Origin of the sequence: Duganella sp. HH101 (assembly GCF_001758795.1) — a bacterium.
Lineage (GTDB): Bacteria > Pseudomonadota > Gammaproteobacteria > Burkholderiales > Burkholderiaceae_D > Rugamonas > Rugamonas rivuli.
Genome location: NZ_LRON01000018.1, coordinates 1 through 57,671 on the forward strand (window position 1 = coordinate 1; position 57,671 = coordinate 57,671).

Below are 57,671 nucleotides of genomic sequence, written 5' to 3' on the forward strand. Positions count from 1 at the left end.
CCGCTGTCGGCGACGGCAAGCCGGCGCCGCTGACGCCCGGCGTCACCGTGCGCGCGATCCCGGCGCCGAACACCACCATCCTGGCGCCGCAGGCCGCGCCGGTGGCCGCCGCAGCCGCCCCGGTCGACGACGCCGGCCGCCTTGCCGCCGCGCTCAAGTCCGGCAAGCTGCTGGTGATCCTGCCGCTGTTCGCCCTGCTGGGACTGGGCCTGTCGTTCACGCCCTGCGTGCTGCCGATGGTGCCCATCCTGTCGTCGATCATCGTCGGCGAAGGCGAGCGCAGCAGCCGTGGACGCGGCCTGCTGTTGTCGGCCACGTACTCGCTCGGCATGGCCATCGTCTACACCATGCTCGGCGTGGCCGCCGGCCTGGCCGGCGAAGGCCTGGCCGCCGCACTGCAAAACCCGTGGGTGTTGGGCAGCTTTGGCGTGCTGATGGCGGCGCTGTCGCTGTCGATGTTCGGCTACTACGAGCTGCAGGTGCCGGCCTCCTGGCAATCCAAGCTGAGTACGGTGTCGAACCGTCAATCTTCCGGCAAGCTGGCCGGCGTGTTCGTCATGGGCGCGATCTCGGCGCTGATCGTCGGCCCTTGCGTGGCCGCGCCGTTGGCCGCCGCGCTGGTCTACATCAGCCAGAGCCGCGACGTGGTCATCGGCGGCGCCGCGCTGTTCGCCATGGCGGCCGGCATGAGCGTGCCGCTGATGCTGGTCGGCGTCTCGGCCGGGGCCTTGCTGCCCAAGGCCGGCATGTGGATGGATGCGGTCAAGCGCTTCTTCGGCGTGCTGATGCTGGCGATGGGCTGGTGGCTGGTGTCGCCGGTGTTGCCGGCCGCCGTGCAGATGCTGGGCTGGGCCGCGCTGCTGGTCGGCTACGGCATGTATCTGCTGCTGAATACGGGCCGCTGGGCGGCCAGGGCGGCAGGCGTCATCGTCGCCGTGCTGGGCCTGACGCAGCTGGTCGGCGTGGTCAGCGGCGGCCGCGATCCGCTGGCGCCGCTGGCCCACCTGGGCGGCAAGCACGAGGCGCCGCTGGCCTTCCAGCGCGTCAAGACCGTGCAGCAGCTCGACGCCGCGCTGGCGCAGACCGGCGGCAAGACCGCCATGCTGGACTTCTACGCCGACTGGTGCGTGTCCTGCAAGGAAATGGAAAAGCTGACCTTCGTCGATGCGCAAGTGCGCACGCGCCTGGCCAACACGGTGCTGCTGCAGGTGGACGTCACCGCCAACGACGCCGACGACAAAGCCATGCTGAAACGCTTCGGCCTGTTCGGCCCGCCGGGCATCATCCTGTTCGACAAGCAGGGCAGGGAAATCGACGGTGCCCGCGTCATCGGTTTCCAGGATGCGGCCAAGTTCGCCGCATCCCTGTCGCGCCTGAACTGATTCAACCGTGGTGGCCACCCCAGCCGCCGCGATGGCCCGGATGGCCGCCATGCGCGCCGCCCCGGGTGTGGTCGTCGAAGATGGCTTTCTGCTCGGCCGTCAGCTGGCTGTAGAAGGCCGTCAGCGCCGCCAGGTGGGCCTCCATTTTGACCTGGCGCTGTTTGCTCAGGTCGATCATCTTGGCCAGGCGGTCGGGCGCCGACATCTTGGCGACGGCATCGCGGTCAGGCAGCGTGCCGCCGGCGGCGGCCGGCTTGATGGCCGCCTGGTAGCTGGCCCACGCCGATTCCTGCTGCGCCGTCAGCTTCAGCAGGTCATGCAGCTTGGCCTGGCGCCTGGCGAACATCTCCTCCATCTTGGCCTGCATCTGCTCCCTGTTGACGACCGCGCCGTGACGGCCGACCGGCGGCGTCGAATTTTCAGCCTGCGCCTGCGCCTGCGCGGCCGCCATGCCCAGTACGGTAAAACCGATCAGTATGCTTTTGCGTAAGATGTTCATGGTGGTTCCTCTATCATTGAATTTAGGTATCGCGATGCGTGATCACCGCGCTTGAACCCATGTTGGCAGCGTAAGGTTGCCACGAAGTTTCGCCACCCGCGGATTTTGTATCCAGATGTTTCGTCCCTAGGGGGATATACAAGAAGATACAATTGGTGATTGGTCACGCACCGGCTATCTGGGGATAATTAGCACATGGAACCCACATCAACTATCTTGATCGTCGACGACGATCGCGACATCCGCACCCTGCTGGCCGACTACCTCGAATCGAACGGCTACCGCGCCCTGTGCGCCGCCGACGGCACCGCCATGTGGAAGCAGCTCGACGAAGCGCGGCCCGACCTGGTGGTGCTCGACCTCAACCTGCCCGGCGACGACGGCCTGACCCTGTGCCGCAAGCTGCGCGCCCACTCCACGCTGCCGGTCATCATGCTCACCGCCCGCAACGAACCGCTGGACCGCATCCTCGGCCTGGAAATGGGCGCCGACGATTACCTGCCCAAGCCGTTCGAACCGCGCGAACTGCTGGCGCGCATCCGCAGTGTACTGCGCCGCAGCAACGCCATGCCGGTCGGCAGCGGCGCCGAGAAGGCGCAGCAGATGCGCTTCTCCGGCTGGACGCTGGACCTGACCGCGCGCCACCTGCTCAACCCGGACGGCATCGTCATCATGCTGTCGGGCGCCGAGTTCCGCCTGCTCAAGGTCTTCCTCGAACACCCGAACCGCGTGCTCAACCGCGACCAGCTGCTGAACCTGACCCAGGGCCGCGACGCCGACCCGTTCGACCGCTCGATCGACATCCAGATCAGCCGCCTGCGCCAGAAGCTGGGCGAGGACGCGCGCCTGCCGCAAATCATCAAGACCGTGCGCAACGGCGGCTACGTGCTGGCCGGCACCGTCACCGTGGAGCCGCAGCAGTGAAAGCCTTTTTCGGATCGATGACCGGGCGCGTGTTCCTGGTCCTGCTGCTCGGCATCGTCGCCTCGGCGGCGCTGACCCAGTGGCTGGCCGTGGGCGAGCGCACCCGCGCGCTGGAACGCTACCGCGACTTCCACGCGCTGGAGCGCGCCGAGCAATTGATCACCACCGCCGACGTGCTGCCCGAAGCCTCGCGCCCGACCTATCTGCGCATGGCCAACCGCGGCACCGTGCGCCTCGAGGCGACCGACATGCCGCTGGCCACCGCGCTGCCGCCGACCGAGTTTTCGTCCGTCCTGCAGCAGCGCCTGGGCGAGGGCTACAAGCTGGGCCCGCTGGCCGAGCACCCGGCCGCCTGCGACCTGCCGCGCAAGAGCAACAACATCTTCGCGCCGACGCAATGGCGCGGCACCTGCGAAACCATGAACGTGCGCCTGCACGACGGCCAGGTGCTGAAGCTGTCCGTGCTGCCGCCGCGCGCGCCGCCGCCGTCGGCCCACAGCGAACTGCTGACCATGCTGCCCTTCCTGCTCAGCATTGCCGCGCTGGCCTACCTGGTCACGCGCATGACCGTGCGTCCGTTGAAGCAGCTGGCCCAGGCCGCCAAGGACCTGGGCAACGACATCAACCACGCGCCGGTGGTGCTGAGCGGCGCGGCCGAGATCCGCCAGGCCAGCGCCGCCTTCAACGCCATGCAGGCGCGCATCCGCCAGCACATCATGCAGCGCACGCAGATGCTGGCCGCCATCACCCACGACCTGCAGACGCCGCTGACCCGCCTGCGCCTGCGGCTGGAAAAAGTCGGCGACGCCGAACTGCAGCAGCGCCTGATCGACGACCTGTCGGCCATGCAGCAGATGGTCAAGGAAGGGCTGGACCTGGCGCGCAGCATGGACACCACGGAAACCATGCAGGCGCTGGACCTCGACGCGCTGCTCGACAGCGTGTGCAGCGACGCCACCGACGGCGGCCAGCAGGTCGAACTGCGCGGCCGCGCGGCGATGGCGCTGATGGGCCGGCCGCTGGCGATACGCCGCTGCCTGGTCAACCTGATCGACAACGCCGTCAAGTATGGCCATTACGCCAACGTTACCGTCGAGCGCATGGTGGGCGCGGCCCGCATCCGCATCCGCGACGGCGGCCCCGGCATCGACCAGGACCAGATGGCGCGCGTGTTCGAGCCGTTCTACCGCATCGAGACCTCGCGCTCGCGCGAATCCGGCGGCACCGGCCTGGGCCTGACCATCGCCCGCAACATCGCCGAGCAGCACGGCGCCAACGTCATGCTGTCCAATCATGCGGACGGCGGACTGGAGGTGACGCTGATCGTGCCGGAATACTACGCCGGCGCCTGAATCCGTCGACTAACTCTCGCTGCGAAAAAAGCGCCCGGCAGTTGCCGTGGCGCGGTTTTTCCAGTAAATACTGTGCGACAATATTCCGCCTTGTGCGAGGCGGCAATATTTTTCGACGGTAAAACCTAGTGCAAAAAATGAAAAAAACTTCCTTAGCATTTCTGGTCGGCGCCATCGTGGTGGTCGGCGGCGGCATCTGGGGCAGCACCCGTCAAACGGCCGAACCGCCGAAAGGCCAGGGCGCCCAAGGCGGCCAGCAAGGCCCGACCACCGTCAGCGTGGTCGCGCCGACGCGCCAGGACGTGCCGGTGGTGTTGCAGGCCAACGGCACCGTCACGCCGATCAGCACGGTGGACCTGCATCCGCAAACCACCAGCACCATCGCCAAGGTGCACATCAAGGAAGGCCAGTTCGTCAAATCGGGCGAGCTGATGTTCACGCTGGACGACCGCAGCGAACGCGCCAACGTCGACAAGGCCCAGGCCCAGGTCGCGCGCGACCAGGCCGCGCTGGCCGACTACGAGCGCCAGTACAAGCGTTCGATGGAACTGCTGTCCAAGAACTTCATCGCCCAGGGCGCCGTCGACACGCTCAAGAGCCAGGTCGATGCGGCGCGCGCGCTGCTGCAGTCCGACGTGGCGGCCGCGCGCTCGGTCGGCGTCGACGCCAGCTACACCGCGATCCGCGCGCCGATGAACGGCCGCGTCGGCGCCATCAACGTCTATCCGGGCAGCCTGGTGCAGCTGGCCACCTCGTTGACCACCATCACCCAGCTCGATCCGATCAATGTTTCCTTCACCTTGCCGGAGTCGGCGCTGAGCGGCCTGCTGCAGGCGCAGCATGAGGGCGCGGTGGCGGTCAAGGTCGCGCTGGGCAACTCCGACAAGGAAATCAGCGGCGCGCTGAGCTTCATCGACAACACCGTCGACCCGGTGGCCGGCGTGATCCGCGTGAAGGCCCAGTTCGACAACAAGGACACCATGCTGTGGCCGGGCCAGTACGTCAACACCAGGCTGATCTCGCAAGTGTTGAAAGATGCAACGGTGATCCCGCAAAACGCTATCATTAGCAACACCCGCGGCACCTTCATCTACGCGGTTGACGCCGACCAGTCCGCCAAGGTGGTCAACATCAAGCGTCTGTACTCCTTTGGCGACAATGCGGCCGTGTCCGGATTGAGCGGCAACGAGAAAGTCATCGTCGACGGCAAGCAAAACCTGCGGCCGGGGGGCAAGGTGCGTATCGCCTCCGCCGACAAGCCCGCCGAAGGCCCGGCCAACGGCGCCAAACAGAAGGGCTGAGCCATGAACCTTTCCGAGTTGTGCATCCGCCGTCCGGTCATGGTGGTGCTGTTGTCGCTGACCCTGATCCTGGCCGGCGTGCTGGCCTACTTCTACATCCCGGTGGCCGCGCTGCCGAGCTATAACACCCCGGTCATCAACGTCTCGGCCGACCTGCCGGGCGCCGCGCCGGACACGATGGCCTCGTCCGTCGCGCTGCCGCTGGAAAAGCAGTTCTCCACCATCGCCGGCCTGGCGCTGATCACCTCCACCAACACGCTGGGCAATTCCTCGCTGACCCTGGAGTTCGATCCCAGCGTCAACGTCAACGAAGCGGCGGTCGACGTCCAGGCGGCGCTGCTGCGCGCCCAGCGCCAGTTGCCGATCGAGATGACCGACCTGCCGTCCTACCGCAAGGTCAACCCGGCCGACGCGCCGGTGCTGTTCATGACGATGAACTCGCCGTCGCTGACCTTGGCCGAGCTGAACGACTACGCCGAAAACCTGATCGCCCCCAGCCTGTCGACCTTGCCGGGCGTGGCGCAAGTGACCGTCAACGGCCAGAAGCGCTTCGCCGTGCGCGTGCGCGCCAAGTCCGAGCTGATGAACGCCCGCAACCTGACGCTGGACGAATTGCAGCAGGCGATCAAGTCGGCCAACGCCAACACGCCGCTGGGCATCCTCGACGGCCCGAGCCAGACGCTGACCATCCAGGGCAACGCCCAGCTGATGAAGGCGTCCGAATTCGCCGAACTCATCGTCGCCCAGCGCAACGGCCAGCCGGTGCGCCTGAAGGACGTGGCGACGGTCGAGGACAGCTTCCAGTCGGTCAAGACCGCCGGCAGCTACAACGGCGAGCGCTCCATCGTGCTGCTGGTGCAGCGCCAGCCGGACGCCAACACCGTGCAGGTGGTCGACGGCGTGCGCCGCCTGCTGCCGCGCTTCAAGAACCAGCTGCCGGCGTCGATCAACATCAACCTGGTCAACGACCGCTCGGTGTCGATCCGCGAAGCCATCCACGACGTCAACCTGACCTTGCTGCTGACCATCTTCCTGGTGGTGATGGTGATCTTCCTGTTCCTGCGCCGCGCGGCCGCCACCTTCATCCCGGCCATCACCATGCCGATCTCGCTGCTGGGCGCGCTGGCCCTGCTGTACGCCTTCGGTTACAGCCTGGACAACGTCTCCCTGCTCGGCATCACGCTGGCGGTCGGCCTGGTGGTCGACGACGCCATCGTGGTGTTGGAGAACATCGTCCGCCACATCGAGCTGGGCAAGAAGCCCCTGCAGGCCGCGCTGATCGGCTCGAAGGAAATGGGCTTCACGATCATCTCGATCTCGGTCTCGCTGGTGGCCGTGTTCATCCCGATCTTCTTCATGCCCGGCGTGATCGGCCTGATGTTCCATGAATTCGCCGTGGTGGTGGCGTTGTCGGTGCTGGTGTCGGCGGCGGTGTCGCTGATGCTGGTGCCGATGCTGGCCAGCCGCCTGCTGCCGGCCGACGCCATCGACCCCGAGCACGACAAGGGCGGCTTCATCGGCCGCTGGTTCGAGGCCGGCTTCACCGCGCTGCGCAACGGCTATGTGCGCACGCTGGACATCGCGCTGCACCACCGCTACATCGTGCTGGCGGCGGCGATCGGCACCTTCGCGCTGACGGCGGTACTGTACATCACCATCCCGAAAGGCTTCTTCCCCGAGGAAGACCTGGGCCAGATCCGCGTCAACACGGAGGCGTCGGAAGACATTTCCTCGGCCTCGCTGCTGGACCTGCAGGAGCGCGTGGCGGCCGTCATCAAGGCCGACCCCAATGTGCAGGACGTGACGTCCTTCGTCGGCGGCGGCAACAGCGGCCGCATGTTCCTGGTGCTCAAGCCGCGCGACCAGCGCCAGAAGATGCCTCAGGTGCTCGACAGCCTGCGCAAGGCCACCAGGACCGTACCCGGCATCGCCGTCTACCTGAGCCCGGTGCAGAACCTGCAGCTGGGCGGACGCCCGTCCAAGAGCCGCTACCAGTACACGCTGCAATCGGTCAGCCCCGGCGCGCTCAACGAGTGGGCGCAGAAATACCTCGACCAGCTGCGCGCCGATCCGGACTTCCGCGACGTCACCAGCGATTCGCAGAACAAGGGCTTGCAAGCGTCGCTGAAGATAGACCGCGACAAGGCCAACAACCTCGGCGTGGCCATCGGCGACGTCCGCACCGCGCTCTACCTGGCCTTCGGCGAGCGCCAGGTGTCGACCATCTACTCGCCGGCCGCCAGCTACTACGTGATCCTGGAGGCGGCCACCGCCGACCGCCAGTTCGATGACGCATTGACCCGCATCTCGGTGCGCAACAAGAGCGGCAACCTGGTGCAGCTGTCCAGCTTTGCCACGGTCCAGCGCACCATCGGCCCGACCGCCGTCAACCACCAGGGCCAGCTGCAGGCGATCACGCTGTCGTTCAACCTGGCGCCGGACGTCCCGCTGGGCAAGGCCACCGCCAAGATCGACCAGATGGGCCTGGACATGCATCTGCCGCCGTCCATCATCACCAACTACGGCGGCGACGCGGCGGTGTTCCAGAGTTCTCAGGGCAGCCAGCTGATCCTGATCATCGCCGCGCTGGGCGTGATCTACGTGCTGCTGGGCGTGCTGTACGAAAGCTATATCCATCCGCTGACCATCCTGGCCGGCCTGCCGTCGGCCGCCGTCGGCGCCTTGCTGACCTTGCGCCTGTTCAACCTGGACCTGACGATGATCGCCATCATCGGCATCCTGATGCTGATCGGTATCGTCAAGAAGAACGCCATCATGATGATCGACTTCGCGCTGCACGTGCAGCGCAACGAGGGCCGCACGCCGGCCCAGGCGATCCGCGAAGCCTGCGTGCTGCGCTTCCGTCCTATCATGATGACCACCATGGCGGCGCTGATGGGCGCCTTGCCGATCGCGCTGGGCCTGGGCGCCGGCGCCGAGCTGCGCCAGCCGCTGGGCCTGGCCGTGGTGGGCGGCCTGATCTTCTCGCAAGTGATCACGCTGTACATCACGCCGGTGATCTACCTGTTCCTCGACAAGTACAGCGGCAGCGGCCCGATGGGCGACGCCGAGCTGGCCGGCGACGCCGCGCCGGTGGCCGAGGGCGTCCATGCCTTGCCATTGAAGGCCGTCAACACCGTCAAACACTGAGCATCGAAGAATTGAGCATCGACAAGTTGCTCTGAAAACCGTCTCTTTATCATGGGCAAGTTAGCCTGGATAAAGGACGGTTGGAAATGAAACGCTACAGTGTCACCATCATCGGTATGGGCCCGCGCGGGCTCAGCGTTTTTGAACGCATCGCCGCGATCGCCGGCAGCCGCCGGCTGCCGCTCGACATCCACGTGGTCGAACCCGGCGACTGCGGCCCCGGCGTGCACAGCGTGCGCCAGCCGCAGCATCTGCTGATCAACACCATCGCCAGCCAGGTCACGCTGTTCCCGGCGGCCGGCGCGGTCCAGCACCCGCCGCTGTGCGCCACGCCCTCGCTGACCGCGTGGGCGCGCCAGGCCGGCTACCGCCGCGTCGGCGAGCGCTACTACCGCCTCGGCGGGCACGGCGGCGCCGACATCACCGAAGCCGACTACCTGCCGCGCTGCCTGCTGGGCGAATACCTGGCCTGGGCCTACCGCCAGATCGCCGCCGTGCTGCCCTCGTGCGTCAACCTGAACCACCACCGCCAGCGCGCCGTCGACCTGCTGCCGCCGGCGGACGGCCGCTACGCCGTCGAGCTCGAAACGGGCTATCGCTTGCACAGCGACTTCGTCTTCCTGACCACCGGCCACGGCCGCAACGAACCCGACGCGGTCGACGCCCGGCTGGCCGCTTTCGCCCGCGACCACGCGCGCAGCAACAGCCGGCTGGCCTTCGTGCGCCACGCCTATCCGCTGGAGCGGCTGGCGCGCATCGGCGCCGACGCCCGCGTCGCCATCCAGGGCCTGGGCCTGAGCGCGCACGACATCATCGCCGAGCTGACGGTGGGACGCGGCGGCGCCTTCGTGGAAGACGGGCAGGGCAACTTGCGCTACCAGCGCTGCGGCGCCGAGCCGCACCTGACGCTGTGCTCGCGCAACTGCCTGCCGGCGGCGGCGCGCGGCGTCAACCAGAAGGGACTGGACGGCCGCCACCAGCCGCACTACTTCACGCCGGCCGCGGTGGACGCGCTGCGCCGCATGGCGCTGGCCGGACGCGGCAGCCGCCAGCTCGATTTCGAACGCGAGCTGCTGCCGCTGCTCAAGCGCGAAATGGCCTGGGTCTACCGCAGCACGCTGGCCATGGCCCAGCCTGGCGGCGTCGCGCCCGATCCGGCCGGCTTCGTGCTGACGGCCGAGGACGACGTGCTGGTCGACCAGCTGCTGTTCCCGCTGCGCGGGCGCCGCTTCGCCACGCTGGAAGCGTTCCGCCGCTACTTCACCGACTGGCTGCGCGACGACCTGGCCGAGGCGCGGCTGGGCAATGTTGGCAGCGCGACCAAGGCCGCCACCGACGTGCTGCGCGATGTGCGCGCCACGCTGCAGGCGGCCGTCGAGCACGGCGGCCTGACGCCGGCCTCGCACCGCAACTTCCTCGGCGTCTACCACGCGGCCATCAACCGCAGCGCCTTCGGACCGCCGCTGCGCCGCAACCAGGAATTGCTGGCGCTGCTGGACGCGGGCGTGATCGAGATCGTCTCCGGCCCGCGCAGCCGCATCGACATGGATGAGCAGGCGGCCAGCTATGTGCTCGGCACCGGCTTCGCCGACGGCGCCGTCGCGCATGCCTTCGATGTGCTGGTGGTGGCCCGGCTGGACGGCTTTTTCCCCGCCACCGACGATTCCTTACTCATCCGTAATGTGCTGAAGCGCGGGCTGGTGCGGCCGTATTGCAACGGCGATTTCCACCCCGGCGGCATCGACATCGACGCCGGCGGCCAGCCGCTGGATGCGCGTGGACTAGCCTCGGGCAGGCTGTGGGCGCTGGGCTACCTGGTGGAGGGCGCGCACTACTACACGCACGCCTTGCCGCGCCCGCAACTGCGCTCGCGCCAGGTGCTGGACGCCGACCGCTGCGTCCACGCCATGTGCGCGCAGATGGACGAGCTGCCCCGGCCCGCCGCCCGCCGCGCCGTCGCCGAAACCGCCGCCACGGCCTTGCCGCAGGCGGCTTTGTAAAGCCGGTTGATACATACGGTAACACCCGTCAAGACGCGGAACTTGTAAGCTATTCCCCTTGAATACCCTGGAGCGTACGCGCTGCAGCCCGGCGCGTTATCATGGCTGTGCACAGCGGTTCCCAAAATTGCGGGACTCTGGCACTATGGCCGCATTTTGTCGACGTCGTTCCAATCAAGGTTTGCTATTTTGCATCACGATTCCCACTTACTCTCTGCAAATTCCGAATATTGCGAAGCTTGCGGCCAGCGTCTGCCCGAGGCCGGCGAGAGGTATGCCGCGTGGGATCGTCAATCGCAGTCCAGGCGGGTCGGCATCGGCATTTCCATCGCGCTGCACCTGATCGGCGTGCTGTACTACTTCCTGGCGCCCGCGCCCGAACGCAAGCATGCCGCGCCGCCCAAGGGCGGGACGATGGTCTACATCGCGCCGTTGCCGGAAAAGAAAAACCCGAACAAGCCGCAACCGAAGAAAACCGAAGTGGCCAAGGCCAGCAAGCCGCCGCCGCCGAAGCAGGTGGCGTCGCGGGATGCGCCGGCCGCCATCCGTCCCAAGCTGGAAACCTATGTGCCGCCGGTGCAGGCGACGATGACGCCGCCGCCCGAGCAGGACATGTCCGAGATGATCGCCAAGCGCCGCGCCGCGCGCGAGGCCAACAATCCGCAACCGGCGCCGCCGGCCCCGGCCGAGAGCGACGCCGAGCGCTCGCTGCGCATCGCCAAGGCCAATATCGCCGGCGCCCAGGGCCGCTCCGGCGGCGCCGACAAGGACGACACCGGCGGCATCTTCTCGGTCGACAAGAGCTACCACAGCGCCGACGTGAAGTTCCGCGGCTGGAACACCAACTTCAAGCGCAACTGGACCCAGCAGCTGCACGTGGAGCAGGGCGCCGAACCGGATATCGAAACCGCCGTGGTCAAGGAAATGATCAAGGTGATCCGCAAGGAAAAGACCGGCGACTTCCCGTGGGAATCGCGCCGCCTGGGCAAGGTGGTGGTCATGAGCGCCCGCAAGGAGGACGAGAAGGACTTGATCGCCTTCCTGCTGAAAGAGATGTTCCCCGAGTACACGCGCGGCGCCTCCCGTTAATTTTTACCGAAAAACCACGCTCCATCCCCCAAAACCGCCGTTTGGTCGCAAAAACCCTGATAGCTTGACAACTTTACTTTAAAGTAACTTTGTTGCGGATTCCATCCGTCCCCCTATCAGGAGAATGTGTTCCATGCTATCGATCAAACAGCTGAGCAAGACTTACGCCAACGGCGTCAAGGCCATCAACGATGTCACGCTCGACATCCCCAACGGGATGTTCGGCCTGCTGGGCCCCAACGGCGCCGGCAAGTCTTCGCTGATGCGCACCATCGCCACGCTGCAGGATCCCGATAGCGGCAGCATCCATTTCGACGGCCTCGACGTGCTGGCCCAGCCCGAGGCGCTGCGCCGCCAGCTCGGCTACCTGCCGCAGGATTTCGGCGTCTACCCCAAGGTGACGGCCGAGGTGCTGCTGAACCACTTCGCCGTGCTCAAGGGCCTGACCGGGCGCGGCGAGCGCAAGGAAGCGGTCGAGGCGCTGCTGCACCAGACCAATCTGTGGGAAGCGCGCAAGCGCGGCCTGGGCACCTACTCGGGCGGCATGCGCCAGCGCTTCGGCATCGCCCAGGCGCTGCTCGGTTCGCCACGGCTGGTGATCGTCGACGAGCCGACCGCCGGCCTCGACCCCGACGAGCGCAACCGCTTCCTCAACCTGCTGGCCAAGATCGGCGAGCAGGTGGTGGTGATCTTGTCGACCCACATCGTGGCCGACGTCACCGACCTGTGCCCGCGCATGGCGCTGATCGTCAAGGGCGAGGTGCAGCTGCAGGGCGAGCCGCAGGCCACCATCGACACGCTGCGCAGCAAGGTCTGGCGCCGCAGCGTCAGCCCCGAGGCGCTGGCGGACTACCAGCAGCGCATGAAGGTGCTGCACACCCGCCTGGTCGGCGGCAAGCCGCAAATCAATGTCTACGCCGACAGCCAGCCCGAGGAGGGCTTCATCCAGGTCGAGCCGGATCTGGAAGATGTGTACTTCCTGCATGTGCGTAACGCCGCCGCTTCCGCGGCCGCCGTGGTCTGAGGGGCCCGCCATGTTGATGGAATTCTTTAAATTCGATTTGCGCTACCAGCTGCGCCAGCCGCTGCTGTGGGTGACGGGGCTGATCCTCGGCCTGATGGCCTTCGGCGCCTCCACCAGCGACGCCATCCAGGTCGGCGGGGCGATCGGCAATGTGCACCGCAACGCGCCGGTGGTCGTGGCTCAGCTGCTGGGCTCGTTCACCGTGGTGTCGACCTTCATCGTCACCATCTTCATCGCCGGCACCGTGCTGCGCGACAGCGAGGTCGGCATTTCCGACATGCTGTTCGCCACGCCGATGCGCAAGTACCAGTACCTGGCCGGGCGCTTCATCGCCGGCCTGGTGGCTTGCCTGAGCATCTTCGTGCTGATCGCCGTCGGCATCCTGCTGGGGCCGGTGATGCCGTGGGTCGACGCCGCGCGCGTCGGTCCGCTGTCGCTGTCGGCCTACCTGTGGGGCTTCTGCTTCTTCGTCATTCCCAACCTGGTCTTCATCGGCGCCTTGCTGATGCTGCTGGCCTCCACCACCCGCTCGATGATGCTGGTCTACGTGGGCGTGCTGGGCTTCTTCGTGCTGTGGATCGTCGCCGGCGTCTTCACCCGCGACATCAACAGCGAATGGACCGCCGTGCTGCTCGACCCGTTCGGCGTGCGCGCCTTCAGCCGCGCCGTGCGCTACTTCTCGGCCGCCGAATCGAACGCCGGCCTGCCGCCGTTCAGCGGTTTCCTGCTGGCCAACCGCGCGTTGTGGCTGGCTGTGGCGCTGGTGTTCTTCGGCGCCACGCTGGTGCTGTTCAAGCCGCAGCGCGCCGGCACCGGCCGCCGCCTGTTCGGCAAGGCCAAGGCAGCGGCCGCCGCGTCCGCGCCTGCGCCGTCGAACCTGGCGCTGCCGCGCAGCGTGGCGCGCTTCAGCGCCGCCACCGGCTGGCTGCAGTGCTGGCACATCCTGCGCTTCGACGCCGTGGGCGTGTTCAAGAGCGTGCCCTTCCTGGTGATGCTGCTGTTAGGCGTGCTGAACTTCGTCGGCGCCGTCACCCAGGCCGGCGCCAACTTCGGCACCACCGTCTATCCCGTCACCTACCTGATGCTGCGCACCCTGAGCGGCAGCTTCAACTTCATGCTGATCATCGTGCTGACCTTCTACGCCGGCGAGCTGATCTTCAAGGAGCGCCAGGTCAAGATCGCCGACGTCAGCGACGCCATGCCGGTGCCGGACTGGGCGCCGCTGCTGGCCAAGTGCCTGGCGCTGGTGGGCGTGATCGCCGGCTTCCTGCTGGCCGGCGTGCTGGCGGGCGCGGCCTACCAGCTGTTCAAGGGCGGCGCGCCGGTCGAGGTCGGCCTGTACGTCCAGGGCGTGCTGCTGGAGTCGATGTTCTTCGTGCTGATGGGCCTGCTGGCGCTGACGCTGCAGGTCTTCACCAACAACAAGTTCATCGGCTACCTGCTGGTGATCGTGCTGATGGTGTCGCAGATCGTGCTGAGCATCATGCACTTCGACCACAACCTGTACAACTTCGCCGCGCTGCCGGGCCTGCGCTACTCGGACATGAACGGCTACGGCCACTTCCTGACCGGCTGGTCGTGGTTCGCGCTGTACTGGAGCCTGTTCACGGCGGCCTTGCTGGTGCTGGCGCAGGCGTTCTGGGTGCGCGGCCTGGCGCGTCCATGGCGCGAGCGCGTGCGCGTGGCCGCCGTCCGCCTGAAGGGCTCGTCCGGCGTGGCGCTGGCCATGCTGCTGGCCGGCTTCGTCGGCAGCGGCGCCTGGATCTTCTACAACACCAACGTGCTGAACCGGTACGAGGCGTCCGACGTCGGCATGGACAAACAGGCCCGCTACGAAAAGCTGTACCGCCAGTACAAGGGCTTGCCGCAACCGCGCATCACCGACGTGCGCGCCGACGTCGACATCTATCCGGCCGAGCGCCGCGTGGCGATACGCGGCCACTACCTGCTGGAAAACAAGACCGGCCTGCCGCTGGACGTGCTGCGCATCCAGCTCAACACCGACGTCGAGACCCGCTTCGACAATCTGCCGCCGCACACGGTGGTGTTGGACGACAAGGAAGCCGGCTTCAGCATCATCAAGCTGACGCAGCCGCTGGCGCCCGCCGCCAAGCTCAACCTGGACTTCAACGTGGACATCCACAACCAGGGCTTCACCAACAGCGGCGCCGCCGACAACATCAACCTGAACGGCACCTTCTTCAACAACCAGGCCTACTTCCCGCACTTCGGCTACAACGAGCAGGTCGAGCTGACCGACCGCAACGAGCGCCGCAAGCGCGGCCTGGGCGAACCGGTGCGCATGGCCAGGCTGGAGGACGAGAAGGCGCGCGCCAACGCCATCTTCAGCAACGAGGCGGACTGGATCAACTTCGAGACCACGGTCTCGACCAGCGCCGACCAGATCGCCGTCGCCCCCGGCTATCTGCAGAAGCGCTGGGAGCAGAACGGCCGCCGCTACTTCCACTACAAGATGGACCGGCCGATGGTGCCGTTCTTCGCCTACCTGTCGGCGCGCTGGCAGGTGCGTAAGGGCGAGTGGAAGGGCTTGCCGATCGAGATCTACTACGACGCCAAGCACGCCTACAACGTCGACCGCATGATCACCTCGGCGCAGAAGTCGCTCGACTATTTCGAGGCCAACTACACGCCCTACCAGCACAAGCAGGTGCGGGTGCTGGAGTTCCCGAACTACCAGAGCTTCGCGCAATCGTTCGCCAACACCATCCCGTATTCGGAATCGATAGGCTTCATCGCCGACCTGCGCGACAAGGACGACATCGACTACGTCTACTACGTCACCGCGCACGAGATGGCGCACCAGTGGTGGGGCCACCAGGTGGTGGGCGCCAACGTCCAGGGTTCGACCATGCTGATCGAAGCGCTGGCGCAGTACTCGGCGCTGATGGTGATGGAGAAGGAATACGGCCGCGACAAGCTGCGCCGCTTCCTGCGCTTCGAGCTGGACCACTACCTGCGCGACCGGGGCGGCGAACTGGTCGAAGAGCAGCCGCTGATGCGCGTGGAGAACCAGCAGTACATCCACTACCGCAAGGGCAGCCTGGTGTTCTACCGCCTGCGCGACGAGATCGGCGAGGCGGCGCTCAACCGCGCGTTGAAGCGCTTCCTGCAGGACAAGGGCTATCAGCAGGCGCCGTACACCACCAGCCGCGAACTGCTGGCCTACATCCGCGCCGAGGCGCCGCAGGACAAGCAGGCGCTGATCACCGACCTGTTCGAGAAGATCGTCTTCTACGACAACCGCGTGACCGAGGCCAAGGCCCGCAAGCGCGCCGACGGCCAGTGGGACGTGACGATGACGCTGCACCTGGCCAAGCTGGAGGCGGACGGCAAGGGCAAGGAGACGCCGCGCGCTTACGACGAACCGGTGGAGATCGCCGTGTTTGCCCGCGCCAAGGGCGCCAAGGAGCGCGACGAGCGCGTGCTGTTCAGCGAGAAGCGCGTGTTGCAGGGCAGCGATCCGGTGCTGACGGTGACGGTCAAGGAGCAGCCGTTCGAGGTCGGCGTCGATCCCTACAACAAGATGATCGACCGCGTCTCGCGCGACAACCGCAAGGAAGTCGGCGTCGAGTAAGCAGCCGAGGCCTTGCACTAAAATACAAGTTGGTTAATTGACAAAACCATCATCGCCGGAGATACTTCGGCGATGATACAACTCAGCGATATCCGCAAGACCTACCGCCAGGGCGGCAACGACATCCGTGCCCTCGACGGCATCGACCTGCATATCGCGCCCGGCGAGTTCGTCGCCATCATGGGGCCGTCCGGCTCCGGCAAATCCACCTTGTTGAACGTGCTCGGCGCGCTGGACCGGCCCGACAGCGGCCGCTACCGCCTGGCCGAGGACGAGATCAGCGCCCTCGACGACGACGCCGCCTCCGAAGTGCGCAACCGCCGCATCGGCTTCGTGTTCCAATCCTTCCACCTGCTGCCGCGCCTGACCGTGCTGGAGAACGTGCTGCTGCCGCAGCGCTACGCCCGCAGCGCCGATCCGGCCGCCGCCGGCCGCGCCGTCGCGCTGCTCGAACGCATCGGCCTGGGCGAGCGCACCGGCCACTTGCCGGGCCAGCTGTCCGGCGGCCAGTTGCAGCGCGCCGCCATCGCCCGCGCGCTGCTGAACCAGCCGGCGCTGCTGCTGGCCGACGAGCCCACCGGCAACCTCGATTCCAGGAGCGCCGCCGACGTCATGGCGCTGCTGAAGGAGTTGCACGCGGGCGGGCAGACGCTGGTGCTGGTCACGCACGATCCCGACATCGCCGCCGGCGCCCAGCGCACCATCCACCTGCGCGACGGCCGCATCGACCAGGGCCACGCATGAAGCCGCGCCTGAAACGCTCCACCGTCGCCGTGCTGTGCGCCGTGCCGCTGCTGGCCGCCGGCATCGCCGCCGCCGTCTCGTCCGCCGGCGCATCGCATACCGCAGCAGCGGCAGCGCCATCCACGCCGCACGCCGCCGGCGCGCAGGCGCCGGCCAGGCGCCCGGTGCTGCTGACCGGCGAAGTCGAGGCGCTCGACACGCAGACCATCGTCGTGCCGCCATCGAACTCGTCGCCGCTGGTGCTGCGCAACTTCGTGGCCGAGGGCACGCAGGTCAAGGCGGGCGACCTGGTGCTGCGCATCGAAACCGGCGGCGCCGCCAATATCGACCGCCTGAAGACGGAACTCGAACGCACCGCCGCGCGCGTCGAGCGCGACACCGCCAACCTCGAAGCGGGCGCCATCGATACCGAGAAAGCGCTGATCACCGCCGAGGCCGCGCTGGCCAAGGCCAAGGTGGACGCCGCGCTGCCCAAGCTGCAGATCACGGCGCTGAACTACGACCGCAACCAGGCCGAGCTCGACCGCGCCACGCGCGACCTGGCGATCAAGCGCGAAGCGCGCGACAACTACCGGCAATCGGTATCGCGCCGCCGCGAGGACGGCGCGCTGGAAGTGAAGAAACTGCAGATCAACCTGGCCTTCCAGATCGCCCAGCTCAAGCAGGCCGAAGTGCGCGCCGCGCGCGACGGCGTGGTGGTGCACGGCTACAGCCCGTGGAAGGGCGAGCGCTTCGAAGAAGGCTCGTCGGCCTGGCCAGGCAACGCCGCCGGGGTGGTGCAGGGCGACGGCCAGATGGCGGTGACAGCCTGGGTGCTGGAAGCCGACCGGCCCTACCTGACCGAAGGCGACGCACTCGGCCTGCGCTTCGACGCGCTGCCGGGCGCCGCGCTGACCGGCAAGATCCTCGGCATCACCAGCGCGCCGGAAGCGCGCGCCAGCTGGGGCAGCGGCCGCTACTTCCGCGTCCGCATCGGCCTGCCGGAAGGACATGGTTTGCCGCTGGTGGCGGGCATGAGCGTGTTTGCCGAACCGCACGCCGGCGCGGGCGCCGCGCGCAGGCCGGCCGCCGCCGCCGAGGCGCCGTCCATCGAAGGCGAGATCGCCTCGCGCCAGGCGCTGCCGGTATCGCCGCCGAGCATCCCGTATGTGTGGCAGTACAAGCTGGCCAGCATCGCCCCCGAGGGGGCGATGGTCGAGGCCGGCCAGACCATCGCCCAGTTCGAATCGGGCGAAGTCACCACCCAGCTGATGCAGCAGCAAGGCCAGCTCAGGGAAAAGCAGCGGGCGCTGGAAAAGATGCTGCTCGACCAGGCCGAGGCCGACCGCGCCGGCGAACTGGCCGTGGCCGAGGCGCAAAGCAATGCCGAGAAGGCCGAACGCAAGGCCACCCAGCCGAAGGAATTGATACGCCGCGTCGACTACGACAAGCTGGTTATCGAGCGCACCGAAAAGACCGCGCTGGCCAAGCTGGCCGTCACGCAGCGCGCCGTGCAGATCCGCGCCCGCCGCGCCGAACGCACCGGCCTGCAGGCGGAAGTGGCCGACATCCAGCAGCAGCTGGCCGCGCTGACCAGGGGCCAGGCGGCGATGACCGTGGTGGCGCCGCGCAAGGGCTTGCTGATGTACCGCACCACCTTCTCGGGCGAGAAGGTCACGGTCGGCAGCCAGGTGTGGATGGGGCTGTCGGTCGCCACGCTGGCCGATCCGGGCCAGCTGTACATCAACGCCACCATCCCGGAGGCGCAGGCCTCGCTGGTCCATGTGGGGCAGAAGGCCCGCGTGACGGTGCCGGGCGCCAACCAGGCGCTGAACGCCCACGTGGTCGCGCTGGGCCGGGCCTTCCACGGCAAGTCCACCGCGCAATCGACCATCGTGCGCAATCTCGAACTGCAGTTTGACGACAACCCTCAGGGCCTCAAGCCGGGCGCCGCCGTGCAGGCCGTGCTGGTGGCCGATGCCGCCGGTGCAGACGATAAGCGCAGCAAGGAGCGCAAGCAATGAACAAGCATGTACTGAGCGTGGCCGCAGTGCTGGCGCTGGCCGGCTGCGGCGACAGCGCCACCACCGCACCCGGCGCCATCGAAACCCTGGCCGCGCGGCCGTGGTCGGAAACGCTGGCGGTGGACGGCGAAATCAAGGCCGCCGCCAGCACCACGCTGCCCGTGCCCGGCAGCGGCTGGAGCAGCCGCGTGCTGGTGAGCATGGTGGCCGACGGCAGCGCCGTCCGCAAGGGCGACGTGGTGGCGCGCTTCGACGCGCCGCAGGCGCGCATGGAACTGTCGCAGGCCGAGCTGGAACTGCTGCGCAAGACCATCGCCGAAGCCGGCAACTCCGGCAACGCCGCCGTCGAACGCAGCACGCTGGCCGGCGAGCGCGCCAAGGTCGAGGACGATCTCGGCCTGAGCCAGCGCTACGCCAAGGTCGACCTGACCATCTTCGCCCGCAACACCATCCTCGACGCGCTGGCCGACGTCGGTTTCCTCAGCACCAAGCGCACTTACCTGGACTGGAAAGGCGGCCAGGCGCAGGCGCGCACGGCGGCGCAGGACGCGGTGCTGCACTCGCAGCGCGACAGCGTGGAGCAGGGCGCCAAGCGCAACCGCGACAGCCTGGCCGGGCTGGAGCTGGTGGCGCCGCACGACGGCGTGTTCCTGCTGGTGCCGCGCTGGGACGGCGCCAAGCCGGAGGTCGGCGCCAGCCAGTCGGCCGGACAGGAGTTCGGCATGCTGCCCGACCTGCACCAGCTGGTGGCGCACTTCAGCGTGGCCGAGGGCCAGGCCTACGGCCTCAAGCCCGGCCTGCCGGTGCAGGTGCGCCTGGCCGGCACCGGCACCGCGCTGACGCTGACCGTCACCCGCGTCGGCAGCAGCGCCAGCACCACCTCGCAGGAATCGCCGGTCAAGTACAGCGACTTCGACGCCGCCATCCCCAACGACACCGCGCTCAAGCTGGGCCTGAAGCCGGGCCAGGCGCTGCGCGGCAGCGTGCAGCTGGTGGCGCGGCCGGCCGCGCTGACCGTGCCCAACCTGGCGTTGGTGCAGGAGGGCGCGGGCTACGCCGTCTACACGGACGAGCAGGGCAAGCCGGTGCGGCACAAGATCGAACTGGGGCAGCGCGGACCGGTGCGTAGCGAACTCAAAAGCGGACTGACGGCCGGCGCGCGCATCGTGCTGCTGCCGCCATCGACAACGGCGGTAAAGTCATGAACTTCGGCATGAATCTGGCATTGATACGGGAAGCCGTTACTGAACTGCAGCGGCGCAAGCTGCGCACCGGCCTGACCCTGCTGGGCATGATCTTCGGCGTCGCCGCCATCGTCGCCATGCTGGCGGTGGGCGAGGGCAGCAAGCGCGAGGCCTTGCGCCTGGTGGCCGAGCTGGGCCTGGACAATGTGCTCATCGAAAGCAAGGCCATCGATCCCGAGCAGCTGAAGGAAATCCGCACCCGTTCGCTGGGCCTGTCGGCGGCCGACGCCGACGCCGCCTTGCTGGTGGTGCCGGGCGCGCAGTCGGTGGCGTTGAAGAAGGAAATCAAGGTCGAGCAGCTGGTGCTGGGCGACAAGGTGGTCAGCGGCCGCGCCTATGCCGTGTCGCCGTCGTACGCGTCGCACAGCGGCCTGCAGGTGGCCGCCGGGCGCTGGCTGGCGGTGCAAGATGGCGCCACGCTGGCGCCGGTGTGCGTGGTCGGCGCGCGGCTGGCGCGCACCCTGTTCGGCGACGGGCCGGCGGTCGGCCAGCGGGTCAAGCTCAACCACGTGTGGCTGGAGGTGGTGGGCGTGCTGGCCGACCGCGCGCAAAGCAAGTCGGATTTCGAGGGCGTCAAGCTGGGGCTGGACGACGAGCGCCTGTTCGTGGCGTGGGAGACGGGACGGGCGCGCTTTGCCTTCAAGCGCATCGAGGACGAGGTGGACGGCATCAGCGTGCGCCTGGGCGCGGGCGTGGCGCCGGACAGCGCGGCGCGCGTGCTGCAGGCGCTGATCGCGCAGCGCCACGGCGGCGCCGACGACACCAACCTGATCGTGCCGATGGGCCTGTACCGCCAGAACCAGCAGACGCAGCGCATCTTCACCATCGTCATGAGTTCGATCGCGGCGGTGTCGCTGCTGGTGGGCGGCATCGGCATCATGAACATCATGCTGGCCAATGTGCTGGAGCGGCGGCGCGAAGTGGGGTTGAAGCGTGCGCTGGGCGCGCGCCGGCGCGACGTGGTCGAGCAGTTTTTGGCGGAGGCGCTGGTGATCGCCGTCAGCGGCGCGTTGCTGGGGGTGGTGCTGGGCGCGGTGGCGGCCTACAGCATCGCCGCGCTGGCCGGCTGGTCGGTGGCGTGGTCGCCGTTGAGTTTGATCGTGGCGGTGCTGCTGTGCGTGGGCGTGGGGCTGGCGTTCGGCGTGTTCCCCGCGCGCCAGGCCGCCGCGCTCGACCCCATCGCCGCCTTGCGCAGCGACGGCTAAAAAAACGGGGTCAAGTCTGACATTTGGACACGGGCTCTGCCGTAAGCAGCGTTACGGCAGAGCTCGTGTCCAAATGTCAGACTTGACCCCAAGGGTTATTTTTGCGCCTTCAGCAGGCGGGCGACGTCGAGGGCGAAGTAGGTCAGCACGCCGTCGGCGCCGGCGCGCTTGAAGGCCAGCATGGCTTCCATCATCACCTTGTCGTGGTCGAGCCAGCCGTTTTGCGCGGCCGCCTTGATCATCGCGTACTCGCCGCTGACCTGGTAGGCAAAGGTCGGCACCTTGAACTCGTCCTTGACGCGGCGCACGATGTCCAGGTAGGGCATGCCCGGCTTGACCATCACCATGTCCGCGCCTTCGGCCAGGTCCAGGCCCACTTCGCGCAAGGCTTCATCGCTGTTGGCCGGGTCCATCTGGTAAGTGTTCTTGTCGCCCTTGCCGAGGTTCTTGGCCGAGCCCACGGCGTCGCGGAACGGGCCGTAGAACGCCGACGCATACTTGGCCGAGTACGCCATGATGCGGGTGTGGATGAAACCGTTCTCTTCCAGCGCGGCGCGCACCGCGCCGATGCGGCCATCCATCATGTCCGACGGCGCCACCACGTCGACGCCGGCCTCGGCCTGGCACAAGGCCTGGCGCACCAGCATGTCGGTGGTGACGTCGTTGATCACGTAGCCGTTTTCATCGATCAGGCCGTCCTGGCCGTGGCTGGTGTACGGATCCAGCGCGACGTCGGTCAGGATGCCCAGCTGCGGGAAGGCTTGCTTCAGCGCCCGCACCGCGCGCGGCACCAGGCCGTCCGGATTGGTCGCCTCGACGCCGTCCGGCGTCTTCTTGGCGGCGTCGATCACCGGGAACAGCGCCAGCACCGGTATGCCCAGTTCCACGCATTCCTGCGCCACCTTCAGCAGCAGATCCACCGACACCCGCTCCACGCCCGGCATCGACAGCACCGGCTCGCGCTGCTGCGTGCCTTCCAGGATAAACACCGGGTAGATCAAGTCCGAGGCCGTGACGTTGTTTTCACGCATCAATGCGCGCGAAAACGGATCGCGCCGCATGCGGCGCATGCGGATGGCGGGGAATTGGGCGGAAACGTGTGGATTGTGCATCGCGGATCTTTCCTGAGTCTGTGGGGTTATTGCTCGTCGGGCTCGGCGTCGTCTTCCATCTCGATCAGATCGACCTGGGCCGCCGCTTCGTCGTCGGTGACGCCGGCCAGTTCCAGGATCTTGTCGTTGGCTTCGTCGATGCCGATGCGCTTGAGCGCGGAGAACAGTTGCACGGTGAAGGGGAAACCTTCGCCGTCTTCGTCGACATAGCTGTCCAGCTTGGCTTTCGCCTGGCGCAGCACATTGACCGATTCATTGCGGTTCAATTTGTCAACCTTGGTCAGAATGCAATGGATGGGCTTGCCGGTCGGGGCGAACCATTCCAGCATCTGGACGTCGAGTTCCGTGAAGGGGCGGCGCGAATCCATGATCAAGATCAAGGCCGCCAATTGTTCGCGGCGCTGGACGTAGTCGCCCAGCAGGCGCTGCCAGTGCAATTTGGCCGAGCCGGACACTTCGGCGTAGCCGTAGCCCGGCAAGTCGACCAGCAGGCACTCGATCTCGTCGACGATGGTCGGATCCTTGCGGTGCTGCGCGACGTGCGCGCCGCCGATCGAGAAGTAGTTGATGTGCTGGGTACGGCCAGGGGTCTTGGACGCGAACGCCAAGCCTTTCTGGTTGCACAGGATGTTGATGGCGGTCGATTTGCCGGCGTTGGAGCGACCTGCAAAGGCGATTTCCGGCACTTGCGTGTCGGGGAGGTCGCGCAATTGGTTGACGGTCGTAAAGAAGCGGGCTTGCCAGAGTTTGGACATGGGATGGGGGAAAATGCAACAAAAGGGAGCAAATATGCTGGAAAGCTATTGTACAATGAGTGGTTACGAAGTGTTGCCATAGCCTCTAGCGTCTAGCCTGCGGCATACGTTCGACAAACTTTTTTGAGGGTGCTTGAATGAATCGTGCGTTTTCACCGTTTGTAAAATCCCTGTTGGTCGCCGTGCTGGCTGTTGCGGGTACCGCATCGGCCAACGAAGAAAAAAAACCGGCCCACGCCGAAGCCGCCGCACCCAAGGTCGATGCGGCCAAGGGCGGCACGCTGTTTGAAACGGGTGACAACGCACGCGGCCTGCCGGCCTGCGTCTCCTGCCACGGCGCCGGCGGCAATTCGACCATCGCGGTCAACCCCAAGCTGGCCGGCCAGCACGAGGGCTATCTTTACAAGCAACTGGTGAACTTTACGGCGCCGGATCGGAATCAAGCCGTCATGACGACCTACGCCAAGATGCTGACCGACGAAGAAAAGCACAACATCTCGGCCTGGCTGGCCGCCCAGGCGCAAAAGCCGGGCGCAGCCAAGAACAAGGACACCGTCGAACTGGGCAAGAAGATTTATCGCGGCGGCATCGCCGAGAAAAACGTGCCTGCCTGCGCCAGCTGCCACGGCGCGGCCGGCGCCGGCATTCCGGTGCAGTATCCACGCATCGGCGGCCAGCACCAGGACTACACGGTAGCCCAGCTGGGCCTGTTCAAGGCGGGCGGCCGCAAGAACAGCGCGCAGATGAGCACCATCGCCATGCGCATGTCGGACGAGGAAATGAAAGCCGTGGCCGATTACGTCGCCGGCTTGAAATAAAACACGACACCGCGCCCCCGGGTTGCGGTGCATTTGATAGTGCATAGAGGGCGGCAGCGTAAGCGGGCTGCCCTTTTTGTTGATATGCTGCCCGCAGCGTACATTTTTTGAGACAGTCCCAGCATGAGCAGCAGCCCCAGCACCACCGGCATCGAACTCAAGACCCGCCGCCCCGTCGTCGGCGAAATCGTCGAACTGATTTCCTCCATGCGCTTCGCCATCGCGCTGCTGGCGATGATCGCGATCGCCGCCATCGTCGGCACCGTGATGAAGCAGGGCGAGGCGACCAACAACTACATCAACCAGTTCGGGCCGTTCTGGTTCGAAGTGTTCGGCAAGCTGGGCCTGTACGCCGTGTACTCGGCCTGGTGGTTCCTGCTCTTGATGACCGCGCTGGTGACGTCGACCTCGCTGTGCATCGTGCGCAACGCGCCCAAGATGCTCAAGGACATGCGCAGCTGGCGCGAGAACGTGCGCGAGAATTCGCTGCTCAACTTCCACCACAAGATGCAATGGCGTTCGCCGCTGGCGCGCGCCGCGCTGGCGCAGCAGACCGCCGCCCGCCTGGCCGACGCCGGCTACAAGGTCAAGCTGGTCGACAAGGACCACGGCACGCTGGTGGCCGCCAAGCAGGGCGCGGCCAACAAGTTCGGCTACATCTTCGCGCACTCGGCCATCGTGGTCATCTGCATCGGCGGCCTGCTCGATTCGGACGTGCCGATCCGCCTGCAGGAATGGTTCCTCGGCAAGGTGCCGTTCAGCGGCAGCGGCTTGATCTCGGCGGTGCCGGCGCAGAGCCGCCTCGGCCTGGGCAACCCCACTTTCCGCGGCAACACCATGATCCCGGAAGGCCAGTCCAGCGAAAGCGCCATCATCACCCGTCCCGACGGCGTGCTGATCCAGGACCTGCCGTTCACCATCAACCTGAAGAAATTCACCATCGACTTCTACAGCACCGGCATGCCCAAGCTGTTCGCCAGCGAAGTCGAGGTGCGCGACCACGCCAGCGGCGAGGTGGTCAAGGCCGTCATCGAAGTCAACAAACCCTTGCTGTACAAGGGCCTGGCGATCTACCAGTCCAGCTTTGACGATGGCGGCAGCAAGCTCAAGCTCACCGGCTACCCGATGCGCGGCGGCGCCACCACCACCTTCGATATCAGCGGCGAAGTGGGCGGCAGCACGGCGATGGGCGAGGCCTACACCGTCGAATGGTCGGGCTTCCGTCCCTTCAACGTCGAGAACCTGGCGGCCTCGCAAGACCCGCGCGCCGTCGCCAAGGGCAAGACCCTGGAAGAGCAGTTCGCCAACTCGCTCGACAAGCACACCGGCTCGGCCGGCCGCAACGCCAACAACAAGGACTTGAAGAACGTCGGCCCCAGCGTGACCTACAAGCTGCGCGACAAGACCGGCCAGGCGCGCGAATACCAGAACTATATGCAGCCGGTGACGGTCGACGGCGCCACGGTGTTCCTGGCCGGCATGCGCGTCAACCCGTCCGACCAGTTCAGCTTCCTGCGCATCCCGGCCGACGACGGCCACAGCGTGACCGAATGGATGCGCCTGCGTGCCGCGCTCGGCGACCCCGGCCTGCGCGCCGCCGCCGCCAAGCGCTACGCCGAGCGCGCCACGCCGCAATCGAACAACACCGATGCGCTGCGCGTGCAGCTGCAAGCGTCGGCCGACAAGAGCCTGAGCATCTTCGCCGGCAACGACAAGGCGGCCGGCTTCGTCGCCATCTCGCAGTTCCTGGAAAAAATCCCGGCCGCCGAGCAGGAAAAGGCGGCCGACGTCTTCATGAAGATCCTCAACGGCAGCCTGTGGGACTTGTGGCAGGCCGCGCGCGAGAAGGATGGCCTGGCCCCGGTCAGCGCCGACGAGCAGCACGCCCGCTTCCTGCAACTGGCCACCAACGCGCTGTCGGACGCCTTCTTCTACGGCGCCCCGGTCTACCTGCAACTGGACGATTTCACCCAGGTGCAGGCCTCGGTGTTCCAGGTCACGCGCTCGCCGGGCAAGAACGTGGTCTACCTGGGCTGTGTGTTCCTGGTGCTGGGTGTATTCTCGATGTTCTATATCCGCGAGCGCCGCCTGTGGGTCTGGATCAAGGATGACGCCAGCGGCGCCGAGGCGCTGATGGCCATGAGTACCCAGCGCAAAACGCTGGATTTCGAACGCGAGTTTGAAACTTTGAAAGAAAAGCTGCCGCAATCGGCGTAAGCTATAGCGGCCACGGAGATAAATGATGGAACTGACGCAATCGACCCAAACCTATACCCAGGCGCCCGGCTACTTCAAGCGCCTGAACGCGTTCGACTGGCTGTTCGCGCTGGCGCTGCTGGCGGGCTCGCTTTACGGCCTGAGCACCTATGGCCACTACATGGACATCTACGAGAAGGGCATCCTGCTGGCGGCCGCGCCGGCGTTTGCCGCGCTGGGCTGGCACTGGAAGCCGGCGCGCTGGCTGATGCCGCTGGTGGCCCTGCTGTCGCTGGGCGCGATCGCCATGTATGCGGGCGAGCTGGACAACGGCACCAAGAAATTCTGGCTGCGCATGATGCTCTCCAGCCAGTCCGCGATCCTGTGGATGAGCGTGATGTTCTGCCTGTCGACCCTGTTCTACGTGATCGGCCTGGCGACCCGTTCCGGTTCCGCCTCCAGCATCGGCTCCAAGCTGTGCTGGGCCGCCGTGGTGCTGGGCCTGACCGGCATGATGGTGCGCTGGTACGAGTCCTACCTGATCGGCGCCGACGTCGGCCACATCCCGGTGTCGAATCTGTATGAAGTGTTTATCTTGTTTTCGCTGATCACCGCGATGTTCTACCTGTACTTCGAACAGCGCTACGCCACGCGCCAGCTGGGCGCCTTCGTCACCCTGGTGATCACCGCCGCGATCGGCTTCCTGTTCTGGTACACCACCTCGCGCGACGCCGCCGACATCCAGCCGCTGCTGCCGGCGCTGCAAAGCTGGTGGATGAAGATCCACGTGCCGGCCAACTTCATTGGCTACGGCAACTTTGCCCTGGCCGCCATGGTGGCGGCGGCCTATCTGCTGAAGACCTCGGGCTATCTGGCCGACCGTCTGCCGTCGGAAGAGGTGCTGGACGATGTCATGTACAAGGCCATTTCGGCCGGCTTCGCCTTCTTCACCATCGCCACCATCCTCGGCGCGCTGTGGGCGGCGGAGGCGTGGGGCGGCTACTGGTCGTGGGATCCGAAGGAGACCTGGGCGCTGATCGTCTGGCTGAACTACGCGGCCTGGCTGCACATGCGCCTGATGACGGGCTTGCGCGGCCGTCCGGCGGCCTGGTGGGCGCTGGTGGGCCTGCTGGTGACGACTTTCGCCTTCCTGGGCGTGAATATGTTCCTGTCCGGCCTGCACTCGTACGGCAAGTTGTAAACGCGATGTTATAAACGGCCGGCGAAGATTGGTGTAAGGTTCAGGCTACTGGGGCGACCAAGTCTCAACCTTGCACTTTCTTTGGAGTCAGCATGCTGATCAAGCGTAGCCCCAACGGCATCGAGTTGCCGTTTTCATCAGAAATCACCTCGCGCGAAGTGTACGAGTCGCGCCGCAAGTTCATCAAGCAGATCGCCGCCGGCGCCATCGGCAGCGCCGCGCTGCTGGAGATGGCCAACCGTGAAGCTTTCGCGCAGGGCATCAATCCCAAGCTGGCCGCCAAGCTCAACCCGTCCTACTCGGCGCTCGACAAGCAGACGCCCTACAAGGACGCCACCAGCTACAACAACTACTACGAATTCGGCACCGACAAGAGCGAACCAGCCATGTACGCCGGCACGCTGAAGACGCGTCCGTGGACGGTGTCCATCGAGGGCGAGGTGAAGAAACCTATGGTGCTGGACATCGACGCGCTGCTGAAGCTGGCGCCGCTGGAAGAGCGCGTCTACCGCCTGCGCTGCGTCGAGGGCTGGTCGATGGTGATACCGTGGATCGGTTATTCGTTCTCCGAGATCATCAAGAAGGTCGAGCCGACCGGCAACGCCAAGTATGTGGAGTTCGTCACGCTGGCGGACAAGAAGCAGATGCCGGGCGTGGGCAGCCGCGTGCTGCAATGGCCGTACACCGAAGGCTTGCGCATCGACGAAGCCAACCATCCGCTGGCCTTGCTCACGCTGGGCATGTACGGCGAAACGCTGGCCAACCAGAACGGCGCCCCGGTGCGCATGGTGCTGCCGTGGAAGTATGGCTTCAAGTCGGCCAAGTCCATCGTCAAGATCCGCTTCGTCAAGGAGCAGCCGCGCACCTCGTGGAATCTGTCGGCGCCCAATGAGTACGGTTTCTATTCGAATGTGAATCCCGAGGTGGACCACCCGCGCTGGTCGCAGGCGTCCGAGCGCCGCATCGGCGAGGACGGCTTCCTGGCCCGCAAGCGTAAGACGTTGATGTTCAACGGCTATGCAGATGTCGCGCCGTTGTATGCGGGCATGGACCTGAAGAAGTTCTTCTGATCGTATGGCGTTTAATCCTACCCCGCGCCAGGCCGGGCTGATCAAGGCCGCCATCTTCGTGCTGGCCCTGGTGCCGCTGGCGCGCATGGTCTACCTGACCTTGACCGGGCAACTGGTCGAGCCGTTGGAATTCATCACGCGCGGCACCGGCGACTGGACCTTGTACTTCCTGTGCTTCACTTTGGCGGTGACGCCGCTGCGCCGGCTCAGCAAATGGAACTGGCTGATCAAGCTGCGCCGCATGCTGGGGCTGTACATGTTCTTCTACGGCTTGCTGCACTTCATGACCTTCCTGTGGTTCGATCATTTCTTCGATGTGCAGGAGATGTGGAAGGACGTGCTGAAGCGGCCGTTCATCACGGTGGGTTTCATTGCGTTTGTGCTGTTGCTGCCGTTGGCGGCGACCAGCACCAACGCCATGGTCAAGCGGCTGGGCGGCAAACGTTGGCAGTGGCTGCATCGCCTGGTGTACGTGATCGCACCGCTGGCCATCCTGCACTTCTGGTGGATGAAGGCGGGCAAGCACAACTTCACGCAGCCGATCATTTTCGGTGTGATCCTGGGGGGGCTGCTGCTAATGCGCGTGTACTGGGCGCGCAGCAAGGCGGTGGCGGCAGCGGCACGCTAGCGCCGCTTTGAGCGCGCCCAACAGCGGCGCGCTGCACCTCGCTACACTGAGCCGATGGCCAGCGAGGACGACACCGCATACAAGCAACTGTTCGCGCACCCCGAAATGGTGCGCGACTTGCTGCTGGGCTTCGTGCCGGGCGAGTGGGTACGCCAGTTGGACTTGGCCAGCCTGGAGCGCGTCAACGGCAGCTACGTTAGCGATGGCGGCGTTCAGCGCCACAGCGACATGGTCTGGCGCGTGCGCCTGGCCGGCGAGTGGATCTATATCTATCTGCTGCTTGAATTCCAGTCCCGCTGCGATCCGTGGATGGCCCTGCGCATGCAGGTCTACATTGGCTTGCTTTACCAGGATCTGATCAAGCGCCAAGAACTGCCTAAGCCGGGCAGGTTGCCGCCGATATTTCCTGTAGTGTTGTACAGCGGAGCCAAGCCATGGCGAGCCAGCCTGAACTTGGCTGATCTTGTTATTGCCGTGCCACCAGACCTCCAGCATTTGCAAGCTTCTCAACAGTATCTGTTGATGGACCAGTCCCGGCTATCTGAAGCTGAGCTTGCTGATGTTAACAATTTCGTCGCTATGGCATTTCGTGTCGAACGCCTGCAAACTGGCGCAGATATTGTCGAAGAGCTTGAAAGGTGGTCGCGCTTGCCGAAATTTGACGCCAACCCGCCGATACTGCCGCTGTTGAGCCGCTGGGGCGCGCGTCGTTTGCAGGGTTTTGCGCGGGAGCGTATTATCGATTTCGATCACGTAGTTAAGGAGGCTCGGACTATGACTGCTCCTGTCATCAACAGTTTTGCCGATGCTTGGCGTTATGAGGCCGAACTTTATGTGCATCGCGAACTGCTCAAGAAGCTGCTTGTTAAACGTTTTGGCACGCTTTCGCGAAAGTTTAATAAGCGGATCGAATGGGCGGAAATGGACGATCTGGATCTCTGGTATGACCGCATTTTTGATGCGCGAAGTATTCAGGATATTTTTGCCGACGGGCAGCCCGCATGAAAAAAGCCGCCGGCGGTGAGGCGGGCGGCTTTTGCTTGTGGGCTGAACGGCTTACTTGATCAGCGCTTCCAGCGCATACAGATCGGCCGGGTTCTCGCGCTGGCGCACCACATGGCACACCTCGCCGTCGACGATGATTTCCGCCGCGCGGCCGCGCGTGTTGTAGTTGGACGCCATCGTCATGCCGTACGCGCCGGCGCTGTGCATCACCAGCAGGTCGCCGGCTTCCACCGCCAGCTCGCGGTCGCGCGCCAGCCAGTCGCCCGATTCGCAGATCGGCCCCACCACGTCGTACGTCAACGCGCCAGCCTTGCCCTGCACCACGGGCTGCATGTCCATCCACGCCTGGTACAGCGCCGGACGCGCCATGTCGTTCATCGCCGCATCGACCACGCAGAAATTCTTCTCCTCGCCGTGCTTGATGAACTCCACCTTGGTCAGCAGCACGCCGGTGTCGCCGACGATCGAACGGCCCGGCTCGAAGATCACCTTGATCGGCTTGCCGTCGTAGCGCGCCGCGCGCCAGGCGTCGATCCTGGCGAACAGCCGGCCCAGGTAGTCGCCCACCGGCACCGGCGGCGCTTCGCCCGCCTCGCCGTAATTGATGCCGATGCCGCCGCCGATGTCCAGGTGGTGCAGCACGATGCCTTCCTCGCCCAGCTTGTCGATCAGCTCGATCAGGCGGTCCAGCGCCTCCAGCAGCGGCGCGTCGTCCAGCAGCTGCGAGCCGATGTGGCAGTCGATGCCGGCCACTTCCAGGTGCGGCAGCCTGGCGGCCGCGCGGTAGGTGTCCAGCGCATCGTCGAAGGCCACGCCGAACTTGTTGGCCTTCAGGCCGGTGGCGATGTACGGGTGGGTCTTGGCGTCGACGTTGGGGTTGACGCGCAGCGAGACGCGCGCGGTCTTGCCCATGGCGCCGGCCACTTCGTTCAGGCGGTGCAGCTCGGGGATCGATTCGACGTTGAAGCACAGGATGTCGTGCGACAGCGCCAGGCGCATTTCATCGACGCTCTTGCCGACGCCGGAGAAGATCACCTTGCGTGGATCGCCGCCCGCCGCCAGCACGCGCAGCAGCTCGCCGCCGGAGACGATGTCGAAGCCGGCGCCCTGGCGGGCCAGCAGGTCGAGGATGGCCAGGTTGGAATTGGCCTTCATCGCGTAGCAGACCAGCGCGTCGCGGCCAGCGCAGGCGTCGGCGTAGGAAGCGTAGTTGGCCAGCAGCTGCGCCTTCGAGTACACATAGGTCGGGGTGCCGAACTGCGCGGCGATGGCGGCAAGCGACGCGCCTTCGGCGTGCAGCACGCCGTCTTGATAACTGAATTGGGACATAAACTTATTGTTGGGAAGCGGGAGGAGTGGACGGAATAGGGGCGCTGGCCGGAGCCACGCCCGGACGTGGCGCGTCGCTGCTCGTGACAGGCTTGGCCGGTGGCGCCTTGGGCAGGTACAGCGGGCCGGGTTGGCCGCAACCGCTCAACAAGGTGGTCAGGCACAAGGTTGTTGTGCCGATAAATAAACGGAAAGTGGACTTCACGATAAAATCATGGATTAAGTATAGATATTGGAGTGTAGCATGGGCGAATCAGAATTCCTGGCGCAGGCCGAGGCCACCCTCACCGCCATCGAGGGCGCGCTGGACCGTTTGAACGATGAGGACATGCTCGACGTCGAGTGCAGCCGCAGCGGCAATGTGCTGGAAATCGAATTTATCGACAATGGTTCCAAGATCATCGTCAACAGCCAGGCGGCGATGCAGGAACTGTGGGTGGCTTCCCGCTCCGGCGGCTACCACTACAAGCAAAAGGACGGCAAGTGGCTCAATACCCGCGACGGTAGCGAGCTGTTCCATTCCCTGTCCGAGATGGTCAGCGCCCAGGGCGGCAGTCCGGTGGCACTCGGCTGAGTCCGGCAGGCCGGTGATACCGGTGGAGTAAAATTGGCAGCCTGTCTATTTTACTGTGCCGCCAGTGAATCGCGACCTGAGACCTGAGCATCTGGAGTGCCGCCCGGATATCGATGGCCTGCGTGCCGTCGCCGTGCTGTGCATCGTCGTCTTCCACGCCTTTCCCGAGGTGCTCAAGGGCGGCTTCATTGGCGTCGACATCTTCTTCGTCATCTCCGGCTTCCTCATCAGCAGCATCATCGGCCGCCAGCTGGAGCGCGGCCATTTCAGCTTTGCCGATTTCTACGGCCGCCGCGTGCGGCGCATCTTCCCCGCGCTGCTGCTGGTGCTGGCGGCCTGCTGCGCGGCCGGCTGGTGGATCATGCTGCCCGGCGAGTATCGACAGCTGGGCAAGCATATGGCCGGCGGCGCCGGCTTCGTCGCCAACTACGTACTGTGGGGCGAGAGCGGCTATTTCGACAGCGCCGCCCACGGCAAGCCGCTGCTGCACCTGTGGTCGCTTGGCGTGGAGGAGCAGTTCTACATCGTCTGGCCGGCGCTGCTGTGGCTGGCGTCGCGGCGCGGCATCAGCCCGCTGGCGGTGTCCGTGGCGCTGGCGCTGGCGTCCTTCGGCCTGAACCTCGCCGCCGTGCAGGGCGACGCCGCGCGCGCCTTCTATGCGCCGCAGACGCGCTTCTGGCAGATACTGGCCGGTTCGGTGCTGGCCTCGCTGCCGGAGGGCGCGGAGGGCTCGGCGGGCGCCCTGCGCGGCTGGCTGGCGCCGCTGGGCGCGGGCCTGATCCTGGCCGGGCTGGCGTGCATCACCGAGGCGCGCGCCATTCCCGGCTGGTGGGCGCTGCTGCCCACGCTGGGCGCGGCCCTGACCATCGCGGCCGGCGGCCAGGCCTGGTTCAACCGGGCGCTGCTGTCCAACCGCGCGCTGGGCTGGATAGGGCGCATCAGCTTCCCGCTGTACCTGTGGCACTGGCCGCTGCTGGTGTTTGCCGGCCTGGCCGGACGCGGCGCGCCGTCGGCGGCGTTGCGCGTCGGCGCGGTGGCGGCCGCCTTTGTGCTGGCCTCGCTCACCTACCTGCTGCTGGAACAGCCGATCCGCGGCGGCGGCCGGCAGCGCCTCAAGAGCGTGGCGCTGGTGCTGCTGATGGCGGCGGTGGGCGGCATCGGCTATGGCATCTTCCGGGGCGAGGGGCTGGCCTTCCGCATGCGGGAGCGCCAGGCCTACACCGAGTATTTTGAAAACAGTCCGGCCCACTGGCGCTTCTTTCTGCGCGTCGGCATACCCGACAAATACCACCTGGAATGCGAGTTCTTCGATATCGCCAAATACCGCGCCGGCCGCGCCGACATGGTGCCGCGCCCGGCCATCGCCGAGAGCTGCTACCGGCGCGATCCGGCCCGGCCCCATGCCGTGCTGCTGTGGGGCGATTCGCATGTCGAACAGCTGTCCTTCGGCATCCGCCAGCACCTGCCGGCCGGCTGGCAGGTGTTGCAGGTGGCCAGCTCCGGCTGCCCTCCAAGGCCGGACGCGAGCGAGCCATCCATTGTCAACCATTGTGAACGCAGCAACTGGTTCGCGCTGCAGACCATCGCCGAGGCCCGTCCGGACGTGGTGGTGGTGGCGCAGAACCTGGGCCACACGCTGCAGGGCATGCGGCGGATCGCCGCCCGGCTGCGGGGCCTGGGCGTGCCCAGGGTGGTGTTCACCGGCCCCGTTCCGCACTGGACCGAGGAGTTGCCCAAGCTGATGGCGACCGAGCTGTGGTTGACCAAGCCGCGCCGCACCTTCCACGGCGTGGACCGCGAGCTGATGGCGCACAACGCGGCGCTGCAAGCCGGCTTCCCGAGGGGCGGCGATGCGGTGTTCGTCAATGTGATGGATTTCTTCTGCAACCAGGACGGTTGCCTGACCTATCTGGGCGATGACCCCAGGAGCGGCATCACGACCTTCGATGCCAGTCATCTGATGCCGCAGGCGTCGGACTTGCTGGCCCGGGACTTGCTGTCCCGGGCGATCACCGGCAATTGAGGCGCCGCTAGAACAGCTCGTTCTTGACGGCGTCCTTGGCCTTTTCCTCGGTCGGCGTGCCTTTCGAGGCGCCGTCGATATTGTGCACGCCGGCGCCCGGCGGGTTTTCCGCATAGTAGTACTCGTCGCCCACCAGCATCACGCCTTCCGGCACCGCGCGTTCCTCGATCGGGATATTCTTCAGCGCCTTCTGCATGTAGCTGATCCAGATCGGCAGCGCCAGGCCGCCGCCGGTTTCGCGGTTGCCCAGGTTCTTCGGCTGGTCGTAGCCGATCCAGGCGATGCCCACCAGGTGCGGCTGGTAGCCGGCGAACCAGGCGTCGATCGAATCGTTGGTGGTGCCGGTCTTGCCCGACAGGTCGGGACGCTTGAGCACCAGCGCCTTGGTCGCCGTGCCGAAGCGCACCACGTCCTTGAGCATGCTGTCCATCATGAAGGCGTTGCGCTCGTCGATGACGCGGTTGCGCTCGTCGCCGGCCTTGTCCGGATTGGCTTGCGACAGGATCTTGCCGTCGGCGTCCGTCACCTTGGAAATCAGGTAGGGGCTGACCTTGTAGCCGCCGTTGGCGAACACCGCGTAGGCGCCGGCCATCTGCAGCGGCGTGACGTTGCCCGCGCCCAGCGCCAGCGTCAGGTAGGGCGGGTTCTTGTCGGCGTCGAAGCCGAAGCGGGTGGCGTACTCCTGGCCGTACTTGGCGCCGATCTTGTGCAGGATGCGGATCGAGACCATGTTCTTGGACTTGGTCAGGCCGCGGCGCATGGTCATCGGGCCTTCATACTTGCCGTCGTAGTTCTTCGGCTCCCAGGCCTGGCCGCCGGTCTGGCCGGCGTCGAAGGAGATCGGCGCATCGTTGATGATGGTGGCCGGCGACAGGCCGCGCTCCAGCGATGCCGAATAGATGAACGGTTTGAACGACGAACCCGGCTGGCGCCACGCCTGGGTGACGTGGTTGAACTTGCTGCGGTTGTAGTCGAAGCCGCCCACCATGGCCTTGATCGCGCCGTCGTGGGTGTCGGCCGCGACGAAGGCCGATTCGATTTCCGGCAGCTGCGTCACTTGCCAGTCCTTACCTTCCTGCATCACGCGGATCACCGCGCCACGGCGGATGCGCTTGTTCAGCGCGGCCTTGTCGGACAGCCACGAGCGGCCCATCTCCAGCCCCGGGCCGGTGATCTTGATTTCCTCGCCGGTGGCGGTGACGGCGGTGATCAGCTGCGGCGTCGCGGCCAGCACCATGGCGGCCACGATGTCGTCGCTGTCCGGGTGGTCGGCCAGTTCGTTCTCGATGGCGTCGTCGGCCTCTTCCTTGTTCTGCGGGATGTCGATGTAGGCTTCCGGGCCGCGATAGGCGTGGCGCTTCTCGTAGTCCATCACGCCCTTGCGCAGCGCCAGGTAGGCGGCGTCCTGGTCGGCCTTGGTGATCGTCGTGAAGACGTTCAGGCCGCGCGTGTAGGTGTCTTCCTTGAACTGCTCGTACACCAGCTGGCGCGCCATCTCAGCCACGTACTCGGCGTGCACGCCGAACTCGCTGCTGTCGGTCTTGACCTTGAGCTGCTCGGCCTTGGCGGTCTCGAACTGCTTGTCGGTGATGTAGCCCAGGTCGTGCATGCGCTGCAGAATGTATTGCTGGCGGGTGCGCGCGCGCTTGGGATTGACCACCGGGTTGTAGGCCGACGGCGCTTTCGGCAGGCCGGCCAGCATGGCCGCCTCGGCCACGCTAATGTCTTTCAGATTCTTGCCGAAATAGATTTGTGCGGCCGACGAGAAACCATAGGCGCGCTGGCCCAGGTAGATCTGGTTCATATACACCTCGAGGATCTGGTCCTTGCTGAGGTTTTTCTCGATCTTCCAGGCCAGCAGCACTTCGTAGGCCTTGCGCTTGAGCGTCTGTTCGCTCGACAGGAAGAAGTTGCGGGCCACCTGCTGGGTGATGGTGGACGCGCCCTGCTTGGCGCCGCCGGTGGCGTTGTGCACGGCTGCGCGCAGGATGCCGGTGTAGTCGACGCCGCCGTGCTCGTAGAAGCGGTCGTCCTCGATCGCCAGCACGGCTTTTTTCATCACGTCCGGGATGTCCTTGATGCGCACCAGGTTGCGGCGCTCTTCGCCGAACTCGCCGATCAGCACATTGTCGGCCGAGAAGATGCGCAGCGGCATTTTGGGACGGTAGTCGGTCAGCGTGTCGAGCTCGGGCAGGTTGGGGTAGGCCATCGCCAGGCCGAACACCACCAGCAGCAGCGCCACCAGACCGAGGCCGACCACGGACAGGCCGGCCAGCAGGAAGAAGCGCGTAGCGGGTTTGCCTTGGGCCGGCGAGCCCGGCGGATTCGAGGGTGGAGGTGCCGAATTTGAAGAAGAGGCCATGCAGTTAGATCTTTCTGTTAAGTATGCGGGCCATTATAAGCTAGCCAACACCCGCGGCGCGCACTGCCGGACGACAGGAATATTTACCTGTAAGCAACAATGCAACTCAGTTGTTTTTGAGGCTACAGGCCGGAAAAAAAGTGTGGCGTAAGCCTCACACCATGGCAATTGTGCACAATAGAAATACCTTTACACTTATATAGGCACGATTTAATGTAGGGGCTGACATACGCAGGCTAAACGCTGGTTTTTAAACGAGTTCCTCTATGCACACAGTTCGAATGTTGATTCGGCGGCAATGTAGCGCGGGCGCCAGCGATGGCGCCGGGGAGCTCGCATGATCGATATCAAGGCGCTGCTGGGACAGGGGAACCCGCCGTTGGTGGGCATCGACATCAGCACTTCCAGCGTGCGCCTGGTCGAGCTGGCGCAGGGCGGCAAGGGCGACTACCGCCTGGAACGCTACGCCGCCGAACCGCTGCCGCGCGGCGCCGTCGTCGACGGCAATATCGAGAATATGGACCAGGTGGTGGAAGCCGTGCGCCGGGTCTGGAAGAAGAGCGGCACCCGCGCCAAGCTGGCCGCGCTGGGCATGCCGCCCGCTTCCGTCATCACCAAGAAAATCATCCTGCCGGCCGGCATGTCGGAAGACCAGCTCGAAGTGCAGGTCGAATCCGAAGCCAGCCAGTACATCCCGTTCGCGCTGGACGAGGTCAGCCTGGACTTCGACGTCATCGGCCCGGCCGCCAATTCGCCGGAAGACATCGAAGTCATGCTGGCCGCCTCGCGCCGCGAGAAGGTCGAGGACCGCGTCGCCATCGCCGAAGCGTCCGGCCTGAAGGCCACCGTGATGGATATCGAATCCTACGCCGCCCGCGCCGCGCTGGACCGCGTGACCGCCCAGCTGCCCGAAGCCGGCGCCGGCCAGGTGGTGGCGCTGTTCCAGGTCGGCGCCCAGGTCACGCACATCTCGGTGATGCTGGACGGCGTCACCGTCTACGAGCGCGAACAGCCCTTCGGCGGCAACGCGCTGACCCAGGACATCGTGCGCGCCTACGGCATGAACTTCGACGAGGCCGAGACCCGCAAGAAATCCGGCGACCTGCCCGACAACTACAGCGCCGAGCTGCTGACGCCCTTCCTGGAAAGCGCCGCGCTGGAAGTGACGCGGGCCATCCAGTTCTTCTACACGTCCACGCCCTACACCCGGATCGACCAGCTGTTCCTGGCCGGCGGCTGCGCGTTGCTGCCGGGCCTGCTTGAACTGGTGGCCAGCCGCACCAAGATCTCCAGCGCCGTGATCTCGCCGTTCAAGGGCATGCAGCTTGGCTCCTCGGTGCGCGAGTCGCAACTGCGCAGCGACGCCCCGGCCTATCTGGTGGCCTGCGGCCTGGCCTTGCGGAGGTTTGGCTGATGATCAAGATTAACCTGCTGCCGCACCGCGAGGAAAAACGCAAACAGAAAAAGGCCGCCTTCTTTGCGCTGCTGGCGCTGGGCGGCATCATCGGCATCGGCGTGGTGCTGCTGGTGGGCGGCTACAACGCGCGCGCCATCTCCATCCAGAACGAACGCAACCAGGCGATCAAGACCGCCATCTCCGGCCTCGATAAAAAGATCGCCGAGATCGCCACGCTGAAGCAGGAAATCGAAGCGCTGAAAGCGCGCCAGCAGGCGGTGGAGGATTTGCAGGGCGACCGCAACCAGCCGGTCTATCTGCTGGACGAGCTGGTCAAGCAGATCCCGGCCGGCGTCTACCTGAAGGCCTTCAAGCAAGAGGGGCAGAAGCTGGCGATGGGCGGCTATGCGCAGTCGCAGGAACGGGTGTCCGAACTGCTGGGCAACCTGGCCGGCGTGTCGCCGTGGCTGGAGCGGCCTGAACTGATCGACGTCAAGTCCACCGGCCTGGGTCAGGGCAAGACCGCCAAGAAGGTGGTGGAGTTCAACCTGACGGTCAACATCAAGCGCCCGCGCGACCGCGACGCCGCCGCCAATGGCAGCGCCGGCGCCAACGGCGCAAAAGGCAAGACCGCCGCGCCCGCGTCCGCCGCCGACGCCCCCAACACCGGCCTGCCGCCGGCCAAGAGTTAGGAGCGCGCACCGCCATGGCCAAAATCGACATCAACGAACTGGACGCGCAGCTGGCCGGCCAGTTCCGCAACCTCGGCGACCGCCACCCGGGCCAGTGGCCGCTGGCGCCGCGCGTGCTGTGCAGCATCGGCGTGATGGCTGCGGTGGTGGCGGCCGGCTACTTCGGCTACTGGAGCTCGCAGTTCGACGAACAGGAAGCCGGCGCCCAGGCCGAGATCAAGCTGCGCGACGAGTACAAGTTCAAGACCGCCCAGGCGGTCAACCTGGAGGCGCTGCGCGCGCAGAAGATGCAGGTCGACCAGTATGTGGACCGGCTGCAGAAACAGCTGCCGAGCAAGGCCGAGATGGATGCGCTGCTCAAGGACATCAACCGCGCCGGCACCGGCAGCGGCCTGCAGTTCGAATCGTTCACGCCGGCGCCGGTGGTGGTCAAGGATTACTACGCCGAGCTGCCGATCAACATCCGCGTCACCGGCAGCTACCACGACATCGGCGCCTTTGCCGGCAACATGGCCAATCTGTCGCGCATCGTCACGCTCAACAACATGGCCCTGGCCACCGGCAAGGACGGGGTGCTGACGCTGGAGGCGGTGGTCAAGACCTTCCGCTACCTCGATCCGGAGGAGGTCAGCGCCCAGCGCAAGGCCGCCGCCGACAAGAAAAAGGCGGCGAAGAAATCATGAGAACCCTGATCGCAGGAATCATGGCGGCCTTGCTGCTGGCCGGCTGCGGCGACAGCGACGTGCAGGAAGTGCGCGCCTGGATGAAGCAGGTCGACTCCCAGGCCAAGGTGGCGGTGCCGCCGCTGGCCGAGCCCAAGACCTTCATCCCCTTCGCCTACGCCCAGGCCGACGCCATCGATCCCTTCAACCCCAACAAGCTGCTGGCCGAGCTGGCCAAGGCCTCGGCCCGTGGCAACAACGGCATCAAGCCCGACATGGAACGGCGCAAGGAATTGCTGGAGAGCTTCCCGCTCGACACCGTCAAGATGGTCGGCACGATGGAGAAAAAAGGCGTGGTCTACGGACTGCTGCAAGTCGACCGCAATCTGCACCATGTGGTGGTGGGCCAGCACGTGGGCCAGAACTTCGGCCTGATCACCGCCATCAACGACACCAGCGTCAGCGTCAAGGAAATCGTACAGGATGCGGGCGGCGACTGGGTCGAACGCATGTCGAAGTTGGAACTGCAGGAAAGCAAGGAGATCACCAAATGACCGCTCACATCACGCCCCGGCGCGCCCTGGCCGTCGCCAGCTGGATGCCGGTGCTCGCTTTTGCCTTCGCCATGCAACTGGCCGGCGTCGCCCGCGCCCAGGCCGCGCCTGAGGCGCCGTCTCCGAACGCCATCGAGGCGATCACCGCCAACCAGCAGGGTTCGAACGTGATCGTCAAGATCGCGCTGAAGAACGCGCCCGACAAATTGCCGATCGGCTTCGCCATCACCAACCCGCCGCGCATCGCGCTGGACTTCGGCGCCACCTCCAACGCCACCGGCAAGACCGTGCAGGAGCTCAGCCTGGGCGACCTGCGCGGCGTCAACGTGGTGCAGGCCGGCGAGCGCTCGCGCCTGGTGTTCAACCTGAAACGCAGCCTCAACTACGCCACCGCCATCGACGGCAACGCCGTCATCCTGACCATCGACGGTTCCGGCGGCCTGGCCCAGGCGGTCGACGCCAAGGGCTTGCCGGTAGCCGCCAAGGTTGCCGCCCCGACCGGCCGCCAGCTCTTGCGCGACATGGACTTCCGCCGCGGCGCCAACGGCGAAGGCCGGGTCGTGGTCGACCTGCCCAACAGCCAGGTGGCGGTCGATGTGCGCCAGACGCCGACCGGCGTGGTGGTCGACTTCCTCAAGACCGGCGTGCCGGAAAGCCTGCGCCGCCGGCTCGACGTCAGCGACTTCGGCACCCCGGTGGCGCTGGTGACGACCGTGCCGCAGGGCGACAACACGCGCATGACCATCGAGGCGCGCGGCCTGTGGGAGCAGACCGTCTACCAGAGCGACACCCAGCTGGTGATCGACGTCAAGCCGATCAAGGAAGATCCGAACAAGCTGACCCAGGGCACCCAGGGCTATCGCGGCGAGAAGCTGTCGTTCAATTTCCAGAACGTCGAAGTGCGGGCGGCGCTGCAGGCGATCGCCGACATCTCCGGCCTGAACATCATCACCAGCGACAGCGTCGGCGGCAACCTGACCCTGCGCCTGAAGGAAGTGCCGTGGGACCAGGCGCTGGACGTGGTGCTGCAGGCCAAGGGCCTGGACATGCGCAAGAACGGCTCGGTGCTGTGGATCGCCCCCAAGGAAGAGTTGCTGACCAAGGAAAAGCTGGAACTGGAGCAGCGCGCCCAGATCGCCGACCTGGAACCGCTGAAGTCCGAAATCTTCCAGCTGAACTACCAGAAGGCCGACGCCTTCAAGACCGTGTTCGGGCTGGAGGGCGCCGGCGACGGCAAGAACCGCATCCTGTCCAAGCGCGGCAGCGCCATCATCGAGCCGCGCACCAACCAGCTGTTCGTCACCGACATCGCCTCCAAGCTGGAGGATATCCGCCGGCTGATCGCCAAGACCGACATCGCCTCCAAGCAGGTGCTGATCGAGGCCCGCATCGTCGAGGCCAGCGACACCTTCACCCGCAACCTCGGCGCCAAGCTGGGCTTTGCCGACCTGCGCACCCAGCGCGGCGGCGATTCCGGCTACCAGCTCGGCACCAGCAACACCCGCGTCGCCATCGGCGGCAACATCACCGGCGTCGGCGAAGTGACGGGCCAGATCAAGCCGACCGACACCAGCTACAACAACAGCCAGTTCATCAACCTGCCGGCCGGCGCCATCAACGGCGCCCAGGCGGGCAACCTGGCGATCAGCCTGTTCTCGTCGGCCGCCAACCGCTTCCTGAACCTGGAGCTGTCGGCGCTGGAGGCCGACGGCACCGGCAAGATCATCTCCAGCCCGCGCGTGATCACCGCCGACAAGGCCATCGCGCTGATCGAGCAGGGCATCGAGCTGCCGTACCAGGTGGCCACCAGCAGCGGCGCCACCTCGATCATGTTCCGCAAGGCCAACCTGCGGCTGGAAGTGACGCCGCAGATCACGCCGGACGGCAACGTCGTCATCGACGTCGACGTCAACAAGGACAGCGTCGGCCAGGAAACCCGGGCCGGCTTCGCCATCGACACCAAGCACGTCAAGACCCAGGTCATGGTCGAGAACGGCGGCACGGTGGTGCTGGGCGGGATCTACCAGCAGACCGAACGCAACACCACCTCCAAGGTGCCGCTGCTGGGCGATGTGCCGGTGCTCGGCTATCTGTTCCGCACCAACAGCCGCACCAACGACAAGACAGAATTGCTGGTCTTTATCACGCCGAAGATCGTCGCCGAACGGTTGTCGACGCGCTAAGCCTTCCCGTATCACTGCCCTGCAAGGTCCACTATGAACACGATCGGAAAAAGCACCATGAAAAAATTCACCGGATGGCTGGCCGTACTGGCCTGCGCCAGCCTGCTGGCCGCGTGCGGCGGCGGCGGCGGCTCGGCGGGCTCCAACAGCAGCGGTGTGGCGCCGTCCAAGGCGGCCAGCGTGGTGCTGACGGCCAGCGCGGCCACCATCGCCTCGTCCGGCCTGGACGGCACGGAAGTGACGCTGACGGCCATCGTCAAGGACAGCGGCGGCAACGCGCTGCCGAACGAGACGGTGAACTTCACGGCCAGCTCCGGCACCATCAGCAACACCAACCGCATCACCAACAGCTCCGGCCAGGTGGTCGAGAAGCTCAGCGTCAAGGGCGACCCGAGCCCGCGCACCATCACCATCACCGCCAGCGCCAACAACGGCGCGGCCAAGTCCAGCGAGATCTCGGTGGTGGTCGTCACCGCCGTGCCGACGCTGACGCTGACCACCGATTCCGGCACGCTGGCCTCGGTCGGCACCGCCGGCAATGAAGTCAATGTCGTGGCCCTGGTGCGCGACGCCAACAACACCGTGATGTCGGGCGTGACGGTCGACCTCAAGGCCGACTCGGGCGCGCTGTCGCTGACCAACCGCGTCTCCAACGCCCAGGGCCTGGTGACGGAGAAGCTGGGCACCGGCGGCGATCCGACCTCGCGCGCGATCAAGATCACCGCCTCGGCGCCGGGCGCCGCGCCGGTGACGACCATCGTCAACGTCTCCGGCAACAAGCTGACCATCAACGCCCAGCCGACCATCAATGTCGGCGCCAGCGCCGACGTCACCGTCAAGCTGGTCGACTCGGCCGGCAACGGCCTGAGCGGGAAAGCCGTGACGTTCAGCTCCAGCTTCAATACGCTGACCGTCAAGGGCGGCGGCGCGGCCGTCACCAACTCGGCCGGCCAGCTGGTGCTGACCTATGCCGCCAACACCGGCTCGTCCGATGTCATCACGGTCAAGGCGGCGGGCGAGTCGAACTCGGTCGGCATCGCCATCAATTCGTCGACCTTCGCGGTCAAGGTGCTGGACCTGGCCGGCAATCCGGAAAGCGCGGCCTACATCGGCGGCTGCCAGCGCATCGCCGTCAGCGGCGGACCGTCCGGCAGCGTCGTCATCAGCAGTTCGCGCGGCGTGGTCTACAGCGACCCGGGCTGCACCACGGTGCTCAGCAGCGCGCGGCCGCTGGTCGGCGGCGCGGCCGACGCCTATGTCAACGCGACCGGTCCCGGCGTGGCCACCATCACCGCCGCCGCCAACGGCAGCCTGACCACCCAGACCGACCTGGAGTTCATCGCGCCGCTGACCAATACCGCCATCGTCACGGTGCAAGCCGATCCGGCCGTCATCGGCGTCAACAACGCCGGCAGCACCAGCGAGCAAACCACGCTGCGCGCCGTGGTGCGCGACGGCACGCCGCTGAACAACGTGATCAAGAACGCCACCGTGGCCTTCTCCATCCTGGCCGATTCGAGCGGCGGCACCTTGACGCAACCGGCGCTGGTGATCACCGGCGCCGACGGCGCCGCCACGGTCAGCTTCATCGCCGGCGCCACGCCGTCGGCGCTGAACGGCGTGAAGATCCAGGCCAGGATCATCGGCGGTTCCGGCGCCAGCGCCGTCGCCAGCCTGACGGTGGCGAAGAAATCGCTGTTCATCAGCGCCGGCACCGGCAGCACCGTGGGGCAGAGCGGCACCGCGGCCTACCAGCTGGACTACGTGGTGCTCGTCACCGACGCGGCCGGCAACGCCGCCTCCGGCGTCAAGCTGACCGCCTCGGTGCTGCCGACCACCTACTTCAAGGGCTTCATGAAGTACACGCTGCCGCTGGGACCGTGGGAGCCGGTGCAGCACGTGGGCTGCTCCAACGAGGACATCAACCGCGACGGCATCCTCGACGCGGGCGAGGACATCAACGGCGACGGCGTGCTCACGCCGGGCATCCCGGTCAGCGTCACCACCAACGTCACCACCGACGCCAAGGGCCAGGCCATCGTCTCGCTGGTGTACCCGCGCGACCACGCTTTCTGGCTGGATGTGAACCTGACCGTGCGCGGCTCGGTGAATGGCTCCGAGTCCATCTACACGGGTCTGGTACACTTGCCGGGTTTGGGCCTCGATTACTCGACCCAGGCGACTCAGCCTCCGGGCGTTACCAGCCCTTACGGGGTCTCAACCTTATGTAGTAACCCGAATTAACCCGGACTGTTCATGCCTAATGTGTTTCTAGTCGGCCTGATGGGGGCAGGAAAAACCACCATCGGCCGCATCCTGGCCCGCAAGCTGGGCTCGCGTTTTATCGATTCCGATCACGAGATCGAGGCCCGCACCGGCGCCTCGATCCCGTGGATTTTTGAAATTGAAGGGGAACAGAGCTTCCGCCGGCGGGAGGCGGACGTGATCCGCGAGCTCACTGCGCAGCAAGACCTGGTGCTGGCCACCGGCGGCGGCGCCATCCTCAATGCCGACAGCCGGGCCTACCTGCAGTCGCGCGGCACCGTGATTTATCTGCGCGCGACCGTCAACAGCATCCTGCAGCGCACCGCGCACGACAAGAACCGGCCGCTGCTGCAAACGGCCGATCCGCGCAAGAAACTCGAAGAATTGATGGCGGTCCGTGATCCTTTGTACATGGAAATTGCCGATATCGTCATCGATACCGGCCGACCTAACGTACAATCGATGGTCCAATCCATCCTGACCCAGCTGGAAACCCGGGCCTGCGAGGCCTCGCCCAACTGCGTCACACAAGCCGAACCATCGATGAACGAAGAATCCACCATCCTGTTAAATGTCGAGCTGGGCGAGCGCAGCTACCCCATTTCGATCGGCCCGGCGCTGCTGCAAGACGGCGCGCTGCTGGCGCGTCACGTGCACGGCGACAAGGTCGCCATCGTCACCAACACCACCGTCGCGCCGCTGTACCTGGCGCGCGTCGAGGCCGGCTTGCGCAACGCCGGCAAGCAAGTCACGTCCATCGTGCTGCCGGACGGCGAGGAGCACAAGAACTGGTCCAGCCTGATGTCGATCTTCGATGCGCTGCTGGCCGCCAAGGCCGACCGCAAGACCACGCTGGTCGCCCTGGGCGGCGGCGTCATCGGCGACCTGACCGGCTATGCGGCCGCCAGCTATATGCGCGGCGTCGACTTCATCCAGGTGCCGACCACGCTGCTGTCGCAGGTCGATTCCTCGGTGGGCGGCAAGACCGGCATCAACCATCCGCTGGGCAAGAACATGATCGGCGCGTTCTACCAGCCGCGCGCGGTGATCGCCGACACCTCGACCCTGGAAACCCTGCCGGCGCGCGAGCTGTCGGCCGGCCTGGCCGAAGTGATCAAGCACGGCGCCATCATCGACGCCGCCTTCTTCGACTGGATCGAGGCCAACATCGGCAAGCTGATGGCGCGCGACAAGGGCGCGCTGGCCTACGCCATCGCCCGCTCGTGCGAGATCAAGGCCGACGTGGTGCGCCAGGACGAACGCGAGGGCGGCCTGCGCGCCATCCTGAATTTCGGCCACACCTTCGGCCACGCGATCGAGAACGGCCTGGGCTACGGCGAGTGGCTGCACGGCGAAGCCGTCGGCTGCGGCATGGTGATGGCGGCCGACCTGTCCCACCGCATGGGCCTGGTCGACGCGGCCACGGTGGCGCGCATGCGCGCGCTGGTGGCGGCGGCCGGCTTGCCGGTCAAGGCGCCGGACCTGGGCACGCAACGCTGGCTGGAGCTGATGGAAGTCGACAAGAAGAACGAGGGCGGCGCCATCAAGTTCATCCTGCTGAAACCGCTGGGCGCACCGAGCATCACCAACGCGCCGCAGGAGCTGTTGCTGGCCACGCTGGCCGCCTGCGTTTAAGCGGAGGCCGCCATGTTGCCCGACGAATTCCTCGCACCTTACGCGGCCCATTCGGCGGGCGGCGTGGGGCGCCGCTTTGAAGAAACGGCGCACGCCTCGCGCAGCCAGTTCCAGCGCGACCGCGACCGCATCATCCATTCCTCGGCCTTCCGCCGGCTGGAATACAAGACCCAGGTGTTCCTCAACCACGAAGGCGACCTGTTCCGCACCCGGCTGACGCACAGCCTGGAGGTGGCGCAGATCGGCCGTTCGCTGGCGCGCAACCTGCGCCTGAATGAAGACCTGGTGGAGGCGATCTCGCTGGCGCACGACCTGGGCCATACGCCATTCGGCCATGTCGGCCAGGACGTGCTCAACGAATGCATGCAGGATCATGGCGGCTTCGAGCACAACCTGCAAAGCTTGCGCGTGGTCGACGAGCTGGAAGAACACTACGGCGCCTACAACGGCCTGAACCTGATGTTCGAAACCCGCGAGGGCATCCTCAAGCACTGCTCGCTGAACAATGCGCGCATGCTGGGGCCGGTGGCGCAGCGCTTCATCGACCGCACGCAGCCGTCGCTGGAGGCGCAGCTGACCAATCTGGCCGACGAGATCGCCTACAACAGCCACGATATCGATGACGGCCTGCGTTCCGGGCTGATCACCATCGAGCAGCTGGAGCAGGTGGCGTTTTTCGAGCGGCTGTGGCGCGATGTGCAGCAGACTTTCCCGGGGCTGTCCGGCCGCCGCGCCATTTACGAAACCTTGCGCCGCCTGATCACGGCGCTGGCCGACGATTTGATCGTCACGTCCAGCGCCTTGCTGGCCGACGCCGCGCCCAAGAGCCTGGACGAAGTGCGCGCCTCGCCGCCGCTGATACGTTTTTCCGATCCGATGCGCAAGGACGCGACCGAGCTCAAGCGCTTCCTGCGCGAGAATCTGTACCGGCACTACAAGGTCAACCGCATGCGGGTGAAGGCCAGCCGCATCGTGCGCGAGCTGTACCACGCCTTCATGGCGGAGCCGGTGTTGTTGCCCCCGGATTACCAGGAGAAGTCGGGCGACGTCGGCAAGCAGGCGCGCAAGATCGCCGACTACATCGCCGGCATGACCGACCGCTACGCCATCCGCGAACACCGCCGCCTGTTCTCGCTCGACGAGCTTTGAGTGGGCTCAATCGTGCGCTCTTGAGCACCAACGGTGTTCGGCGCACGATGAGCGGATGGACGAGCAAATCACCCAACTGGATCGGCGCCTGACCTCTGTTGAAGTCGAGGTGGCATCGCTTGCTGCAGAGAGCGCGGCTGCACGATCCCAATACGCCACCAAGGAAGACTTAGCCAAGGTGGAGGCGAGGTTAATCGTCATCCAGTCCAATTACGTCACCAAAGAGGACTTGGCTGCGCTGGATAACAAGCTCAGTGGAAAAATCGCCAGCCTGGACGGGAAAGTCAGTGCCGACATCGCGGCCATGGACAGCAAACAGAGCGCCGAACTCTCGGCGCTGAGGTTGCAGGTAGCCGAACTGGAATTGCGCATGGTGCGCTGGCTGGTCGCTACGACCATCGCCACTTCGGGCGTAGTGATAGCCGCAATCAAGGCTTGGCCTTAGAACATCCTTTGCTGCGCGGCCTTGCTGTCGCCCACCAACTCCAGCAGCAGTTTCTTGATCGGCGCCGGCAGCGGGGCGTCGGGGATTTTGGCGGCGTCGTACCAGACGTGGCCGGATTCGGCGGCCATCGCCTGCCGGCGCGCCAAGGTCACGCGGTAGGGCGCGATGTGCAGCTTGTAGTGCGTGAACACATGCGTCACCGTCGACAGCCGCTCGTGCGATTCCATCTCGCCGAACTTGCCTACCGCCAGCATCAGCGCGTCATCGTCGACCGCCTCCACCTCGTCATCCTCGGCCAGCAGATGGCCGTCCAATTCCGGCAGCGACAACAAACCGCCCCAGATGCCGCTTGGCGGACGCTGCTCCAGCAGCACCTGTCCGCCGTCGATAATCGCCAGCATCACCGCATGCTTTTCCGGGCTGGCCTTCTTCGGCTTGCGTACCGGCAGATCCTTGGTGCGGTTGGTGGAAAACGCCACGCAGCGCGGCTGCATCGGGCAGCGCTCGCACGACGGACTGCTGCGCGTGCACAGCGTCGCGCCCATGTCCATCAAGCCCTGCGTGTACGATTCGATGCCCTGCTCGGGCAGCAAGGCCTCGGCGCGGCGCCACATCATTTCCTCGGTCTTGCGCTCGCCCGGGTAGGTGTCGATGCCGAACACGCGCGCGAACACGCGCTTGACGTTGCCGTCCATGATGGCCGCCCGCGTGCCGCTGGAAAACGCCGAGATCGCCGCCGCCGTCGAACGGCCTATGCCGGGCAGCTCCGCCAGCAACACCGGATCGGACGGGAACACGCCGTCATACTCCGCCACCACGCGCTGCGCGCACTTGTGCAGATTGCGCGCCCGCGTGTAGTAGCCCAGGCCGCTCCACTGCGCCATCACATCCTCGACCGGCGCCGAGGCCAGGTCGCGCAGGGTAGGGAAGCGCTCCAGGAAGCGCGCGTAATAACCCAGCACAGCCGACACCTGCGTCTGCTGCAACATGATTTCAGACAGCCAGATCAGATACGCATCGCGCGTGTTCTGCCACGGCAGCACATGGCGTCCATGTACTTTTTGCCAGCCGATCAGATCGGCCGAGAAACTGGGATCCGCAAAATTCTCTGCTGCTACAACCTTCATTCTGTTCCTAAGTCTTAAGCGGCGGCGTCCAGCGCCACGAATTCCGCATTGATGGCGATGCTGATCTGCCCCGCCAATTCATTGAGCCGCGCCTTCTGCGCCTCCAGCTCCTGCTGGCTGCCTTCAAACGCATCGATTTTCTGTTCCAGGCTGTCGGTCGCATCGTGGATGCGCTGGATCGACGCCAGCCGGTGTTTCAACTGATCCTTGTGCTGGCGGATCTGCGCCTCCAGCGGCGCCATGATCACCTTCAGCCACGCCTCCGCATCGTTGTTGGCGGCGCGGAAGCAGCCGCGCACGCGCGAGGCGATGGTGTCGAAGAACTTCTCCATCAGCACCACGCGGCTGGTGGTCAGCAGCGTCGCCGTGCCGAACTGCTTGTAGTAGATCGCCTCGATGCTGGCGATCTCCTCGCGGTAATGCTCCAGCGAGAACGGCATCGGCAAGGCCAGCGTCAAGCCGTGCTCGTTGGAGAAGCGTCGGTACATCACGCCCATCATCTCGCTGATCTCCAGCGTCTTGCGCTCGGCGGCGTCGAGGTTGGCGCGGATGCGTTCGAAGTAATTGCGCACCGCTTCGCGCACGCCGGTGAAGAAGCGGCTGCGCTGCATCTCCTGCCGCACCAGTTCGATATCGTCGCGCACGATGTCCATGCCCATGCTGGTGTACAGCTCGGTGGACAGCCGCGTGAACACGGCGCGCGTGGCCTGCAGCTTGAACAGGCTGGCGTCGAACTCCTTCTTCTCGACATCGATGCGGCGCATCATGTGCGCGATCACGCTCTGGTTCTTGCCGCGCAAGCTCTTCAGCTCGTGCAACTGCTCGACCACGCCACGGCTGCGCGCGTTGATCATCGCCAGCTGCGCCGCGCTCAGCGCCTGCAATTCCTCGCCCAGCTGCTTGCGCACGATTTCCTTCTTGGCCGGGATCAGCTCGTTGAACAGCGCGCTTTCCAGCGACTGCAAACGGCTGCGCTCCAGCAGCGCCGGGTCTTGCGTGATCTTGCCCACCAGCGCCTTCTGCGCCGACACCGGGAACACCTGGCGCGGCTCCAGCGCCAGCACGTGCGCGACGTTGGCCTGCTGGCGCTCGATCTCGACGTTGACCTCGGCCTCGCTGCGCAGCTCGTCCCACATGCTGTCGATCTTGTTCAGCACCACCAGCCGGCCGGCGCCGGCGCCGATGTGGTTGCGCCAGACTTCGATGTCGCTCTTGGTCACGCCGGTGTCGGCGGCCAGGATGAACAGCACCGCGTGCGCGTTCGGGATCAGGTTCAGCGTCAGTTCCGGCTCGGTGCCGATGGCGTTCAGGCCCGGCGTGTCGAGGATCACCAGCCCCTGCTTCAACAGCGGATGCGGGAAGTTGATGATCGCATGGCGCCACAGCGAGATTTCGACCAGGCCTGCGTCGTTCAGCGTGACCGGCATGTCGGGATCGTCCTCGTCGTAGAGGCCGTAGCGCTTGGCTTCCTCCACCGGCACGTGGCGCGTCAGGCTGACCTGCTTGAACACCTCGTGCATGTCGGCGCCGGCGTCCAGGTTCAGCGGCAGCACGGTCCAGGCGGCGGGCTGGTCGCGGTAGTCGCTGGTGGACAGGTTCTCGGCCCGCGTCTCGATCGGCAGCAGGCGGATCGACGGCGCGAAGCTGGCGTCGTACATCAGCTCGGTCGGGCACATGGTGGTGCGGCCGGCGGCGGACGGCAGGATGCGCTGGCCGTAGTCGGCGAAGAAGATGGCGTTGATCAGCTCCGATTTGCCGCGCGAGAATTCGGCGACGAAGGCCACCGACAGCTTATCGTCGGCCAGCCGCGCCAAGGTGCGCACGATGCGCTGGTCGGTGGCGGCATCGGTCAGGGACGCGCCGGCCACCCAGGATTGGTAGTCCTTCAAGGCTGTCACCACGCCTTGCCGCCACGCGCTGTACTGTTCGAAATCCCTGACCATCATCTCTGCCCTTATTTTTGACAATTCACGCAGTAGAACGTGGAGCGCTGCCCCTGCTTGATCTGCCGTATCGGCGCCGCACACACCTTGCAGGGCACGCCTGCACGATCATAGACGAAATAAGTCTGCTGAAAATACCCGGACTGCCCGTTGACGCTAATAAAATCGCGCAGCGTGCTGCCGCCCTGGACGATGGCCTCGGCCAGGATTTCGCGCACGGCCTGGGCCAGCTTCTCGTAGCGCGCCAGGCTGATGCGCTTGGCCGGCGTCTTCGGATTGATGCCGGCCCGGAACAAGCTTTCCGAAGCATAAATATTGCCGACGCCGACAACGATATCGCCCGCCAGCAGCACCTGCTTGACGGGCGCGCTGCGCTGCCGGGTTTGATCGTACAGCAATTTGCCGCTGAAGCCCGCTTCCAGCGGCTCCACGCCCAGCTCGCGCAGCAGCACGTGGTGCTCCAGCATGCCGTCGGCGTGGTCGTGCCACAGCACGGCGCCGAAGCGGCGCGGATCCTTCATGCGCAGCACCTGCAGGCCGTCCGGCGTTTCGACAACAAGATCGAAATGATCATGTTTTTCCGGCTCTATGCCGGTCGGCATGACGCGCAAATGGCCCGACATGCCGAGGTGGATGATCAGCGTGCCATGGTCGAAATGCACCAGCAGGTATTTGCCGCGCCGGCCGATGTGCAGCACCTGGTGGCCGGCCAGCAGCTGCGGCAGCTGCGCCGGAAACGGCCAGCGCAAGCCCTCGCGCCGCAGCACCACCTGGTGCACGGTGCGGCCTTCGAGATGCGGCGCAACGCCGCGGCGGGTCACTTCAACTTCTGGTAATTCTGGCATCTGGATGGCAAACAGTCGAAATAATGAGCGGCGACACTCTGGCCGTGGCGGAATATTTGGTTACACTAGTCAAAAGACGCGATCTCCGCGTTGGGCGTAAAATCCACTGACTCTGTACCTATTGCCGACTTGCCAGGATCTTCCTTTGAAAAACGCTTTCGCCATTGTAACTCTCTCCGCCTTGCTGTCCGCGTGCGCCATCGCACCGCAAAAACAGGCGGAGTCCGCCGCTGCGGAGCCGGCCGCGCCGGCCGACGCGGTCGCGGACAACGCCGCGCCGCCGGCTGCGGCGCCGGTGGAGGAAGCCTTGCCCAATGTCGACCTCACCAGCGACATGTTGTACCGCATCACCAAGGCCGAACTGGAATTCAAGCAGGGCCGCTGGCAGGGCGCCTACATCACGATGATGGCGCTGGCCCAGCAAACCCGCGATCCGCGCCTGGCGCGCCGCGCCGCCGAAATGGCGCTGGGCGCCAAGCAGGACGGGGAAGCGCTGTCGGCGATCCGCCTGTGGCGCAGCCTGGCGCCCGATTCGGACGAGGCCACCCAATACTTCCTCGGCTTTGCCGTCGTCAATGACGATCTCGGCGAAGCGGAGCAGATCTTTGTCGAGCGCCTGAAAAATGCGCCGCTGCGCGCGCGTCCGCTGGCGATGTTCCAGATGCAGCAATTCCTGCTGCGCGCCAAGGACAAGGCCGCCGCCTTCGCGCTGGAAGGCCGCGTGCTCGCGCCCTACGCCGACATGCTGGAAAGCCATTTGATCCTGGCGCAGGGGGCGTTCTCGCTGGGCGACAGCGAGCGCGCCCGCACCGAGGCCGAACAGGCGCTGCGCATCAAACCCGATTCCGAGCTGGCGATCCTGACCACGGCGCAGGTGTCGGGCGATATCGACGCGGCGCTGAAAGTGCTGGCCACCTTCCTGGACAAATATCCGAAGTCGCGCGAAGTGCGCGCCGCCTATGCCCGCATCCTGGTCGATTCCAAACAGACCGAGCAGGCCCGCAAGGAATTCCTGGTCCTGTTGAAAGAACAGCCGGACAACCTGGCCACGCTGTACGCGCTGGGCGTGATCGGCATGCAGTCCAACGATATTCCGGCGGCGGAGAAGTACTTCACCAGCTTCGTCAACGTGCTGGCCGAGCATCCGAGCGACGAGCGCGATCCGTCCAAGGTGCTGATGATACTGTCGCAGATCGCCGAGCAGCGCAACGACCTCGACGCGGCCTACAACTGGCTGGACAAGGTCGACGGCGGCGACGAGAAAATCTACCTGGCGGCGCGCATGAAGATGGCGCAGCTGACGGCCCGCAAAGGCAATGTCGACGAAGCCCGCAAGCAGCTGGCCGAGCTGAAGCCGTCCGAGGCCGTCGACCAGGCGCAGGTTTTCCAGGCCGATGCGCAGATCCTGCGCGACGCCGGCGACCACCGCGCCGCCTACACGGTGCTGGAAAACGCCGTCAAGCGCTACCCGGACAATCCCGATCTGCTGTACGACTTCGCGCTGGTGGCCGAAAAGCTGGGCCAGCTGGAACTGATGGAAAAGGCGCTGCGCCAGGTGATGATCGCCGCGCCCGACAACCAGCATGCCTACAACGCGCTGGGCTACTCGCTGGCCGAGCGCAACGAGCGCCTGCCGGAAGCCTATTCGCTGATCGACAAGGCCATGAAGATGGCGCCCGGCGACCCGTTCATCATGGACAGCATGGGCTGGGTGCAGTACCGCATGGGCAACCTGAGCGAGGCCGAAGCGATGCTGCGCCGCGCCTACGCCTTGCGCAGCGACCCTGAAATCGCCGTGCACCTGGGCGAGGTGCTGTTCGCCAAGGGCGACAAGGCGGGCGCCCAGCAGATGTGGCAGGAAGCCCAGACCAAAGACCCGAAGAACGACGCGCTGAAAAGCACGCTCGCCCGTTTAAATCAAAGCCTGTAAGCGACGATATCACTTGATGACTTCATTTAACCTGCGCCGCAGCGCGCCCGCCGCACTGCTGGCTTCCGTGCTGGCTGTGTCGGTGCTGGCCGGCTGCGCCACCTCGCCGCCACGCTCGACCGCAGCGGTCGCGCCATATCGCGACAGCATCGAACTGGGCGGCGGCATCGCCGTCAATTACACCCGCGACGGCAAGGCCGAACCGATGACCGGCAGTTTCACCTGGCATCAAAGCAAGGCCGCCACCGAGGTCACGCTGATCTCGCCGCTCGGCCAGACCATTGCCGTCATCAGCGTCACGCCGGAATCGGCCACGCTCAAGCAGGGCGGCAAGCCGCCGCGCACCGCGCCCGACCTCGACAGCCTGACCGCGCAGACGCTGGGCTGGACGCTGCCGGTCTCCGGGCTGCGCGAATGGCTGCAAGGCTACGCCACCGACGCCGGCGGCAAGCGCTTCGTCGCCTCGCCGGCCAACAATACGGTCGTCACCCGCGACGGCTGGAAAATCGAATACGTCACGTGGCAGGACGACACCGCCCCCGTGCCGCAACCCAAGCGCATCGACCTCACGCGCCTGGGCGCGGGCCAGGTGGATGACCTGACGATACGCATCGCCATCCGTCCGAACGCAGAATAAGCAGCGCCATGACCAGTCTGAAGAATTGCCCGGCTCCGGCCAAACTCAACCTTTTCCTGCACGTGAACGGCCGCCGCGCCGACGGCTACCACCTGCTGCAAACCGTGTTCCAGCTGATCGACCACGGCGACACCCTGCATTTCGACTTGCGCGACGACGCGGCCATCCGCCGCGTGACCGACTTGCCCGGCGTGCCGGAGGAGAGCGACCTGATCGTCCGCGCCGCCCGCCTGCTGCAGGCCGAGGTGCTGCGCCGCACGGGCGCGCTGCCGCGCGGCGTCGACATCGCCATCGACAAGGTGCTGCCCATGGGCGGCGGCCTGGGTGGCGGCTCGTCCGATGCGGCCACCACGCTGATGGCCTTGAACGCTTTGTGGCAGGCCGGCCTGAGCAAGGAAGAGTTGATGGCGCTGGGCCTGCCGCTGGGCGCGGACATCCCCTTCTTCATCTTCGGCGAGACCGCCTTCGCCGAGGGCGTGGGGGAGGCGATGCGGCCGGTGCAGGCGCCGGATTGTTGGTATGTCGTCATCGAACCGGGCGTCGCCGTGCCCACGGCTGCAATTTTTTGCTCAGAACATTTGACAAGGGATACTCCGGTCGTCATAATAACGGACTTTTCCAGCCACCTCGAAAATCGAAACGGTTTAAAAGGTTTTGGAAAGAATGACTTGCAGCAGGTAGCAACGAAGTTATTCCCGCCGGTAGCAGAGGCGATAGAATGGCTCAGTGCTTACGGTGATGCCAGGATGACTGGCTCCGGTGCTTGCGTGTTCAGTGCGGTAGCAACCGAGGCAGAAGCGGATGCGGTGCTTGCAAAAGTGCCGGCGAAGTGGAAGGCCTGGAAAGCAAAAGCGCTGAATCGCCATCCGATCATCGCGAAGTTGTGATGCAGTAAAAAAATTTGGCTTAGCGTGAAAATGGCTGTAAAATACCGGCCATGTAACGACAAGCAGTCAGTTGCGTAGGGGAATCGCCAAGCTGGTTAAGGCACTGGATTTTGATTCCAGCATACCAAGGTTCGAATCCTTGTTCCCCTGCCATTCGTTTGTATCTGGACCCGTCGAGGCGCAAGTCTCCGGCCAGGTAGAGCAAAGATGGCTCAGCCCAGAGCGAGCCATTCAACTAAGATCTAAGTACAGCGCCGCGCGGCTTGCGCTGGCGACTTTTCAAAAATTTTCATCGACTATCTCTGGGACTCCCAATGGCTTTCGAAAACCTGATGGTTTTTACCGGCAACGCTAATCCTGCATTGGCAGAAGGGGTCGCTAAAAATCTCGGCATCCCTCTCGGCAAGGCAAACGTTTCGAAATTCTCGGACGGCGAAGTGATGGTTGAGATTAACGAAAACGTCCGCGGTAAAGACGTCTTCGTTCTGCAATCGACTTGTGCTCCAACCAACGACAGCCTGATGGAGTTGATCCTGATGGTCGACGCCCTGAAACGCGCGTCCGCTGGCCGTATCACCGCAGCTATTCCTTACTTCGGCTATGCCCGTCAAGACCGCCGCCCACGTTCGGCGCGCGTTGCGATCTCGGCCAAAGTCGTTGCGAACATGCTGGAAGAAGCGGGCGTCGAGCGCGTCCTGATCATGGATCTGCACGCAGACCAGATCCAGGGCTTCTTCGACATCCCGGTTGACAATATTTACGCTTCGCCAATTCTGCTGGGCGACCTGCAGAAGAAGAACTACCAGGATCTGCTGGTGGTATCGCCGGACGTCGGCGGTGTGGTACGTGCGCGCGCCCTGGCAAAACGCCTGGGCTGCGACCTGGCCATCATCGACAAGCGTCGTCCGAAAGCCAACGTTTCCGAAGTGATGAACATCATCGGTGAAGTCGAAGGCCGTAACTGCGTGATCATGGATGACATGGTCGACACCGCAGGTACCCTGGTCAAGGCTGCCGAAGTGCTGAAAGAGCGCGGCGCGAAGAAAGTCATCGCGTATTGCACGCACCCGGTGCTGTCCGGCCCGGCGATCGAGCGCATCACCAATTCGTCGCTGGACGAGCTGGTCGTGACCGACACGATCCCGCTGTCCGATTCGGCCAAGGCTTGCGGCAAGATCCGCCAGCTGACCTGCGCACCGCTGCTGGCAGAAACGTTCAAACGCATCATCAAGGGCGATTCCGTGATCTCCCTGTTTATCGACTAAGATAAACTGTTTAGCCAGTTTTTCATGGCGCGACAGGCATAAATTGCTTGTCGCGCCTTTGCTTTTCCCGGTTTCATGAGCGCAGTCAGCTCATTTTCGAAGCACCCTGGTCGCGGGGGCTTCATAACACGGGGCGCGAGCCCTGTTATTTTTGGAGTTACACATGAAAGTTGTTGCATTCAAACGCGAATTGCAAGGTTCCGGAGCGAGCCGCCGCCTGCGCAATTCGGGCCAAACCCCAGGCATCATCTACGGCGGTACCGAAGCGCCAGTGACCATCTCGCTGGACCACAACGCGCTGTACCACGCGCTGAAAAAAGAAGTATTCCACTCGTCGATCCTGGATCTGGAAATCGACGGCGTGACCCAGCAAGTTCTGCTGCGCGACTTCCAAGTCCACGCATACAAACAACTGGTTCTGCACGCTGACTTCCAGCGCGTTGATGCTTCGAAAAAAGTGCACATGAAAGTTGCTCTGCACTTCGCTAACGCCGACGTGTCCCCAGCAGTCAAACTGCACGGCGCCACCATCAGCCACGTAGCCAACGAAATCGAAGTTTCGTGCCTGCCTAAAGACCTGCCAGAGTTCATCACCGTTGACCTGTCGACCATCGACGTTGGCCACTCGCTGCACATCGCCGACCTGGTTCTGCCAGCTGGCGTGACCGCGATCACCCACGGCTCGAACCTGACCATCGCTACCGCTTCGGTACCAGCTGGTCACGTTGCTGCTGAAGCCGCTGCTGCTGAAGCGCCAGCTGCTGACGCCAAGCCAGCCGCTAAAGCCAAGAAGTAATCACTGACGCCGCCTTCGGGCGGTTGCAGGAAAAAGCCCCCGCCTGTGCTGTATGCCGGCGGGGGTTTTTGTTTTTTAAGCGATAATCACGTTTCTCTTTTTTCGACCACACGTCATGCCTATACGTCTCATCGTCGGCCTCGGCAATCCCGGCCCCGAATACGAACAAACCCGTCACAACGCCGGCTTCTGGCTGGTGGACAACCTCGCCAACGACATCGGCGCGCGCCTGCAGCGCGAGACCAAGTACAACGCGCTGATGGCCAAGGGCTCGGTGGCCGGCCAGGAAGTCTATCTGCTGGAACCGCAGACGTATATGAACCGCTCCGGCCAGTCGGTGGGCGGCCTGTGCCGCTTCTTCAAGATCTTGCCGGACGAAGTGCTGGTCGTGCACGACGAGCTGGACCTGATGCCCGGCACCGCGCGCCTTAAAAAGGGCGGCTCCTCGGGCGGCCACAACGGCCTGAAGGACATCACCGCCGCGCTGGGCACGCAGGATTACTGGCGGCTGCGCCTGGGCATCGGCCATCCGCGCACGCTCAGCCTGGCGCAGCAGGTGGCCGACTTCGTGCTGCACCGCCCGCGCCGCGAAGACCAGGAGCTGATCGAACAGTCCATAGCCAAGTCGCTGCTGGTGATGCCGCTGATCGTCGAAGGCAAGTTCGACGCCGCCAC

Annotated in this window: 45 protein-coding genes and 1 tRNA gene (1 of these 46 running past the window's edge); 37 read left to right on the forward strand and 9 right to left on the reverse strand. The window is 65.4% G+C overall.

The genetic code is table 11. The features are described 5' to 3' along the window. A partial coding sequence (gene dsbD, locus DUGA2_RS23825; RefSeq protein ID WP_070271921.1) for a protein-disulfide reductase DsbD occupies positions 1–1,382 on the forward strand: 1,382 nt, incomplete at its 5' end. 1 nt (position 1,383) lies between these two features. Here the strand turns inward: dsbD and DUGA2_RS23830 are convergent. Continuing rightward, positions 1,384–1,881: a Spy/CpxP family protein refolding chaperone gene (locus tag DUGA2_RS23830; protein ID WP_070271922.1), complete on the reverse strand. Its 498-nt coding sequence runs from the start codon at positions 1,879–1,881 to the stop codon at positions 1,384–1,386. Between the two features lie 195 nt (positions 1,882–2,076). On the opposite strand from DUGA2_RS23830, the gene DUGA2_RS23835 reads away from it, so the two are divergent. The 12 genes from DUGA2_RS23835 to DUGA2_RS23890 all read left to right on the forward strand — a co-directional run bounded on the left by DUGA2_RS23835 (position 2,077) and on the right by DUGA2_RS23890 (position 21,512). Next, positions 2,077–2,805 carry a response regulator gene (locus tag DUGA2_RS23835; protein WP_070271923.1) on the forward strand — a complete coding sequence of 243 codons (729 nt, stop codon included), beginning with the start codon at positions 2,077–2,079 and terminating at the stop codon, positions 2,803–2,805. After that, a complete protein-coding gene (locus DUGA2_RS23840; RefSeq protein WP_070271924.1) occupies positions 2,802–4,157 on the forward strand; it encodes an ATP-binding protein in 1,356 nt (451 codons plus the stop codon). The genes DUGA2_RS23835 and DUGA2_RS23840 overlap by 4 nt, the downstream gene beginning before the upstream one ends. Before the next feature lie 137 nt (positions 4,158–4,294). Next, positions 4,295–5,458 carry an efflux RND transporter periplasmic adaptor subunit gene (locus DUGA2_RS23845; RefSeq protein WP_070271925.1) on the forward strand — a complete coding sequence of 388 codons (1,164 nt, stop codon included), beginning with the start codon at positions 4,295–4,297 and terminating at the stop codon, positions 5,456–5,458. Between the two features lie 3 nt (positions 5,459–5,461). Then, positions 5,462–8,608, forward strand: a complete 3,147-nt coding sequence (locus tag DUGA2_RS23850; protein WP_070271926.1) for an efflux RND transporter permease subunit — start codon at positions 5,462–5,464, stop codon at positions 8,606–8,608. Positions 8,609–8,694: 86 nt separating this feature from the next. Continuing rightward, on the forward strand, positions 8,695–10,608 hold the full coding sequence (locus DUGA2_RS23855) for an FAD/NAD(P)-binding protein (RefSeq protein ID WP_070271927.1): 1,914 nt from the start codon (positions 8,695–8,697) through the stop codon (positions 10,606–10,608). A 189-nt stretch (positions 10,609–10,797) separates the two neighbouring features. Beyond that, positions 10,798–11,697, forward strand: coding sequence for a hypothetical protein (locus DUGA2_RS23860; RefSeq protein WP_070271928.1), 900 nt, complete (start codon positions 10,798–10,800; stop codon positions 11,695–11,697). A gap of 133 nt (positions 11,698–11,830) precedes the next feature. Then, entirely contained in the window at positions 11,831–12,721 is an 891-nt protein-coding gene (locus DUGA2_RS23865) for an ABC transporter ATP-binding protein (RefSeq protein ID WP_070271929.1), read from the forward strand. Between the two features lie 10 nt (positions 12,722–12,731). After that, complete coding sequence (locus DUGA2_RS23870) at positions 12,732–16,316, forward strand: M1 family aminopeptidase (RefSeq protein WP_070271930.1); 3,585 nt, start codon at positions 12,732–12,734, stop codon at positions 16,314–16,316. A 72-nt stretch (positions 16,317–16,388) separates the two neighbouring features. Beyond that, complete coding sequence (locus DUGA2_RS23875) at positions 16,389–17,060, forward strand: ABC transporter ATP-binding protein (RefSeq protein ID WP_070271931.1); 672 nt, start codon at positions 16,389–16,391, stop codon at positions 17,058–17,060. Then, the gene (locus DUGA2_RS23880; protein WP_070271932.1) at positions 17,057–19,063 is read left to right on the forward strand and encodes an HlyD family secretion protein; all 2,007 of its coding nucleotides are present in this window, start codon (positions 17,057–17,059) and stop codon (positions 19,061–19,063) included. The genes DUGA2_RS23875 and DUGA2_RS23880 overlap by 4 nt, the downstream gene beginning before the upstream one ends. Next, complete coding sequence (locus DUGA2_RS23885) at positions 19,060–20,268, forward strand: efflux RND transporter periplasmic adaptor subunit (RefSeq protein ID WP_070271933.1); 1,209 nt, start codon at positions 19,060–19,062, stop codon at positions 20,266–20,268. Before DUGA2_RS23880 ends, DUGA2_RS23885 begins: the two co-directional genes overlap by 4 nt. Then, on the forward strand, positions 20,265–21,512 hold the full coding sequence (locus DUGA2_RS23890; RefSeq protein ID WP_070271934.1) for an ABC transporter permease: 1,248 nt from the start codon (positions 20,265–20,267) through the stop codon (positions 21,510–21,512). Before DUGA2_RS23885 ends, DUGA2_RS23890 begins: the two co-directional genes overlap by 4 nt. 95 nt (positions 21,513–21,607) lie before the next feature. Here DUGA2_RS23890 and hemB read toward each other — a convergent pair whose 3' ends face one another. After that, the gene (gene hemB / locus DUGA2_RS23895) at positions 21,608–22,624 is read right to left on the reverse strand and encodes a porphobilinogen synthase (protein ID WP_070271935.1); all 1,017 of its coding nucleotides are present in this window, start codon (positions 22,622–22,624) and stop codon (positions 21,608–21,610) included. Positions 22,625–22,650: 26 nt separating this feature from the next. Beyond that, positions 22,651–23,379 carry a ribosome biogenesis GTP-binding protein YihA/YsxC gene (gene yihA / locus DUGA2_RS23900; protein WP_070271936.1) on the reverse strand — a complete coding sequence of 243 codons (729 nt, stop codon included), beginning with the start codon at positions 23,377–23,379 and terminating at the stop codon, positions 22,651–22,653. A gap of 137 nt (positions 23,380–23,516) precedes the next feature. On the opposite strand from yihA, the gene DUGA2_RS23905 reads away from it, so the two are divergent. The 6 genes from DUGA2_RS23905 to DUGA2_RS23930 all read left to right on the forward strand — a co-directional run bounded on the left by DUGA2_RS23905 (position 23,517) and on the right by DUGA2_RS23930 (position 30,297). Beyond that, positions 23,517–24,197, forward strand: coding sequence for a cytochrome c (locus DUGA2_RS23905; RefSeq protein ID WP_070271937.1), 681 nt, complete (start codon positions 23,517–23,519; stop codon positions 24,195–24,197). A gap of 123 nt (positions 24,198–24,320) precedes the next feature. Then, positions 24,321–26,414, forward strand: coding sequence for a cytochrome c biogenesis protein ResB (locus DUGA2_RS23910; protein ID WP_070271938.1), 2,094 nt, complete (start codon positions 24,321–24,323; stop codon positions 26,412–26,414). A 25-nt stretch (positions 26,415–26,439) separates the two neighbouring features. After that, on the forward strand, positions 26,440–27,594 hold the full coding sequence (gene ccsB / locus DUGA2_RS23915) for a c-type cytochrome biogenesis protein CcsB (RefSeq protein ID WP_070272034.1): 1,155 nt from the start codon (positions 26,440–26,442) through the stop codon (positions 27,592–27,594). Between the two features lie 92 nt (positions 27,595–27,686). After that, positions 27,687–28,664, forward strand: coding sequence for a protein-methionine-sulfoxide reductase catalytic subunit MsrP (gene msrP / locus DUGA2_RS23920; RefSeq protein WP_070271939.1), 978 nt, complete (start codon positions 27,687–27,689; stop codon positions 28,662–28,664). A gap of 4 nt (positions 28,665–28,668) precedes the next feature. After that, positions 28,669–29,292: a sulfite oxidase heme-binding subunit YedZ gene (locus DUGA2_RS23925; protein ID WP_070271940.1), complete on the forward strand. Its 624-nt coding sequence runs from the start codon at positions 28,669–28,671 to the stop codon at positions 29,290–29,292. 54 nt (positions 29,293–29,346) lie between these two features. Continuing rightward, positions 29,347–30,297 (forward strand): Rpn family recombination-promoting nuclease/putative transposase, encoded by a 951-nt coding sequence (locus DUGA2_RS23930; RefSeq protein WP_070271941.1) that lies wholly within the window; start codon positions 29,347–29,349, stop codon positions 30,295–30,297. Between the two features lie 51 nt (positions 30,298–30,348). Here the strand turns inward: DUGA2_RS23930 and lysA are convergent, their stop codons facing one another. Next, on the reverse strand, positions 30,349–31,626 hold the full coding sequence (gene lysA, locus DUGA2_RS23935; protein ID WP_070271942.1) for a diaminopimelate decarboxylase: 1,278 nt from the start codon (positions 31,624–31,626) through the stop codon (positions 30,349–30,351). A gap of 4 nt (positions 31,627–31,630) precedes the next feature. Beyond that, on the reverse strand, positions 31,631–31,831 hold the full coding sequence (locus tag DUGA2_RS35030) for a lipoprotein (RefSeq protein ID WP_141753363.1): 201 nt from the start codon (positions 31,829–31,831) through the stop codon (positions 31,631–31,633). Between the two features lie 39 nt (positions 31,832–31,870). On the opposite strand from DUGA2_RS35030, the gene cyaY reads away from it, so the two are divergent. Then, positions 31,871–32,200, forward strand: a complete 330-nt coding sequence (cyaY, locus tag DUGA2_RS23940) for an iron donor protein CyaY (protein ID WP_070271943.1) — start codon at positions 31,871–31,873, stop codon at positions 32,198–32,200. 64 nt (positions 32,201–32,264) lie between these two features. After that, positions 32,265–34,223, forward strand: coding sequence for an acyltransferase family protein (locus tag DUGA2_RS23945; protein WP_168167820.1), 1,959 nt, complete (start codon positions 32,265–32,267; stop codon positions 34,221–34,223). A gap of 7 nt (positions 34,224–34,230) precedes the next feature. Here the strand turns inward: DUGA2_RS23945 and DUGA2_RS23950 are convergent, their stop codons facing one another. Next, on the reverse strand, positions 34,231–36,585 hold the full coding sequence (locus DUGA2_RS23950) for a penicillin-binding protein 1A (protein ID WP_070271945.1): 2,355 nt from the start codon (positions 36,583–36,585) through the stop codon (positions 34,231–34,233). Positions 36,586–36,922: 337 nt separating this feature from the next. On the opposite strand from DUGA2_RS23950, the gene DUGA2_RS23955 reads away from it, so the two are divergent. Genes DUGA2_RS23955 through DUGA2_RS23995 form a run of 9 tightly spaced genes read left to right on the forward strand, consistent with a single transcriptional unit; the run spans position 36,923 to position 47,566 of the window. Continuing rightward, a complete protein-coding gene (locus DUGA2_RS23955; protein ID WP_070271946.1) occupies positions 36,923–37,999 on the forward strand; it encodes a pilus assembly protein PilM in 1,077 nt (358 codons plus the stop codon). After that, positions 37,999–38,673 (forward strand): PilN domain-containing protein, encoded by a 675-nt coding sequence (locus tag DUGA2_RS23960; protein ID WP_070271947.1) that lies wholly within the window; start codon positions 37,999–38,001, stop codon positions 38,671–38,673. The genes DUGA2_RS23955 and DUGA2_RS23960 overlap by 1 nt, the downstream gene beginning before the upstream one ends. Before the next feature lie 14 nt (positions 38,674–38,687). Continuing rightward, complete coding sequence (locus DUGA2_RS23965; RefSeq protein WP_070271948.1) at positions 38,688–39,356, forward strand: type 4a pilus biogenesis protein PilO; 669 nt, start codon at positions 38,688–38,690, stop codon at positions 39,354–39,356. Next, positions 39,353–39,889, forward strand: coding sequence for a pilus assembly protein PilP (locus tag DUGA2_RS23970; protein WP_070271949.1), 537 nt, complete (start codon positions 39,353–39,355; stop codon positions 39,887–39,889). Before DUGA2_RS23965 ends, DUGA2_RS23970 begins: the two co-directional genes overlap by 4 nt. Next, positions 39,886–42,072 (forward strand): type IV pilus secretin PilQ family protein, encoded by a 2,187-nt coding sequence (gene pilQ, locus DUGA2_RS23975; RefSeq protein ID WP_070271950.1) that lies wholly within the window; start codon positions 39,886–39,888, stop codon positions 42,070–42,072. Before DUGA2_RS23970 ends, pilQ begins: the two co-directional genes overlap by 4 nt. A 57-nt stretch (positions 42,073–42,129) precedes the next feature. Continuing rightward, positions 42,130–44,316, forward strand: coding sequence for an Ig-like domain-containing protein (locus DUGA2_RS23980; protein ID WP_070271951.1), 2,187 nt, complete (start codon positions 42,130–42,132; stop codon positions 44,314–44,316). 12 nt (positions 44,317–44,328) lie between these two features. Continuing rightward, positions 44,329–45,972, forward strand: coding sequence for a bifunctional shikimate kinase/3-dehydroquinate synthase AroKB (gene aroKB / locus DUGA2_RS23985; protein WP_083296441.1), 1,644 nt, complete (start codon positions 44,329–44,331; stop codon positions 45,970–45,972). Between the two features lie 12 nt (positions 45,973–45,984). After that, the gene (locus tag DUGA2_RS23990) at positions 45,985–47,121 is read left to right on the forward strand and encodes a deoxyguanosinetriphosphate triphosphohydrolase (protein ID WP_070271953.1); all 1,137 of its coding nucleotides are present in this window, start codon (positions 45,985–45,987) and stop codon (positions 47,119–47,121) included. A gap of 55 nt (positions 47,122–47,176) precedes the next feature. Continuing rightward, entirely contained in the window at positions 47,177–47,566 is a 390-nt protein-coding gene (locus tag DUGA2_RS23995; protein ID WP_070271954.1) for a hypothetical protein, read from the forward strand. Here DUGA2_RS23995 and mutY read toward each other — a convergent pair. The 3 genes from mutY to mutM are packed head-to-tail and all read right to left on the reverse strand — an operon-like array spanning position 47,563 to position 51,481. Next, positions 47,563–48,693 carry an A/G-specific adenine glycosylase gene (gene mutY, locus DUGA2_RS24000; protein ID WP_070271955.1) on the reverse strand — a complete coding sequence of 377 codons (1,131 nt, stop codon included), beginning with the start codon at positions 48,691–48,693 and terminating at the stop codon, positions 47,563–47,565. The genes DUGA2_RS23995 and mutY overlap by 4 nt on opposite strands. Before the next feature lie 14 nt (positions 48,694–48,707). Further along, positions 48,708–50,636, reverse strand: coding sequence for a dynamin family protein (locus DUGA2_RS24005; RefSeq protein WP_070272035.1), 1,929 nt, complete (start codon positions 50,634–50,636; stop codon positions 48,708–48,710). An 11-nt stretch (positions 50,637–50,647) separates the two neighbouring features. Further along, positions 50,648–51,481, reverse strand: a complete 834-nt coding sequence (gene mutM / locus DUGA2_RS24010) for a bifunctional DNA-formamidopyrimidine glycosylase/DNA-(apurinic or apyrimidinic site) lyase (RefSeq protein WP_070271956.1) — start codon at positions 51,479–51,481, stop codon at positions 50,648–50,650. A gap of 145 nt (positions 51,482–51,626) precedes the next feature. Here mutM and DUGA2_RS24015 point away from each other — a divergent pair, with 145 nt between their 5' ends. The 7 genes from DUGA2_RS24015 to pth all read left to right on the forward strand — a co-directional run. After that, complete coding sequence (locus tag DUGA2_RS24015; protein WP_070271957.1) at positions 51,627–53,411, forward strand: tetratricopeptide repeat protein; 1,785 nt, start codon at positions 51,627–51,629, stop codon at positions 53,409–53,411. 16 nt (positions 53,412–53,427) lie between these two features. After that, positions 53,428–54,048, forward strand: a complete 621-nt coding sequence (locus DUGA2_RS24020; protein ID WP_070271958.1) for an outer membrane lipoprotein LolB — start codon at positions 53,428–53,430, stop codon at positions 54,046–54,048. Positions 54,049–54,056: 8 nt separating this feature from the next. Further along, the gene (gene ispE, locus DUGA2_RS24025; protein ID WP_070271959.1) at positions 54,057–54,935 is read left to right on the forward strand and encodes a 4-(cytidine 5'-diphospho)-2-C-methyl-D-erythritol kinase; all 879 of its coding nucleotides are present in this window, start codon (positions 54,057–54,059) and stop codon (positions 54,933–54,935) included. Positions 54,936–55,011: 76 nt separating this feature from the next. Next, positions 55,012–55,088 (forward strand) — tRNA-Gln (locus DUGA2_RS24030). A 161-nt stretch (positions 55,089–55,249) separates the two neighbouring features. Then, positions 55,250–56,200: a ribose-phosphate pyrophosphokinase gene (locus DUGA2_RS24035; protein WP_008444419.1), complete on the forward strand. Its 951-nt coding sequence runs from the start codon at positions 55,250–55,252 to the stop codon at positions 56,198–56,200. Between the two features lie 163 nt (positions 56,201–56,363). Further along, positions 56,364–56,996, forward strand: coding sequence for a 50S ribosomal protein L25/general stress protein Ctc (locus tag DUGA2_RS24040; protein WP_070271960.1), 633 nt, complete (start codon positions 56,364–56,366; stop codon positions 56,994–56,996). A gap of 115 nt (positions 56,997–57,111) precedes the next feature. Beyond that, positions 57,112–57,671 carry the 5' portion of an aminoacyl-tRNA hydrolase gene (pth, locus tag DUGA2_RS24045; RefSeq protein WP_070271961.1) on the forward strand. Its footprint extends 22 nt past the window's final position, so only the first 560 of its 582 coding nucleotides appear in the window; it begins with the start codon at positions 57,112–57,114; the stop codon falls past the right edge of the window.

What these genes read in the sequence shown, in the direction of transcription:
- ispE (WP_070271959.1), top strand. Translation starts at nt 54,057, where the DNA reads ATGACCAGTCTGAAGAATTGCCCGGCTCCGGCCAAACTCAACCTTTTC.
- DUGA2_RS23970 (WP_070271949.1), top strand. Translation starts at nt 39,353, where the DNA reads ATGAGAACCCTGATCGCAGGAATCATGGCGGCCTTGCTGCTGGCCGGC.
- DUGA2_RS23835 (WP_070271923.1), top strand. Translation starts at nt 2,077, where the DNA reads ATGGAACCCACATCAACTATCTTGATCGTCGACGACGATCGCGACATC.
- DUGA2_RS23965 (WP_070271948.1), top strand. Translation starts at nt 38,688, where the DNA reads ATGGCCAAAATCGACATCAACGAACTGGACGCGCAGCTGGCCGGCCAG.
- DUGA2_RS23905 (WP_070271937.1), top strand. Translation starts at nt 23,517, where the DNA reads ATGAATCGTGCGTTTTCACCGTTTGTAAAATCCCTGTTGGTCGCCGTG.
- DUGA2_RS23960 (WP_070271947.1), top strand. Translation starts at nt 37,999, where the DNA reads ATGATCAAGATTAACCTGCTGCCGCACCGCGAGGAAAAACGCAAACAG.
- yihA (WP_070271936.1), bottom strand. Translation starts at nt 23,379, where the DNA reads ATGTCCAAACTCTGGCAAGCCCGCTTCTTTACGACCGTCAACCAATTG.
- DUGA2_RS23845 (WP_070271925.1), top strand. Translation starts at nt 4,295, where the DNA reads ATGAAAAAAACTTCCTTAGCATTTCTGGTCGGCGCCATCGTGGTGGTC.
- DUGA2_RS24040 (WP_070271960.1), top strand. Translation starts at nt 56,364, where the DNA reads ATGAAAGTTGTTGCATTCAAACGCGAATTGCAAGGTTCCGGAGCGAGC.
- DUGA2_RS23885 (WP_070271933.1), top strand. Translation starts at nt 19,060, where the DNA reads ATGAACAAGCATGTACTGAGCGTGGCCGCAGTGCTGGCGCTGGCCGGC.
- DUGA2_RS23880 (WP_070271932.1), top strand. Translation starts at nt 17,057, where the DNA reads ATGAAGCCGCGCCTGAAACGCTCCACCGTCGCCGTGCTGTGCGCCGTG.
- DUGA2_RS24020 (WP_070271958.1), top strand. Translation starts at nt 53,428, where the DNA reads ATGACTTCATTTAACCTGCGCCGCAGCGCGCCCGCCGCACTGCTGGCT.
- DUGA2_RS23855 (WP_070271927.1), top strand. Translation starts at nt 8,695, where the DNA reads ATGAAACGCTACAGTGTCACCATCATCGGTATGGGCCCGCGCGGGCTC.
- DUGA2_RS23830 (WP_070271922.1), bottom strand. Translation starts at nt 1,881, where the DNA reads ATGAACATCTTACGCAAAAGCATACTGATCGGTTTTACCGTACTGGGC.
- DUGA2_RS23990 (WP_070271953.1), top strand. Translation starts at nt 45,985, where the DNA reads ATGTTGCCCGACGAATTCCTCGCACCTTACGCGGCCCATTCGGCGGGC.
- DUGA2_RS23995 (WP_070271954.1), top strand. Translation starts at nt 47,177, where the DNA reads ATGGACGAGCAAATCACCCAACTGGATCGGCGCCTGACCTCTGTTGAA.
- DUGA2_RS23925 (WP_070271940.1), top strand. Translation starts at nt 28,669, where the DNA reads ATGGCGTTTAATCCTACCCCGCGCCAGGCCGGGCTGATCAAGGCCGCC.
- cyaY (WP_070271943.1), top strand. Translation starts at nt 31,871, where the DNA reads ATGGGCGAATCAGAATTCCTGGCGCAGGCCGAGGCCACCCTCACCGCC.
- ccsB (WP_070272034.1), top strand. Translation starts at nt 26,440, where the DNA reads ATGGAACTGACGCAATCGACCCAAACCTATACCCAGGCGCCCGGCTAC.
- aroKB (WP_083296441.1), top strand. Translation starts at nt 44,329, where the DNA reads ATGCCTAATGTGTTTCTAGTCGGCCTGATGGGGGCAGGAAAAACCACC.
- DUGA2_RS23955 (WP_070271946.1), top strand. Translation starts at nt 36,923, where the DNA reads ATGATCGATATCAAGGCGCTGCTGGGACAGGGGAACCCGCCGTTGGTG.
- DUGA2_RS23930 (WP_070271941.1), top strand. Translation starts at nt 29,347, where the DNA reads ATGGCCAGCGAGGACGACACCGCATACAAGCAACTGTTCGCGCACCCC.
- DUGA2_RS23980 (WP_070271951.1), top strand. Translation starts at nt 42,130, where the DNA reads ATGAAAAAATTCACCGGATGGCTGGCCGTACTGGCCTGCGCCAGCCTG.
- DUGA2_RS23910 (WP_070271938.1), top strand. Translation starts at nt 24,321, where the DNA reads ATGAGCAGCAGCCCCAGCACCACCGGCATCGAACTCAAGACCCGCCGC.
- DUGA2_RS24005 (WP_070272035.1), bottom strand. Translation starts at nt 50,636, where the DNA reads ATGGTCAGGGATTTCGAACAGTACAGCGCGTGGCGGCAAGGCGTGGTG.
- DUGA2_RS23890 (WP_070271934.1), top strand. Translation starts at nt 20,265, where the DNA reads ATGAACTTCGGCATGAATCTGGCATTGATACGGGAAGCCGTTACTGAA.
- lysA (WP_070271942.1), bottom strand. Translation starts at nt 31,626, where the DNA reads ATGTCCCAATTCAGTTATCAAGACGGCGTGCTGCACGCCGAAGGCGCG.
- DUGA2_RS23850 (WP_070271926.1), top strand. Translation starts at nt 5,462, where the DNA reads ATGAACCTTTCCGAGTTGTGCATCCGCCGTCCGGTCATGGTGGTGCTG.
- pilQ (WP_070271950.1), top strand. Translation starts at nt 39,886, where the DNA reads ATGACCGCTCACATCACGCCCCGGCGCGCCCTGGCCGTCGCCAGCTGG.
- DUGA2_RS23950 (WP_070271945.1), bottom strand. Translation starts at nt 36,585, where the DNA reads ATGGCCTCTTCTTCAAATTCGGCACCTCCACCCTCGAATCCGCCGGGC.
- DUGA2_RS24035 (WP_008444419.1), top strand. Translation starts at nt 55,250, where the DNA reads ATGGCTTTCGAAAACCTGATGGTTTTTACCGGCAACGCTAATCCTGCA.
- msrP (WP_070271939.1), top strand. Translation starts at nt 27,687, where the DNA reads ATGCTGATCAAGCGTAGCCCCAACGGCATCGAGTTGCCGTTTTCATCA.
- mutY (WP_070271955.1), bottom strand. Translation starts at nt 48,693, where the DNA reads ATGAAGGTTGTAGCAGCAGAGAATTTTGCGGATCCCAGTTTCTCGGCC.
- DUGA2_RS23865 (WP_070271929.1), top strand. Translation starts at nt 11,831, where the DNA reads ATGCTATCGATCAAACAGCTGAGCAAGACTTACGCCAACGGCGTCAAG.
- hemB (WP_070271935.1), bottom strand. Translation starts at nt 22,624, where the DNA reads ATGCACAATCCACACGTTTCCGCCCAATTCCCCGCCATCCGCATGCGC.
- DUGA2_RS23875 (WP_070271931.1), top strand. Translation starts at nt 16,389, where the DNA reads ATGATACAACTCAGCGATATCCGCAAGACCTACCGCCAGGGCGGCAAC.
- DUGA2_RS23870 (WP_070271930.1), top strand. Translation starts at nt 12,732, where the DNA reads ATGTTGATGGAATTCTTTAAATTCGATTTGCGCTACCAGCTGCGCCAG.
- mutM (WP_070271956.1), bottom strand. Translation starts at nt 51,481, where the DNA reads ATGCCAGAATTACCAGAAGTTGAAGTGACCCGCCGCGGCGTTGCGCCG.